At 44.6% G+C, this 57,671-nt stretch carries 59 protein-coding genes (2 of these 59 cut by a window edge); 16 read left to right on the top strand and 43 right to left on the bottom strand.

Features of this window, described 5'->3' with window-relative positions:
* On the bottom strand, nt 1–371 hold the 5' portion of the coding sequence (locus NSQ50_RS05525) for a SprT family protein (protein ID WP_080742673.1). Its footprint begins 91 nt before the window's first position; the window shows 371 of its 462 coding nt (coding positions 1–371); it begins with the start codon at nt 369–371; the stop codon falls past the left edge of the window.
* Nucleotides 372–491: 120 nt separating this feature from the next.
* Between NSQ50_RS05525 and NSQ50_RS05520 the strand changes: the two genes are divergently transcribed.
* The gene (locus tag NSQ50_RS05520; protein ID WP_036686808.1) at nt 492–854 is read left to right on the top strand and encodes a hypothetical protein; all 363 of its coding nucleotides are present in this window, start codon (nt 492–494) and stop codon (nt 852–854) included.
* 64 nt (nt 855–918) lie between these two features.
* Nucleotides 919–1,050, top strand: coding sequence for a cortex morphogenetic protein CmpA (cmpA, locus tag NSQ50_RS05515; RefSeq protein ID WP_094903512.1), 132 nt, complete (start codon nt 919–921; stop codon nt 1,048–1,050).
* A gap of 91 nt (nt 1,051–1,141) precedes the next feature.
* Here cmpA and NSQ50_RS05510 read toward each other — a convergent pair whose 3' ends face one another.
* From NSQ50_RS05510 to NSQ50_RS05475, 8 genes are all read right to left on the bottom strand, one after another.
* Entirely contained in the window at nt 1,142–1,642 is a 501-nt protein-coding gene (locus NSQ50_RS05510) for a hypothetical protein (RefSeq protein WP_036686807.1), read from the bottom strand.
* A 175-nt stretch (nt 1,643–1,817) separates the two neighbouring features.
* Entirely contained in the window at nt 1,818–2,012 is a 195-nt protein-coding gene (locus NSQ50_RS05505) for a hypothetical protein (RefSeq protein WP_036686806.1), read from the bottom strand.
* Between the two features lie 122 nt (nt 2,013–2,134).
* Complete coding sequence (locus tag NSQ50_RS05500; protein WP_036686804.1) at nt 2,135–3,025, bottom strand: carbohydrate ABC transporter permease; 891 nt, start codon at nt 3,023–3,025, stop codon at nt 2,135–2,137.
* A gap of 13 nt (nt 3,026–3,038) precedes the next feature.
* The gene (locus tag NSQ50_RS05495; RefSeq protein ID WP_038569074.1) at nt 3,039–3,920 is read right to left on the bottom strand and encodes a carbohydrate ABC transporter permease; all 882 of its coding nucleotides are present in this window, start codon (nt 3,918–3,920) and stop codon (nt 3,039–3,041) included.
* A 101-nt stretch (nt 3,921–4,021) separates the two neighbouring features.
* Nucleotides 4,022–5,344, bottom strand: a complete 1,323-nt coding sequence (locus NSQ50_RS05490) for an extracellular solute-binding protein (RefSeq protein WP_036686802.1) — start codon at nt 5,342–5,344, stop codon at nt 4,022–4,024.
* A gap of 111 nt (nt 5,345–5,455) precedes the next feature.
* Nucleotides 5,456–6,244 (bottom strand): response regulator transcription factor, encoded by a 789-nt coding sequence (locus tag NSQ50_RS05485; protein WP_036686801.1) that lies wholly within the window; start codon nt 6,242–6,244, stop codon nt 5,456–5,458.
* Nucleotides 6,241–8,001 (bottom strand): cache domain-containing sensor histidine kinase, encoded by a 1,761-nt coding sequence (locus NSQ50_RS05480; RefSeq protein ID WP_036686799.1) that lies wholly within the window; start codon nt 7,999–8,001, stop codon nt 6,241–6,243. The genes NSQ50_RS05485 and NSQ50_RS05480 overlap by 4 nt, the downstream gene beginning before the upstream one ends.
* A gap of 301 nt (nt 8,002–8,302) precedes the next feature.
* Nucleotides 8,303–8,797, bottom strand: coding sequence for a DinB family protein (locus tag NSQ50_RS05475; protein WP_036686798.1), 495 nt, complete (start codon nt 8,795–8,797; stop codon nt 8,303–8,305).
* Nucleotides 8,798–9,017: 220 nt separating this feature from the next.
* Here NSQ50_RS05475 and NSQ50_RS05470 point away from each other — a divergent pair, with 220 nt between their 5' ends.
* Complete coding sequence (locus NSQ50_RS05470; RefSeq protein WP_076225050.1) at nt 9,018–9,581, top strand: CGNR zinc finger domain-containing protein; 564 nt, start codon at nt 9,018–9,020, stop codon at nt 9,579–9,581.
* Nucleotides 9,582–9,901: 320 nt separating this feature from the next.
* On the opposite strand, the gene NSQ50_RS05465 is transcribed toward NSQ50_RS05470, so the two are convergent.
* Both NSQ50_RS05465 and NSQ50_RS05460 read right to left on the bottom strand, forming a co-directional pair.
* Complete coding sequence (locus NSQ50_RS05465) at nt 9,902–10,429, bottom strand: GNAT family N-acetyltransferase (RefSeq protein ID WP_036686795.1); 528 nt, start codon at nt 10,427–10,429, stop codon at nt 9,902–9,904.
* 383 nt (nt 10,430–10,812) lie between these two features.
* Entirely contained in the window at nt 10,813–12,792 is a 1,980-nt protein-coding gene (locus NSQ50_RS05460; RefSeq protein ID WP_076225049.1) for a GTP-binding protein, read from the bottom strand.
* Nucleotides 12,793–12,967: 175 nt separating this feature from the next.
* Here NSQ50_RS05460 and NSQ50_RS05455 point away from each other — a divergent pair, with 175 nt between their 5' ends.
* The 4 genes from NSQ50_RS05455 (at nt 12,968) to NSQ50_RS05440 (ending at nt 17,226) form a co-directional block, all read left to right on the top strand.
* A complete protein-coding gene (locus tag NSQ50_RS05455; RefSeq protein WP_036686790.1) occupies nt 12,968–13,759 on the top strand; it encodes an SDR family oxidoreductase in 792 nt (263 codons plus the stop codon).
* An 85-nt stretch (nt 13,760–13,844) separates the two neighbouring features.
* Complete coding sequence (locus NSQ50_RS05450; RefSeq protein WP_076104671.1) at nt 13,845–14,819, top strand: S-layer homology domain-containing protein; 975 nt, start codon at nt 13,845–13,847, stop codon at nt 14,817–14,819.
* Nucleotides 14,820–15,494: 675 nt separating this feature from the next.
* Nucleotides 15,495–15,809 carry a thioredoxin gene (gene trxA, locus NSQ50_RS05445; RefSeq protein WP_038569055.1) on the top strand — a complete coding sequence of 105 codons (315 nt, stop codon included), beginning with the start codon at nt 15,495–15,497 and terminating at the stop codon, nt 15,807–15,809.
* The gene (locus NSQ50_RS05440) at nt 15,778–17,226 is read left to right on the top strand and encodes a DHA2 family efflux MFS transporter permease subunit (protein WP_081386716.1); all 1,449 of its coding nucleotides are present in this window, start codon (nt 15,778–15,780) and stop codon (nt 17,224–17,226) included. The genes trxA and NSQ50_RS05440 overlap by 32 nt, the downstream gene beginning before the upstream one ends.
* An 870-nt stretch (nt 17,227–18,096) precedes the next feature.
* Here the strand turns inward: NSQ50_RS05440 and NSQ50_RS31555 are convergent.
* Both NSQ50_RS31555 and NSQ50_RS05430 read right to left on the bottom strand, forming a co-directional pair.
* Nucleotides 18,097–18,477 carry a pentapeptide repeat-containing protein gene (locus tag NSQ50_RS31555; RefSeq protein ID WP_370511395.1) on the bottom strand — a complete coding sequence of 127 codons (381 nt, stop codon included), beginning with the start codon at nt 18,475–18,477 and terminating at the stop codon, nt 18,097–18,099.
* Nucleotides 18,478–18,776: 299 nt separating this feature from the next.
* A complete protein-coding gene (locus NSQ50_RS05430) occupies nt 18,777–19,553 on the bottom strand; it encodes a hypothetical protein (RefSeq protein WP_036686786.1) in 777 nt (258 codons plus the stop codon).
* A 169-nt stretch (nt 19,554–19,722) separates the two neighbouring features.
* Here NSQ50_RS05430 and NSQ50_RS05425 point away from each other — a divergent pair, with 169 nt between their 5' ends.
* A complete protein-coding gene (locus tag NSQ50_RS05425) occupies nt 19,723–20,778 on the top strand; it encodes a GIY-YIG nuclease family protein (protein WP_076141957.1) in 1,056 nt (351 codons plus the stop codon).
* Nucleotides 20,779–20,826: 48 nt separating this feature from the next.
* On the opposite strand, the gene NSQ50_RS05420 is transcribed toward NSQ50_RS05425, so the two are convergent.
* The 14 genes from NSQ50_RS05420 to NSQ50_RS05355 all read right to left on the bottom strand — a co-directional run bounded on the left by NSQ50_RS05420 (nt 20,827) and on the right by NSQ50_RS05355 (nt 34,766).
* Nucleotides 20,827–21,159: a DUF6468 domain-containing protein gene (locus NSQ50_RS05420; protein WP_076141956.1), complete on the bottom strand. Its 333-nt coding sequence runs from the start codon at nt 21,157–21,159 to the stop codon at nt 20,827–20,829.
* Between the two features lie 185 nt (nt 21,160–21,344).
* The gene (locus NSQ50_RS05415; protein WP_076100050.1) at nt 21,345–23,573 is read right to left on the bottom strand and encodes a Tex family protein; all 2,229 of its coding nucleotides are present in this window, start codon (nt 23,571–23,573) and stop codon (nt 21,345–21,347) included.
* A gap of 173 nt (nt 23,574–23,746) precedes the next feature.
* Entirely contained in the window at nt 23,747–24,946 is a 1,200-nt protein-coding gene (locus tag NSQ50_RS05410) for an MFS transporter (protein ID WP_076100052.1), read from the bottom strand.
* Between the two features lie 172 nt (nt 24,947–25,118).
* Nucleotides 25,119–25,727 carry a TetR/AcrR family transcriptional regulator gene (locus NSQ50_RS05405; RefSeq protein ID WP_052096817.1) on the bottom strand — a complete coding sequence of 203 codons (609 nt, stop codon included), beginning with the start codon at nt 25,725–25,727 and terminating at the stop codon, nt 25,119–25,121.
* Nucleotides 25,728–25,883: 156 nt separating this feature from the next.
* Nucleotides 25,884–26,234 (bottom strand): type II toxin-antitoxin system PemK/MazF family toxin, encoded by a 351-nt coding sequence (locus NSQ50_RS05400; RefSeq protein ID WP_036686777.1) that lies wholly within the window; start codon nt 26,232–26,234, stop codon nt 25,884–25,886.
* Nucleotides 26,235–26,237: 3 nt separating this feature from the next.
* Complete coding sequence (locus tag NSQ50_RS05395) at nt 26,238–26,519, bottom strand: CopG family ribbon-helix-helix protein (RefSeq protein WP_025698676.1); 282 nt, start codon at nt 26,517–26,519, stop codon at nt 26,238–26,240.
* A 215-nt stretch (nt 26,520–26,734) separates the two neighbouring features.
* Nucleotides 26,735–27,916, bottom strand: coding sequence for an alanine racemase (gene alr, locus NSQ50_RS05390; protein WP_036686775.1), 1,182 nt, complete (start codon nt 27,914–27,916; stop codon nt 26,735–26,737).
* A 188-nt stretch (nt 27,917–28,104) separates the two neighbouring features.
* A complete protein-coding gene (locus NSQ50_RS05385; protein ID WP_036686774.1) occupies nt 28,105–29,190 on the bottom strand; it encodes a LolA family protein in 1,086 nt (361 codons plus the stop codon).
* A gap of 205 nt (nt 29,191–29,395) precedes the next feature.
* Complete coding sequence (locus tag NSQ50_RS05380; RefSeq protein WP_094903681.1) at nt 29,396–29,569, bottom strand: aspartyl-phosphate phosphatase Spo0E family protein; 174 nt, start codon at nt 29,567–29,569, stop codon at nt 29,396–29,398.
* A 145-nt stretch (nt 29,570–29,714) separates the two neighbouring features.
* Nucleotides 29,715–31,100, bottom strand: coding sequence for a helix-turn-helix domain-containing protein (locus NSQ50_RS05375; RefSeq protein ID WP_036686769.1), 1,386 nt, complete (start codon nt 31,098–31,100; stop codon nt 29,715–29,717).
* A 256-nt stretch (nt 31,101–31,356) separates the two neighbouring features.
* A complete protein-coding gene (locus NSQ50_RS05370; RefSeq protein WP_340949302.1) occupies nt 31,357–32,115 on the bottom strand; it encodes a DUF3600 domain-containing protein in 759 nt (252 codons plus the stop codon).
* Nucleotides 32,102–32,689, bottom strand: a complete 588-nt coding sequence (locus NSQ50_RS05365) for a sigma-70 family RNA polymerase sigma factor (RefSeq protein ID WP_036686766.1) — start codon at nt 32,687–32,689, stop codon at nt 32,102–32,104. The genes NSQ50_RS05370 and NSQ50_RS05365 overlap by 14 nt, the downstream gene beginning before the upstream one ends.
* Before the next feature lie 551 nt (nt 32,690–33,240).
* On the bottom strand, nt 33,241–34,203 hold the full coding sequence (locus NSQ50_RS05360; protein WP_036686764.1) for a DUF4367 domain-containing protein: 963 nt from the start codon (nt 34,201–34,203) through the stop codon (nt 33,241–33,243).
* Nucleotides 34,200–34,766 carry a sigma-70 family RNA polymerase sigma factor gene (locus tag NSQ50_RS05355; protein WP_036686762.1) on the bottom strand — a complete coding sequence of 189 codons (567 nt, stop codon included), beginning with the start codon at nt 34,764–34,766 and terminating at the stop codon, nt 34,200–34,202. Before NSQ50_RS05355 ends, NSQ50_RS05360 begins: the two co-directional genes overlap by 4 nt.
* Nucleotides 34,767–34,985: 219 nt before the next feature.
* Between NSQ50_RS05355 and NSQ50_RS05350 the strand changes: the two genes are divergently transcribed.
* From NSQ50_RS05350 to NSQ50_RS05330, 5 genes are all read left to right on the top strand, one after another.
* On the top strand, nt 34,986–35,405 hold the full coding sequence (locus NSQ50_RS05350) for a MarR family winged helix-turn-helix transcriptional regulator (protein WP_076225047.1): 420 nt from the start codon (nt 34,986–34,988) through the stop codon (nt 35,403–35,405).
* A 170-nt stretch (nt 35,406–35,575) separates the two neighbouring features.
* Nucleotides 35,576–36,223: a hypothetical protein gene (locus tag NSQ50_RS05345; RefSeq protein ID WP_036686760.1), complete on the top strand. Its 648-nt coding sequence runs from the start codon at nt 35,576–35,578 to the stop codon at nt 36,221–36,223.
* A gap of 12 nt (nt 36,224–36,235) precedes the next feature.
* Nucleotides 36,236–36,547 (top strand): hypothetical protein, encoded by a 312-nt coding sequence (locus NSQ50_RS05340; protein ID WP_036686758.1) that lies wholly within the window; start codon nt 36,236–36,238, stop codon nt 36,545–36,547.
* A gap of 103 nt (nt 36,548–36,650) precedes the next feature.
* Nucleotides 36,651–37,784, top strand: a complete 1,134-nt coding sequence (locus NSQ50_RS05335) for a copper amine oxidase N-terminal domain-containing protein (protein WP_051491477.1) — start codon at nt 36,651–36,653, stop codon at nt 37,782–37,784.
* Complete coding sequence (locus NSQ50_RS05330) at nt 37,781–38,563, top strand: TatD family hydrolase (RefSeq protein WP_036686755.1); 783 nt, start codon at nt 37,781–37,783, stop codon at nt 38,561–38,563. Before NSQ50_RS05335 ends, NSQ50_RS05330 begins: the two co-directional genes overlap by 4 nt.
* Before the next feature lie 813 nt (nt 38,564–39,376).
* Here the strand turns inward: NSQ50_RS05330 and NSQ50_RS05325 are convergent.
* The 4 genes from NSQ50_RS05325 to NSQ50_RS05310 form a co-directional block, all read right to left on the bottom strand.
* Nucleotides 39,377–39,943: a histidine phosphatase family protein gene (locus tag NSQ50_RS05325; protein ID WP_076145553.1), complete on the bottom strand. Its 567-nt coding sequence runs from the start codon at nt 39,941–39,943 to the stop codon at nt 39,377–39,379.
* A 1,148-nt stretch (nt 39,944–41,091) separates the two neighbouring features.
* Nucleotides 41,092–42,393: an MFS transporter gene (locus tag NSQ50_RS05320; protein WP_036680431.1), complete on the bottom strand. Its 1,302-nt coding sequence runs from the start codon at nt 42,391–42,393 to the stop codon at nt 41,092–41,094.
* A gap of 74 nt (nt 42,394–42,467) precedes the next feature.
* On the bottom strand, nt 42,468–43,619 hold the full coding sequence (locus NSQ50_RS05315) for a winged helix-turn-helix domain-containing protein (protein ID WP_052096812.1): 1,152 nt from the start codon (nt 43,617–43,619) through the stop codon (nt 42,468–42,470).
* Nucleotides 43,620–43,767: 148 nt separating this feature from the next.
* Nucleotides 43,768–44,448, bottom strand: a complete 681-nt coding sequence (locus NSQ50_RS05310; protein WP_081386987.1) for a YjgB family protein — start codon at nt 44,446–44,448, stop codon at nt 43,768–43,770.
* A 359-nt stretch (nt 44,449–44,807) separates the two neighbouring features.
* On the opposite strand from NSQ50_RS05310, the gene NSQ50_RS05305 reads away from it, so the two are divergent.
* The 3 genes from NSQ50_RS05305 to NSQ50_RS05295 are packed head-to-tail and all read left to right on the top strand — an operon-like array spanning nt 44,808 to nt 48,131.
* Complete coding sequence (locus NSQ50_RS05305) at nt 44,808–45,512, top strand: RNA polymerase sigma factor (protein WP_305953530.1); 705 nt, start codon at nt 44,808–44,810, stop codon at nt 45,510–45,512.
* Nucleotides 45,509–45,847, top strand: coding sequence for a hypothetical protein (locus tag NSQ50_RS05300; RefSeq protein ID WP_038569021.1), 339 nt, complete (start codon nt 45,509–45,511; stop codon nt 45,845–45,847). Before NSQ50_RS05305 ends, NSQ50_RS05300 begins: the two co-directional genes overlap by 4 nt.
* On the top strand, nt 45,837–48,131 hold the full coding sequence (locus NSQ50_RS05295) for a carboxypeptidase-like regulatory domain-containing protein (RefSeq protein WP_076225045.1): 2,295 nt from the start codon (nt 45,837–45,839) through the stop codon (nt 48,129–48,131). Before NSQ50_RS05300 ends, NSQ50_RS05295 begins: the two co-directional genes overlap by 11 nt.
* A gap of 77 nt (nt 48,132–48,208) precedes the next feature.
* On the opposite strand, the gene NSQ50_RS05290 is transcribed toward NSQ50_RS05295, so the two are convergent.
* The 12 genes from NSQ50_RS05290 to NSQ50_RS05235 form a co-directional block, all read right to left on the bottom strand.
* Nucleotides 48,209–49,018 (bottom strand): SDR family NAD(P)-dependent oxidoreductase, encoded by an 810-nt coding sequence (locus tag NSQ50_RS05290; RefSeq protein WP_076225044.1) that lies wholly within the window; start codon nt 49,016–49,018, stop codon nt 48,209–48,211.
* 46 nt (nt 49,019–49,064) lie between these two features.
* Nucleotides 49,065–49,499, bottom strand: coding sequence for a MarR family winged helix-turn-helix transcriptional regulator (locus tag NSQ50_RS05285; protein ID WP_036680418.1), 435 nt, complete (start codon nt 49,497–49,499; stop codon nt 49,065–49,067).
* Between the two features lie 118 nt (nt 49,500–49,617).
* Nucleotides 49,618–50,157, bottom strand: coding sequence for an RDD family protein (locus NSQ50_RS05280; protein ID WP_076225043.1), 540 nt, complete (start codon nt 50,155–50,157; stop codon nt 49,618–49,620).
* A 35-nt stretch (nt 50,158–50,192) separates the two neighbouring features.
* Nucleotides 50,193–50,720 (bottom strand): hypothetical protein, encoded by a 528-nt coding sequence (locus tag NSQ50_RS05275; protein ID WP_036680415.1) that lies wholly within the window; start codon nt 50,718–50,720, stop codon nt 50,193–50,195.
* A 4-nt stretch (nt 50,721–50,724) separates the two neighbouring features.
* Nucleotides 50,725–51,024, bottom strand: a complete 300-nt coding sequence (locus NSQ50_RS05270) for a hypothetical protein (RefSeq protein ID WP_141118574.1) — start codon at nt 51,022–51,024, stop codon at nt 50,725–50,727.
* A gap of 146 nt (nt 51,025–51,170) precedes the next feature.
* Nucleotides 51,171–51,617: a hypothetical protein gene (locus NSQ50_RS05265; RefSeq protein ID WP_256717114.1), complete on the bottom strand. Its 447-nt coding sequence runs from the start codon at nt 51,615–51,617 to the stop codon at nt 51,171–51,173.
* Nucleotides 51,563–53,020: an ABC-F family ATP-binding cassette domain-containing protein gene (locus tag NSQ50_RS05260; protein WP_256717111.1), complete on the bottom strand. Its 1,458-nt coding sequence runs from the start codon at nt 53,018–53,020 to the stop codon at nt 51,563–51,565. The genes NSQ50_RS05265 and NSQ50_RS05260 overlap by 55 nt, the downstream gene beginning before the upstream one ends.
* Before the next feature lie 378 nt (nt 53,021–53,398).
* Complete coding sequence (locus NSQ50_RS05255; protein WP_052096810.1) at nt 53,399–54,310, bottom strand: L,D-transpeptidase family protein; 912 nt, start codon at nt 54,308–54,310, stop codon at nt 53,399–53,401.
* A 580-nt stretch (nt 54,311–54,890) separates the two neighbouring features.
* The gene (locus NSQ50_RS05250; RefSeq protein ID WP_179087782.1) at nt 54,891–55,037 is read right to left on the bottom strand and encodes a hypothetical protein; all 147 of its coding nucleotides are present in this window, start codon (nt 55,035–55,037) and stop codon (nt 54,891–54,893) included.
* Between the two features lie 696 nt (nt 55,038–55,733).
* The gene (locus NSQ50_RS05245) at nt 55,734–56,702 is read right to left on the bottom strand and encodes a sugar phosphate isomerase/epimerase family protein (protein WP_036680409.1); all 969 of its coding nucleotides are present in this window, start codon (nt 56,700–56,702) and stop codon (nt 55,734–55,736) included.
* On the bottom strand, nt 56,703–57,434 hold the full coding sequence (locus tag NSQ50_RS05240) for a ThuA domain-containing protein (protein WP_036680406.1): 732 nt from the start codon (nt 57,432–57,434) through the stop codon (nt 56,703–56,705).
* A 47-nt stretch (nt 57,435–57,481) separates the two neighbouring features.
* Nucleotides 57,482–57,671: the 3' portion of a Gfo/Idh/MocA family protein gene (locus tag NSQ50_RS05235; RefSeq protein WP_036680405.1), read on the bottom strand. It continues 890 nt past the right edge of the window; the window shows 190 of its 1,080 coding nt (coding positions 891–1,080); its start codon lies beyond the right edge, outside the window — the gene reads right to left on this strand; it ends in the stop codon at nt 57,482–57,484.

Genomic DNA, 57,671 nt, shown 5'->3' with positions numbered 1-57,671 from the left:
CAGGCACTGCATACAAGCTTATATCGATAGGGCAACGACTTCCGAGCTTTTGCACCCGGCAGTGTCTGACAGTAGCGGCTTCCGCCGACTTGCGCCAGCAGGCTTTTGAAATCAGCATCACGATGCATATACCCTCGCTTAGCCAAATGCAAATGATAATGGCAGAGCTCATGCTTGATAATCCGCTCCGTCTCTTCTCTGCCAAACATGGCAAGCTGATGGGGATTAATCTCTATATTATGGCTTTTGGTAAAATATCGGCCGCCCGTTGAGGACAACCGGCTGTTAAAGCTCGCCTTGTGTCTAAACGGCACGCCAAAGCTGTCCCGTGATACCTGCTCAATCCACAGCTGCAGCTCTTCGTTGCTCATAGTTTCCATAGCGTTCTATCACAAGTCCTTTCCACGGGAAATAAGATCTCTACTTGAATTGTAACTTGTGCATAGGCTAAACTGTCAAGAAGGAAGACAAGTACGGAGGGAGAATGAACAATGCCGAAAATGCGGTATGTAATTTTGCAGCAAAATCAAGAATTACAATTCGTGGAAATGCCTGAGGAATATGCGTACCAACTAAGTGCGCTCAATTTACGCCTGAACAAAGAAATCGATAAGCTGACAGCCGATAATGTTCCGGATCTGCCCTTAGCCATCGCCGAATGTGACTCGCTGGATCTGTTACGTGAGGATTACTCCCTGGAGTCCGGTCTGGATTATATCAATAGATTGGAACAGGCCTTCGCCTCTGTTCAAGAGCAGAAGAACTACCCACTGATCTCCCTGCTTACTGAGATCCGAGCGCTACAGGCTCAATTGGAGCAGTGGTACGAAGAGGAAGCAGAAAGCCTACTGTAATCCGCACCTTTAGGCTTATTTCTCCATATTCTAACTTACGTAAGTTGTTAGAGGAGGGATTCGCTTGCCACAGTGGCTCTGCCATCAGCTAATGAAAGCCTATTACAAAAAAGACCGCCGTCAGATCAAGCTGCTGAATGAGTGCTGGTTCTTTTATCGTAATTCTGCGGAATCGAGTAATGAGATGAAGTTATAGCCTCGTATGATTAAGATCTAGGACATCTTTAAAGCAGCGGATATCGTCTTTTAAGAAGACGGTATCCGTTTTTGTTAGAGGCAATACTCGGTTACACTAGAGGGCTCAATAATTCCTTATTTAGATTAACTTCAAAGTTGGCAGGATCAGGAGCATGGTTTTTTATATAGATACGGTAAACACCATCTTCGGGGATGGTAATTTCCACTATGCCTGTACCCGTCCGAAGTGTTTCACTGATAATCTCTTCAGTCTCTACCGACATGAGCCCAATCTCAAGTTCTTGTTCCTCTGAATTCGTCACAGAAAATGAGATTATCTCACCTTTTCCCCATGTTTCTCTGCCAAAATTATTAGAATTACCTCCAGACATCCGTATTTTTAAATCTTTTCCGTCCGCTGAGGCAGAGATTTCAGCTGTTGCCACTACAGATTCCTTAGAAGACGTCGTTGGAGGCACTTCATGTACTACTGTAGCCTCAGCTACTAGAGAATCTTCCCCAGCAGTATCTCCATGGTTAAATTTAATTACTATCGCGAATGCAAGTACCACTATAATGCCTAGCAAAATAACTTTTTTCATATTTTTCATTATCTCACAGCCCCCACGTTAACTCGTTGACATCATTTAACCCATATTTTTGATAAGTTGCCACAATCGGAAATATCCTAAATTATTGAAATACATACTAACATATTACAGCAAAAAAAGATGTCCCTAAATAGCAGGCACATCCTTTTTCAATAACATGGAACATATTCTGTTTTTAAAACTTAGGAAATACATATTTAACCAAAAAGAACAGAAAACCAAAAAATATTATAATGTAAGCAGCATATTTAATAAAGGTAGATGCGACAACGCTGGAATCCGATTTCCGTTGTACCTCCCTATGCTCCACTTCAACACTTCTATCCTTATAGCCCGGTTCCATCAGCAATCTCTCCTTTCGAATGTTCATCTTTGATAGCCTCCATTAACCCGAGGCTTTCAGGATTGAATCAAAATTCTAGATTGGATTAAAAAAAAAGACCGGAATTCTCTTCAGCTTTTCGAGCTGAGAAATTCAGGTCTTCTTTCTACTTACCCTTTAACCGAACCCGCCGCAATTCCCTCAACGATACGGTTACTGAGGAACAGGAATGTAATCAGGATAGGCAAAATACTGATCATAAGCGTTGCCCCGATCGCACCCCAATCCGTTGTATATTGACCAATGAAGTTTTGCACCCCCACGGTCAGCGTCTTGTAAGAATCAGAACTAATAAATGTGTTTACAAAAATAAATTCGTTCCAGTTATAGATCATATTAATAATGGCTGTAGTCGCGATCACCGAGCTTGTCATAGGAAGTATAATTCTAAAAAACATTCTGTTCACGGAACAACCATCAATAACCGCGGCCTCTTCCACTTCGCGTGGCAGTGCGTAATAGAAACCCAGCAAAATCATAATCGTTATCGGCATGTTAAAAGCGACATAAGACAAAATAAGTGACAAAGGGTGATCCGTTAAGCCAATCTTATTGAATATACTAAATAACGGAATAAGCGTGGAGTGAACAGGAATCATCATCGCTACCATAAACAAACCCAGTACGAACGAGCTTCCCTTCCATTTCATCCTGGTAACTGCATACGTAACCAAGCTCCCGAAGATAACCGTTAACACCGTAGCCACGATGGTAATCCATACGCTGTTGAAGAAATACACGTTGATGTTCCCTACATTCCAGACCTTCGCGTAATTCTCCCAGTGAGGATTCATCGGCAACGATAGAGCAGGAAGGTTGAACACTTCCTGATTATTTTTTAATGAGAAAAACAGCAGCCATACAAGCGGAAACAATTGCAGAGCAGCAACGGCAATCAACACGATATATAGCAATGAGTAGCCGAATTTACGTGTGATCTCCGCACCTGCGCCGCCTGTCTTTGGCCCGATTTCTAGCCTTCCTGCAGTTCCAGACATCATGAAGCGCCCCTCCTTATGAGTATTGGATCGATTCTTTCGTAGCAGTTAATTTGCGAATGACCCAAGTAATGACGAGACAGATGACGAGCAGGAAGAATCCAATTGCACTCCCGTAGCCAAAATCATAAGCCCGAAAAGCCTGATGATACATATAAGACGCCATCACTTCACTAGAGCCATTAGGACCTCCATCCGTCATAACAAAGATTAAGTCAAAATACTTCAGAGAACCTACAACGGCTAGAACAATCGTAACTTTGATGACTTCCATTGCGAGTGGAAGCTTAATTTTCCAAGCGATTTGTAAGGCAGAGGCTCCGTCAATCTTTGCTGCCTCTTCCAGAGAGGTCGGGATATTCTTGAGTGCTGCGTAATAGATCAGAATATAGAAACCAGCATATTGCCACAGAATGGGAATAAATAAAGCAAACAAAACTAATGTAGGCTCTGCAAGCCATGCAGGAGGATTAGCAAAACCAATGGAAACTAATAAGCTGTTCACAATTCCGTTCGTCGGATGATAAATTCTTAGCCAAAGCTGCGCAATCGCAACGGACGATAACAGCATCGGAATCAGATATATTTTGCGAAACAAGTTAGCTCCCTTGATCCGGGCGGCTAATACCATAGCAATTGCCAAATAAATAATGAGACTTAGGGTAGAAAACAACGCTAACTGCAGAGAGTGCCAAGCACTATTCCAGAAGGTTTGGTCTGTTAGCAAAGCTTTATAGTTATCAAATCCGATAAAAGTCAGAGCGCCTATACCATTCCATTTATTCAGTCCGTAATAACCCGTTAGAACAATCGGAATATATACAATAGCCAGAATGAGAAGCAAGGCGGGAAATACGTATAACGCGATTATTTTTTTGTTAGACATCACTTTATCCAAAGTGTCCGACTCCTTTCCTTCATAAACCGTTTGAGGAAAGGCTTATCCGGCATCACGCTGCCGGATAAGCTAATTGTCCCCTTCACCTAGTTGTCGAAGCTTTAGTTGCCTTTGGAGATGGCTGCGTCATGCTCCTCAGAATACTTCTCCGGCGTCACCGCTTTGCCAAAAAGAGCCTGGATCATATTCAGATGCGTTTCTGCTGCATTGGCACGCATTTGAACATCTGCGAATAAAGTGATGCTGCTAGCCTTGTTCATTTCGTTAAACAAATCGATGTATAGCTGTGGTAGATCCAGTGTGGCGGTGTCCACCTTCGTAGCTGGAATAACGCCTGCTCCAGTTACGGATTGCTCTCCCCATTTGGATACGAAATACTCGACGAATAATTTTGCTTCTTCTTTTACCTCAGAGTTCTCAGCAACAAATAATCCTACGCCTGGTCCACCTACCCAGCTGTTAATGTCTCCCTTCCCGCCTTCCACTGTCGGGAATTTGAAGAAACCAACACTATTACGGAATTCCAGTGGAATTTCTTCATTAGTTGTGAAATTTGGCAGATCCCATGATCCCATCATGTACATTGCTGCCTTGCCATTTACGAACTCTGATTTTGCCTCTTCATTTGATAAACCGTTGAAACCCTTAACAAATGCATTGCTGTCAACAAGTGATTGAACCTCAGAAGCCGCCTTTACTAATCCTTCATCCATAAATGATCCTGAACCACTGATCGCACCTGCAAGTGCCTGTTGGCCTGCGATCCGATCAGCCAGATACATATACCAAAGCGATCCTGTCCAGCGATCCTTATTACCGAGAGCAATCGGTGCAATGCCCCCTTCAGATAGTGTTTTTACAACTTGCTTAAACTGATCGTAGGTTTGTGGGACCTCAAGATTATATTTTTTAAAAATAGCTTTATTGTAGTAGATAGGTGCGATGTTAAACTCAAGTGGAAGCGCATACGTTTTATCGTTAATAGCATAAGCTTCTGTAGTTCCTGCGACGAACTTGTCTTTTAATTCACCATTCAACAAGTCATCTACAGGAGCGAAGAGATTTCCTTCAACGTAAGGCTGCAAAAAGCCAGCGGCCCAAGTTACCCCAACGTCTGGCAATTCGTTAGAAGCAGACAATACCTTCAGCTTATTTTTGTATTGCTCGTTGTCCAGAACCTCTTGCTTGATCACAACATTGGGATGCTCTGTTTGATATTCTTTAATGATTTGATTAACAATTTTATTTTGCCCGGCAGAAACACCTTCTGGCCATAAATGCATGAAGTTAACGGTGACTTTGTCGCTTCCCCCATTTGCACTACCTTTAGATTCACCTGCATTGTTATCTTTTTGACCACAACCAGCTGTGACAAGAACGAGGCACATCGTTAAGAACAATATTGTCCATTTTTTATTGCGCACGCTTACAACCCCTTTTCTATTGTTGTCTAGCGGCCTTGTAACCGCTTAACTAAATTGTAGCTTGGATCCCATGCTGTCGTAAGGTCATAAGGATTGGGACTAATACCACTATTATTGGATTCTTTCCTCCGTGGTCATGACGTTCTGGCGGTATTGCCCTGGACTAACATTTTCGAGTGCACGAAATACCTTCACAAAATATTTGGCCGTCTGATAGCCTACTTGTTCCGCGATTTCAGCAATGGACAGCCGTGTGCTCACCAGTAGTTCTTTGGCTCGTTGTATTCTCCTTCTCGTTACATATTCACTGTAAGTCAGTCCCGTCTGCTCTTTGAAAAGGACGCTGAAATAGCTGGCATTCATGTGTAATTGATCCGCTATATCACGCATGGATATCGATTCGTGAAGATGTTCGTCTAAGTATTGGAGTGCCTCACGCACTTGAGTGCTATACACTTTCTCCTGCTGTACCGTTTCCATAAGCTTGGGATCGATCAGCTTCTCCATTCGTTCGATTCGATATATATCCTCCTTGCGTTTCAATGCCAGTTCCACTGCTCGGACCAGCTTCGTTTTGTCGAGTGGCTTCAGTAAATATTCAACCACACCAAACTGCAAGGCTTTCTGTGCATAGTCAAATTCAGGATGGCCGGAGATCACAATAACCACTGGAGGATGAGGCATTTCGTTCAGCTTTTCAACTAATTCTAGCCCTCCAATCTCAGGCATGCGCACATCGGTAATAAGCAGATTAACTTCGTTATTTTGCAGCCATGCCAGTGCTTCAACACCGCTTGCTGCGGTTTCGATGCGATATTGACCGGATGACCAGGCTTCTAATGTTTTACGAACCCCTTCTCTTGTTCTCGGTTCATCATCTACGATGAGTATAGTCTTCACGTGTTTTTCCCCTCTCCAGGTTCATTCGGTATTGTAAAAGAAATGCTAGTTCCGTAACCTTCTTCACTTCGTATTCCAAGTCCGTCCGTATTGTCTACGTAACTGAGTTTCAGTCTCCGCTCTATATTAGCAATACCAATCCCGGTCCCTTTGGAAGACCTCATGCTCCCCTTCTCCATGGTGTGATAGATAGACGATATCTTTGCTGCATCCATCCCTGGACCATCGTCAGTTACCGTAACCAATGTATATCCCGGACGACTTGAGGGCCTTACAATTAGCATAACTGTCCCCGGTCCAACCCTTTGCTCTACGCCATGAAGAATCGCATTTTCGACAAGAGGCTGGATTAACAGCTTCGGTAGCGGGACACTTCGGCAAGCTTCATCTGACTCAATCCGCCAGGATAACCTATCGAGCATACGCATCTCCATAATCTTCAAATATCTTTCGGCATGGTCGAGCTCATCGCCGATAGTCACCCATTCATCATCATCAGTTCGATTGATGACATAACGAAAAAGCCCCGACATATCAACCACAATTTGAGCTAATTCCTCCTCACCCTTTTCATCGAGGGCCCAATAGAATGCTTCTAATGTGTTAAATAAGAAATGCGGATTGATTTGAGCCTGAAGTGCCTTTAATTCTGTGCGACTCTGGACGATCTCCTTCTGATAGACGACTTCAATTAGTTCATTCAGAGAGTGAACCATCTGGTTGTAAGTATTATTGAGCTCATTGATCTCCATAGTTGTAGAAGTGACTGAAATCGGTTTCAAGGTTCCAAATCGTGAACCGCGCATCACTTTTATCAAATTCAGTATAGGACGTGTAATCATCGTGGATAAAATAAAAGTAAAAATGAGAAACAATAAACTGCCAACAACACCGGATACGATGATCGCTGTACGAAGGACAGATATCCCCTCTGTCGTATAGTCAACTGGAGTGAGGATTACTAGCCTCCAACCTGTTGCCTTGGACTGCTTCTGAATCACAATGTAGTCTTCACCGCCAACCTCAACCTTTTCTCCTCCATGATCCAGTATCTTATTTGCATTAACATTTACGGAAAAATCGGAAGAAATTTGCCGTCCCGCTTCATCAAATAATCTCATTAATTCACGCGTTTCCGCCTGTGAGCTGTCCACCTCATCCGTAAGCTGGAAGTAACTTTTCTCAATTTGAACCATAATATAGCCAGCTTTCGTGAATGAATGATCAATCAGTCTAATATTACGAATCGCGATGACGATATCCGAATTCCGCGGGTCAAGTCCAAACCATACGAGACGTCCTTTGCCCTCGTCCACCCGGCTGATCCATTCTTCTGATACTCGATTGTTCAGGCTGGCGTCATCAACAGAAAGTAATTTCTGATAATCACCTGCATACAGCTCAATGGAACGAATCCCTGTCGCATACGCCTCATATTTACGTACTTCCTGCTGGATGGTTTGACGTTCGGCGAAGCTGATCGGCTTTCCTTCGGCCTCTTGAGCGAGTAATCGCTGAATGGAGGCGTTGGTTGCCACTTGCGCCGTCAACGTGTTAATCTGCCGGATCAGTACATCCAATTTGCCCGTTGCCTGAACTGCAGTCTGTTCAATATGCTTCTCCGCACTATTGCGTAATAGAACCGAAACTTGCCCGTACATAAAAAAACCAACCGTGGCGAGTACGATCACCATGACAAACATAAAACCCAGGAAAATTTGATTACGCAATGTGTTTAACTGTCCAAACCTCGTCAATCTTTACACTCCCCTCCGCCAGATAGACTTGATTCCTCATCAAAAAAGATGACCCTTGAATCTTCAGGAATCATCCACAGCTCTAGTTATTTGTTAATTCAGCCTTTGGATTATATGATATCAGTGATTAGTTTCTGAGCCCATATCCATATCGCGTTTTAATTTATCCAAATCAACCAAAAAAAACAATATAGAATATATACTCGTGCCTCCCAGAGTTGCACAAAAAAAAGCCGTACCTCCGCTGACCCGGGTATACCGGAATTGCAGTGTACGGCTTGTATTTTTAAATATGGAGGTTCTAATTAAAACTACGGTTGGACACCCACGAACCCTGCAATTTACGCAGCATAATAATTTGTCCAGTATGGTACGAATCGTGTAGGATAAGGCTCATTACCTCTTCCCCTGGCGCATGACCCGAACCGCCCCAATCATACGCGCCTTCTTCCAGCGCTTCAATGATTTCTCTAAGAGCAGCATGCACGTCCTTCAGGTCTGCAACGGCTTTCGCCCATGCTTCTTCTCCTTCAGCTGTTACAGTAAAGGTATCATCGTTGCTTTCAGCATCGGGTTGTTTGGGCAACCCTTTTAGCTTTCGCAGCAAACGCACCTTATAATAAGTTAGATGGTTAACCGTTTCCCAGATAGAATTGGCCGCCCCACCCTCTGGCTTCCAGAGAGCCTGTTTGCTATCCACACCTTCCAGCGCATCGCTAAGCGGCGGAGCCCAATCCTCGATATCCATGCAATAATCCCAATTTTGGAGCAAGACCTCACTGATTTTATTTTGCATGTTCAACCTCCTAAAAATTTGTGTAAACATAAACTTCATGGTGTAGCTTCAAAAAGAACTACTTCAAAGCGAACTAATATGTAACGACTTAAACCATAATATAGTGGTTACAAAAGAAATGTAGCATATTTCCAGATTGTATTCAAGTAACTAGCTAAACTTATTTTTAACTGTTACAATGATTTGTAATGAGCGTTGAATCGGAAAGGATGAACAGACCGTGTTGTGGGAGGATTTCATTAACAGTTACTGGCGGGATTGGCGAACAGGAGATAAGAATAAAGACCGGGACAGACTCGATGAAGAAGAGTGGGTTTTTAAATGGCTGAAGGAGTATGCTCTATTAGAAACACAGATGCCGAACACGATAGAAATCGCGCAGCTTAAAAAGCTTCGCTCACTACTATGGAACTGGGTACAGGCCATTGTGCAAGGAAACTCGGTGTATGGAGAAATACTGGAACAGCTCAATGTCTATATGGACAAGGGTCCTGTTATACGGCGAATTGTGTGGAAAAGCGACGAGCAAGCGGAAATAAAGCTATTGCCACTCCATAGTGGCTGGGAGCAGGTAATGGCGGAGATTGCAGCGTCTTTTGCCGAGGCATTACTTGAAAAAGAACCCACAAGATTCCGTATCTGCGAGAATCCCGATTGCCTCTGGGTCTATTACGATGATACACGCAACCGCTCCAAGCGGTACTGCGATGACAAAGCCTGTGGCAACCTTATGAAGGTGCGGCGTTTCCGGGCGCGGAAGAAGGCTGAGTCTGAGGGGGAATAGTCGGTTGAAGCAACGATACTCCGGTTTGCGGTGGCTTGCTACGGCAGATTATGGGCAAGTGGAAAAGGCCTGGAAAAGGCCCGCTGAGCTTTATGAACTCATGAAATAGCTGCATTTCATACACTTATTCCGCATCCAAATGGGATCATCAAGACTTTAATTGTATTCTGTACACTTAAAAACTAGAAAATGTGCCCAATGAGTAATAAATCACAAAAATAGATGTACGAAATACAGTTATATCCTTTGGCGGGTTATTTGTGGGATTATAGTTGTACAAAATACAGTTAAAAGCTTCTGCACATCGCTCTCCTTGGCTCTTAATCCCCAACAACCCCAATATCCCTCCACCCGATCATGATCTCTTCAACAATCTCATTCCCAATCTTCACTTCTTTTGTCGCAACAGATTGCCCACCCACTTTGTGGTAGAAATGAATCGCGGGATTTCCTGTTACCACCCAAGTCATGAACGAGCTATAATTTTTCTCCAATAAATTCTGTGCTACGCTTCTTATGAGTTGCCTTCCAAGACCCTTTCCTTGCTGTTCCTTAAGCAAATAGAGTGCATATAGCTCCGCATCATAGAGATCAGAGAGATCTGACCCTCTTCGCGCTCCTCCATTTGCAAAACCAATAATCATCCCAGCCCCATCTTCGGCCACATACATAACCTCGTCTTTATTGGGGTTTTCAAAATTCCGAATCCAGAGCTTTCTTCTTGCTTCCACGGTGATTTTATCGAGAAACTCGTCCGAAATTAGCCCTCTGTACGTGGTTTTCCAACTCGCAGCGTGGACAAAAGCGATCCCGTCTATTTCACTAGCTGTTGCTTCTCTAATCTTCAATTTATTTCCCCCTCAGATTTCCAATAAAAGCTTCAGCTAGTCCAAGATTGACTAGTGTTCAACCACTTATTCCTCTCAAACAAACTATTGAAATCACTTTGGGCTACTGAATTGATATGTTTTTCTGAGCTGTATAATATTCACATGCCAACTAAAAAACGAGGAGATGTCTTCTACTTATACTTCTACTTCTACTTCTACTTCTACTTCTACTTCTACTTCTACTTCTACTTCTACTTCTACTTCTACTTCTACTTCTACTTCTTCTACTGGAGCTACTTTCATATCTTCTAATAGTTTTCTGAGTATATCTTAGTACCAACATCCTCGCACACTCTCTAGTTTTTTATTCCCCGTCAGCCTATTTAACACTCAAGCTCAATTTAACCTTGCAGTGCCTTTCGCACACTTAATATATATTTCGCCTGATCAAGTGGGTTCACGCCCCGGCGGGTGCGCTCAGCAGATACGTCTGGTGGACATTCTTCATAGCCGGCAAAAAAAGAAGTAAACGTGCTGCGCCCCTTCGTGTAGGAGCTTAAGCTGACGGGATAATCGAGCGATGTTGCCAGCGGCAGACGTCCTTCGATGATCATCCGCTCGCCTTGCAGCACGGGAGGCTCGAACGTGCCGCGCATCTGAACGAGGTCGTTCATCACCCGTCCGCCATTCTCCTCAGGAACCACGATGCGAACCTGCAGAATCGGCTCTAGGAGTTTAGTGCCTACCCGAGCGAGTCCGTCCATAATTCCCATCGGAGTCGCCACCGCAAAATCCAGCGGATGGGTATGCCACACATGATGTTGTCCCTCGATCAAGGTCACTTTAAGATCGGTAACCTCCCAGCCATACAAACCCTGTTGTAAGGCTTCTGGTACTCGGCGTGCGGTTTCGCTCTGGTATTGCGGCAGCAGGTCGGAACTCCGCACTACCGAATCGTAGACTAAACCACTGCCCGGAGATCCCGGCTCAATCTGAAAGCGTAGAATCGCCCAGCACGGTTTCGGCATCGTGTAAGCGATAAAACCTTCCCCGGCACGGGCTGGCGTTTCTTTATATATGACAGAAGGCTGACCGAAAGTAACCTTCAGCGCATATCGCTCCTCCAGAACACTGTTCAGAATCTCCAGCTGAATCGGTCCCATTACTTTGATATGCAGCTCCCGCTCATCCTGCAGCCACTGCGCATCCAAAAGCGGATCTTCATCCGCCAGTTCCTGCAGCGCTCCGATAACCTTATGGTCATCCACATCTGGTTCCCAGAATACACGCACCGTTAGCAGCGGCACAGCCAGCTTCGCCTCCTCCGGAATGGCCCCCGGATGGCCGAGCACATCTCCGATGCGCACCCCTGAAAGGCCATAGATAACAGCAATATCTCCGGCTTCAAGCGCTCCGACATCCTCGGTCCGACCACCTTCGACCTTGCGGATCTGGGTCACTTTCCCCTGAATATCCTGCGTATAATTCATCAGCGTATCGCGGTTACGGATCGTCCCTTCATAAAGGCGGACAAACGCCATCCGTCCCATACTTTTATCACGCTGAATATTGTATACGATGCCTGACACCGCCCCCTCCACATTCCCACCAGCGCGCGGAAAATACTCAACCATCGCATCCAGTAAGGCAGTAACCCCAAGCCCCTTGGCGGCGACGCCATAAACCATCGGAAAAAAGCGGCCTGATGAGGAGGCTGTTTTCATATATTTTTTCCATTCAGCCAAATCAATAGTGCTACCTGACATATACTTCTCCAACAGCTCTTCGTCCCGTTCCGCTAACGCCTCTAATAATTCTGTTCGCGCGCTAGCATCAGCTTCGTTCTCCCATAAATCTCTTGCTCCTATGTACCCCTTCTCTTTGCCGATGGGTTGCTGAACTGGAAGGATATCACTAGACAAATAATTTCGCACTTCTGCCAGCACAGCTTCAGGGTTAGCGCCTACGCGATCCATTTTGTTCACAAAAATAAGCGTGGGGATTCCCAGCTTCCGCAGCGCGTTCCAGATCATCTCACTTTGGGCCTGCACACCCTCCACGGCTGAAAGAATAAGCACCGCACAATCCATCACCCGCAAAGACCGCTCAACTTCGGACAGAAAATCAACGTGCCCCGGGGTATCGACCAGATTAATATGCACACCTTTCCAAGCAAAAGAAGCCAATGCCGCCCGTACGGATATCCCCCGCTGCCGCTCCACATCCATTGAATCCGTCAATGCCGTCCCAGTGTCTACGCTGCCAAGCGCGCGAATGCGACCGCTTTCATACAAAATATGCTCCGTTGTTGTCGTCTTCCCGGCGTCCACATGGGCAAATATCCCCACATTAATCCGTTCTGCTCCCTGCTGCTGAATCATCTATAGTTCCCCTATCATGAGCTAGATTTATCTGAATTTATATTATTTACATCCTTATATTCCATAGTAATATATCCACCCACGTTGTTCCACCCTCCAGTTCAATTGGTTAGATTCAGCTATGCCGGGTATGTAATTACTAATAAGAAATCTAACGCCGAGGAGGAAATTCATCATGACAGATAAACGTTTGCAGGATAAAGTTGCAGTGGTTACAGGTGCTGGTTCCGGTATTGGAAAAGCTACAGCCATAAGGTTTGCCCAACACGGAGCTAAGGTATATATGCTTGACCGCACTCCCGAGGATTCCTATGAAACTAAACGTGAGATTGAATCTATTGGCGGTACAGCAACAGTAATTGAATGCGATGTCTCCAATCCAGGTCTGGTCGAAGAAAGTATTCGTAAGGTTGGGGAGGCGGCCGAGAAGATTGATATTGTTTTTGCCAATGCTGGCATTAATGGTACATGGTCTCCAATCGAAACACTAGAAATCGAAGATTGGGACCAGACACTGGATACCAACCTACGCAGCACCTTTGCCACAGTAAAATATGCCATCCCCCATATGAAAGAAAATGGCGGCAGCATCATTATCACCAGCTCCATTAACGGCAACCGAGTATTCTCGAACATTGGCGCTTCCGCTTACTCATCTTCCAAGGCAGGACAAGTTGCTTTTATGAAAATGGCTGCACTAGAGCTGGCGCAATACGGCATCCGTGTAAATGCAATCTGTCCTGGATCAATCGATACACAAATTGGAGATAATACGTATAAAAGCGATGATCTTCAAAAAGTGAAGATTCCTGTGGAATTTCCGGAAGGTAATCATCCGCTGGAAAATGCACCGGGTAAGCCTGAGCAGGTTGCCAATCTGGTATTATTTCTCGCATCGGATGAATCTTTTCATGTTACGGGAACTGAGATTTATGTAGATGGTGCCGAGTCACTCCTGCGCGGATAAGTTTTTACTCGAATCGTTATAATATTTTAAAATCTATGCAACATTTTGGTCTAATCTACCATCTAAGAGTATGGAGGTGACGCAAATGAAAAAAACATTATTCATAAATAACGCTAAAAAAATGACTATAGCCTGCGGCATTTTGGCAGCGAGTGTGTCTTTTGGGGCATCCGCTTTTGCTTTTTCAGATTTGAAAGGTGATCCTGCGGAAGCAAAAATCAACTCTTTGCATAAAGAGGGGATTATAAACGGAGTAGACAAAGATAAGTTTGCCCCTAAATCTAAGGTAAGCTTTGCGCAAGGGATACAATTCATCGTTGGGGGTCTGAATCTGACTCCGCAACCAGCGGTAGGTAGTAATTCTTCCAAAGCCAGTGATTATTTCGATAAAGTAAACGACAAAGCCTGGTATGCTTCGGCTTTCCTGACTGCCAAGCAAAATGGTCTTTCACTCGACCGGACAGTGGATCCTAACGGAACCATCACCCGTGCTCAGTTCGCTCACTTATTGACGCAAGCGCTGCAAAGTAAAGGTAACTTCCCTGTTACGCTGATGTATGTAGACATTAAGGATGGCGATAAACTCTCTACGGAGGTTATAAATAGTCTCCAGATCCTGCTGAATACACATATTGCCACACTCGATAAGAACGGTAATTTCCGGCCAAATGATGCTATTACCCGCTCTGAAGCAGCCGCTCTCATCTATGATGCAGCAACTTTTGCTAAACGTGTAATTGTATCTAATGGCAGTCCCACTACTCCCACCTACGAAACAGAGGTTACGTTGACCAAAGCGGGTGAAGGCGTAAATAAAGCCACACTTACCGTTAATAATCTGCCTAACCCCGGGTATGGGCTGGTGATTGAGCGAATCGAATTTGGTAAAGACAATACGGCTGTGATTTACTTTAACGTGACTGCTCCTGAACCAGGGAAAATGTACGCGCAGGTGATCACAAAGGCATCTGTTGCCACTTATCTGCCAGATGGATACAAAGCTGTCGCTCAACCTGTAACTGGCTCTGCTTCTTATTCGTCTTCTAGCGCGGCACAATAATATAAATTCAACTTGAAGGTTTTAGAGTTAAGAGTCCGACGCAGCTGCGGTGTATATTTGGACTTCCAGCTGCCGTTTATGACGGCTGAGATACGGAGAAGGGATGCCTCAAAAGCCATCATATGGCTGCTGAAGCATCCCTTGTTTGCTGTTTGTTGTTCCTTCCCCCTTTATCCCAACTCCGAACTCTGATTGATTAAGTAACGCCGCTATCGGACTCAGATGACCTTAACACAGCTGTTTCTTGTCTAGTTCTCTCTGAGTTCTCTCTGAGTTCTTTCAAACTTACAAAATTGACTGCGTTTTGGGTGAACCCGGCATCCCCTTGTTGTGCTTGAGAAAAACAGAAAAACCGCAAAAACCCTTGATTATACAAGGATTTTACAACCCGCTAGTGACCGAATTGCATGCCCGATTCAGGTTCGTGTGGCAGCAATATCGTGGAGGTTCGAGTCCTCTCGACCGCATCATTTACAATCATAGATCTATCAACTGCTTCAAGCGCACTTAACGGATCTTTTTGTTTTATATGTACAAGCACAGGAGTAAGTGAAAATCGGTTTGACAAAATACTGATTTAGATATATTGTGGATACACTAAGTCTATTATTTATCCTAATTATAGATATAATGGATCTATAATATATTTTATCAATCTTGAAAGGATGATTCATAATGGCAGTTCTCCATGCGGAAGATGCTACTTTTGCACAACTCATTCAACCGAAAGGAATAACTGTAGTCAACTTCTGGGCGCCCTGGTGCGGACCGTGCCGGATGTTTGCACCTGTGCTGGAAGAGTTTGAGCGGGAGTCGGATGCTACAATAACTGTAGTGAAGGTCAATGTGGATGACAACCCAGAGACGACTGGAAAATACCACGTGATGAGTATACCGGCCACACTCATATTCAAGGATGGACAACCACGGCAACAAGAGGTGGGGATATTATCCATACATGCCTTGCAGCAGCTCACTGCATCCGAATAATACCTCTGAAAGCGGTGAAGACAGCTTGACTAATAAACCCAGCATTATTGTAGCCTCTCTGGTGGTTGCCAATTTTCTAGCCCAATTAATGCAAACGATGTTAAATACGGCGTTGCCGCGTGTCATGCAGGATCTTGCCATTCATGAGAATCAAGCGCAGTGGCTGATTACGGTGTACTACCTGATGATAGGTATAACTGTTCCTGTTGCTGGATTTTTGATCGGAAAGTTTACTACGAGGGCCTTGTTCATGGCCTCTGTCGGAGCGTTCACAGCAGGAACACTGATTGCCGGGATCGCCTGGAGTTTCCCCCTAGTCCTGACGGGGCGTTTGGTTCAAGGCATCGGTGCGGGTCTGCTGTTCCCTCTGTTTCAGACGACGATACTCAGAGTCTTCCCGAAGGAGAAAATCGGTGCAGCGATGGGAGTAGTCGGTTTGGTTCTGGGGTTGGCTCCTGCACTTGGGCCTACTCTGTCTGGGTTCGTGGTTCAGAATCATTCATGGAGACTGTTGTTTTATGCTGTGGCTCCGCTCGCAGCCGCCAATTTATTCTTAGCGCATTTCACGCTGCGGAACGTGGGAGAGACTCATCAGACCAAGCTCGACACCAGGTCCATTATCTACTCTTCACTCGGATTCGCTGGTATATTATATGGTTTTAGCATTGTCGGGGAAGAAAAGGGAAATCCTGTTGTCGCAGGGATCATCCTTCTGGCCGGATTCCTGATCGTGGCGCTGTTTATTAAAAGACAGCTCAAGCTCACGGCACCTTTGCTCGATTTCAAGCTGTTTCGGCACCGCTCCTTTACCCGTTCTTCTATTGTGGGGGTGATCTTATTTGCGGTGATGGTGGGAGTTGAACTCCTTCTTCCTCTGTATGCACAGACGATAAGAGGCTTAACACCAAGGGAGTCCGGGCTTATGTTGTTGCCAGGTGCACTGCTGATTGGTGTCTCCGGTCTGATCTCAGGCAGACTATATGACCGGTTTGGGGTTAGCCGCGTAACCCAGGGAGGATTTCTGCTCATTCTGATCATGGCAGTGGCTCTTGCCCTCACGTTATCAACAGAGACGTCCTTTAATCTACTGGTTATAATGTATGCCCTGCTTATGTTTGGAGTAGGGGCAGTTATGGCTCCAATTACGGCCTATGCCATGGCAAGTATCCCCAACACCATGGTTGCACATGCTTCTCCAATGACAATCACGCTGCGCTCGCTCAGCGGTTCAATAGGAGGCGCCTTGCTTGTAACGATAATGACTTCTACTGCGAGTGCCAGTTCCTTATCCTTTCCATTGGATATGCTCAAAGGGGTCCACATTGCATTCTGGACGTTGACGGCTCTTGCCGGATTAGGATTATACTTGTCTTTTCATCTGCAAGAAGCGAGAAAGCTTAAACCTGCTAATATTTAATTTCTTAATCTATCCTGTATTACCCGGCAGAATCCTCTGCCGGTTTTTTTGGTGTGGCTTCCGGTGCAGGGGGAAATTCCTGAAGCGCACTTGAGACTCCATGCTTAAAGCATATTTCCCGAAAAAAAGCTGTACTGATTATAATTTTTGCCCCCACTTTTACAGAGGAGGCCCCACCAGGGTCTGACACATATTTAAGCAGAGGTGGGACGTCTTTGGTAATTCCCCATAGATCGTCTCATAATCCAACTTGTTGTTAGCTATCGGACTCCATCGTCGCTATTGTCTCAAAAAGCATTCAATATGAACCTATTTCTAACGAATAGCTGCACTGGGGTCCGAACTGTGCTCCAATCGCTAAAAACATACGAATAGCGTCATCTGGGTCCTCAAGCTAACTCAGGCTCAGAAATGCTGATTACTTGGCAGTGAGGATTATCAAACTTCGAGCGATTAGATCATATTTGTGTGCATGAAGCTACTTGACAATGATGAACATCAAACTTCGAGCGATTAGATCATATTTGTGCATGAAGCTACTTGACGATGATGAACATCAAACTTCGAGCGATTAGATCATATTTACACAGACGCAGCAGCTATCGGACTCAGATGACCTTATACGCAAAAATATGCCACTTTTACGATGCTATCGGACTCCATAGTCGCTATTGGCACCAAAAGCACCATAAATATTCCTTTTTCTATTGAATAGCTGCACTGGAGTCCGAAACTGTGCTCCAATCGCTAGAAACACGCGAATAGCGTCATCTGGGTCCGTAAGGATCAGCGTGTATCAACGGATATGAAAATCCGCTGAAGCAGGTAGCCAAAAACAAAATACAGGTCAGCGATGCTCCAATGTTTGCGTTATGCGAACGCAGCAGATGGGTGTGCAGAAGATAGGTGTGTAGTAGATAGGTGTGCAGCAGTTAGGTGCACAGCAGTTAGGTGCACAGCAGTTAGGTGTGCACCAGTTAGGTATGCAGCAGTTAGGTGTGCACCAGTTAGGTGTGCACCAGTTAGGTATGCAGCAGTTAGGTGTGCAACAGTTAGGTGTGCACCAGTTAGGTGTGCACCAGTTAGGTGTGCACCAGTTAGGTGTGCAACAGTTAGGTGTGCACCAGTTAGGTGTGCACCAGTTAGGTGTGCAACAGTTAGGTGTGCACCAGTTAGGTATGCAGCAGTTAGGTGTGCACCAGTTAGGTGTGCAACAGATGGGGCTACAGCGGATAGGAATGCAGCTACTATCGGACCCAGTTGACCTTATTCGTTGCATAATCGCACATTTGGACTACTAAAGGACTCCATCGTCGCTATTGGCTCAAAAAGCACCATAGATATGCCTTTTTCTGATGAATAGCTGCACTGGAGTCCGAAACTGTGCTCTAATCGCTAAAAAAACGCGAATAGCGTCATCTAGGTCCGTAAGGATCAGCGTATGCCAACGGATGTGAATAATCAGTTGAAGCAGGCAAACAGCGTCCATAATAGCGCCATCTGAGTCCGTAAGCTAAGGCGTCCATATTAGCGTCATCTGAGTCCGTAAGCTAAGGCGTCCATTGATCATGAATAATGCCGACTAATGCATGGTCTTCTCCGATCTTCTCAAAAACTAGACGCAGGCTGCGCCAATCCATTCCCTCGACAGAAGGATCGATACCAGCAATATGATATTCAACGAAATCATATTGCTCCTTTGGATACACTTCGTTTAAGTTGTTGATCGTCGTCCCTTGTCCAAGCCCCTTGTTCACAGCAATTTCGGCCTTCTGAATGAAGTCCGCATCGTAGACAAACCGCTTGTAGTAATCTGCGAATGTAAGCTCGATTAAATCACCGGAGCCAGCAAATGTTCGCCAGACTCTTTTGGTAGAGTCATTCATTAATCCTTCTACTTCCTCCTGGGTGAATACAAGATCATTTTTTGTATCCACGTATGCATATGGAGAGAAGCGTAGCCCTTTATCCCGATGTACCCACGCCGCTAATTGCTTCATATCCTTATTCTTAATGGAGTTCATTACCGTAGACGCCGCTTCCTCAACTAATGGCGGCAATCCCTCTAGATCCTGCGGCTGCCCCGTACTTGATGTCTTCGTCTCCTGTGGTAGTTCCGTCTCCTGTGGTGGTTGTGTAGTAGCCGCTGGCTGTGCAGTTTGTGTGTGCTCTGGTGTCTGCTTTGGCGTCTGCACTGGTGCCTGCTCTTGTGACTGCTCAGGCGTCTGCTTCGGCTCCGTTCCCGCTTCTGGCGTTCCACTGCAGGCTGTAAGCCATAACATAGCTGCTATAAGCGCCAGCCCACCGATTTTTTTTGCGAAGTACATAAGATCCCTCCTTAGCTTTGATTCTTCACTCTTTAGACTGATTTGAACAAATGAAGGTTGCAAGCTTATACTAAAACTATCAATCATACAACTCTTATGAGAGGGCGGGGTTACTATTCATTTAACAGAAAAACTTAAAAGCCTTCCCCTAACTCCCGGCGTTTATCTCATGAAGGATAATCTCGGTCATATTATATATGTTGGCAAGGCAAAACAGTTAAAACGGAGAGTCCAATCCTATTTTCAAAACTCAAAATCTCATTCCCCAAAGGTTAAACAGCTTGTAAGAAATATTAAAGATCTGGAAATCATCCTTACGGATACCGAATTTGAAGCCTTTATGCTGGAATGCAAATTAATTAAAGAGATCAAACCCATGTACAATAAAAAAATGAAAAATCCGCAGGCTTATACCTATATCGTAATAGGAGCGGATGAAAAAATACGTTCGTTAGAGATTACCTATGATCCTGCGGTCAAAGAAGGCACTCAGGTTTTTGGTCCCTATACAAGCAGAAGCACCGTGGAACGGGCCGTGCAAGGCATTAAAGATAGTTCAAGAATCCTTTGCAGTAACCCTAGCTTTAAAAATTCCCTATGCCTTAACCATTCGCTTGGCCTATGCATAGGGATGTGTGCAGGCGGAGATGCCGCTGTTCAATATAATAAAATTATTGATCGAGTCATTGGCTTACTAAACGGCTCAGATTCCAGTATCCTTGAGGAAATGGAGCAACGGATGGCAGTGGCCGCGGAGTACTATGACTTCGAAACCGCCGCCAAATACAGGGACTATATTGGAGCTGTCAGCTTCCTGATTCACAAAGAGAAGGTCATCGAATTCGCACAGGAGAATCAGAATATCGCAGTTCTTGAGGCCATGAATGAACAGACGCTTAAACTTATTCTGCTCAAGGGCAACCGTATCCTGTCCCATACCAAGCTACAATATGATCAACCGGATATCACCCACCTGCAAGCGGCAATAAAGTCAGCGATTATGAACACCTTTCAGAGTGAAACCAATCAGACCTCGGCAGCGATCGGGCGCCATGAGATTGACGAAGCACAAATAATATACAGCTATTTAAAAAGCAGCTCCTGCAGCTACATCATCATTCAAGAGGATTGGCTTGCAGCTGAGCAACGTTCCAATATGGAGGCTTCGGTAAATGAGCTGTTGCAGATTTTTTTAAATGCGGTTCCTTCTCATTCTTATAATTAAAAAGATTTCGTAACTGCGGTAAATGTTTGGACTTCCGGCTGATTATAGTTAACGGCGGCCTGCCTTTGCAGGCTGCATTTTTCGGTTTCGCTTCAACAATTTTTTATAGCGTTTCTGAGTGTATAACACCTCGCCCGCCTCCATTACCGTTTCCTTCGCCTCATTAACAACCAGCTTAGTTTCCTCCACACATTCCTTCATACGACTGATCTCGGATTTAAATTCCTCAGATCTGTCCTTCGCTTGCTCCAACGTGACCTGAATATTTCCCTTCATCTCATCTATAGGTTCTTTCAATCCCTCTACCGATTGCTTAACTCCATCAAGGGATTGCTTTAGGCCATTCACACTATTCTTTAATTCTTTCAATGGATTTCCCACATCTATCTCCTCCTAGTAATAAACGCTTAGTTCAACTGTTACTCTAAACTTACCCAAAGAGTGCACGTCCTTCACTCCTATAATGACAAAAAGGGTTGCAGCTGAAAATAATCAACAAGAAGCCAGTCCCCAATAATAGGAGACTGGCTTCTTGTTGTCGTTCTTTGAGGATCAATGCGATCTGTCTACTTCACGCTTCCCGCCTCAACACGCGGCGGACGCATGGTCAGGCTGACCCGGCCCTTCTTCAGGTCAACACCCATCACCCAGACGGTGACATTGTCTCCTACGGAGACGACGTCCATCGGGTGCTTCACAAAGCTGCCGCTGAGCTGGGAAATATGCACCAGCCCATCATTTTTGATGCCGATATCGACGAATGCGCCGAAATCGATAACGTTGCGGACGGTTCCCTGCATTTCCATGCCAGGAACCAGATCCTCGATCTTAAGCACATCGGTGCGGAAGATCGGCAGCGGCAGCTCCTCGCGCGGATCGCGGCCCGGACGCTGCAAGCTCTCCAGGATGTCGCGCAGCGTAGGCACGCCGACATCCAGCTTCACAGCCAGCTCCTCGGCATTTTGCACCTCAAGCTGTGAGGCTACTTCTTTGCTGCCAAGCTTATTCACATCGAGGCTTAGCTCACGGAACAAACGATCCACCACCGGATAGGACTCGGGGTGAATAGGCGTGCGGTCCAAGGTGTTGTCTCCACCCGGAATCCGCAAGAAGCCGATACATTGCTCATAGGACTTGGCACCTAGACGAGGAACCTTTTGCAGCTGCTTCCGGGTCGTGAACTTGCCGTTCTCTTCGCGGAATTTAACGATATTCTTAGCAATCGTTCCATTAACCCCTGCTACATAAGAGAGCAAGGCAGGAGATGCCGTATTGACATCTACGCCAACATGGTTAACCGCCGATTCCACGACGGCTTTAAGACTCTCCTCCAGATGCTTTTGGGAGACGTCATGCTGGTACTGTCCCACACCTATAGCTTTCGGATCGATCTTCACCAGCTCCGCCAGCGGGTCTTGCACACGGCGGGCGATAGAAGCCGCGCTGCGCTCCGCTACATCCAGATCCGGGAATTCCTCCTGCGCCAGCTTGGAAGCAGAATAGACACTCGCTCCCGCTTCATTAACGATCAGGTACGCCAGCTCTGGATTGCCAATCTCGGCAATCACTTCTGCCGTAAACTGCTCCGTTTCACGCGAGCCTGTGCCATTGCCGATTACGATGAGCTGAATGCCGTACTTAGCAATCAACTCTTTGAACTTAGCAGCAGCTTCGCGCTTCTTGTTATTCGGCGGCGTCGGATAGGTCACGGCTACCTCTAGCAGCTTACCAGTATCGTCTACAACGGCTAGCTTACATCCAGTACGGTATGCAGGGTCAACCCCCAGAACACAACGCCCCTTGACTGGCGGTTGCAGCAGCAGGCTACGTAGATTGCCAGAGAAGATCGAAATCGCCTGGTTCTCCCCACGTTCGGTCATCTCTCCACGAACTTCGCGCTCTACTGAAGGAGCAATCAAACGTTTGTAGGCATCCTCAGTCACTGCTTCCAGCAGTTCCTTCACCGGGGATGGCCCTTTAATAATTTTCCGTGCAATATAGGCATGAATTTTATCAGTGACGACCTCAATGCCTACCTTTAATATATTTTCACGCTCACCACGGTTAATTGCTAGGATGCGGTGAGGTGGCATTTTGTGTACAGGTTCACGGTAACTATAATAATTTTCGTATACGGATTCTTGTTCTGCATCCTTTGCTTCAGACACAAGAATACCTTGACTTGCTGTATACTGGCGAACCCAAGAGCGGATCGCAGGATCATCTGCTATGTTCTCGGCAATGATGTCCAGTGCGCCTTGCAGCGCTTGGTCTGCGCTCTCTACTCCCTTTTCCACATCAATATATTTCGATGCTTCAGTCTGCGGGTCCCCTTGTCTTTGCTGCTCCAAGATCCAGTTAGCCAGCGGCTCAAGTCCTTTTTCCTTCGCAACACTAGCCCGCGTCTTACGCTTTTGCTTGAAGGGACGATACAAGTCCTCTACTTCCTGAAGTTTGACCGCATTGATAATTTGCTCATGAAGCTCCTTGGTCAGCTTGCCCTGCTCTTCAATATTGCGTATAACGTCTTTTTTACGTTCGCCTAGATTGCGAAGATAACCCAGCCGTTCTTCAATATCACGAAGCGCATTCTCGTCCAGCTCACCCGTCATTTCCTTCCGATATCTGGCGATGAACGGAATGGTATTTCCCTCATCCAGCAGTCCTACCGTAGTGCGTACCTGTTTCAGACTAATGTTCAATTCCTTGGCAATCGCTACGGTTATCAATTCCTGCTCCCGCTGTGCGTTTGCCTCATCCGTAATGACTTCCGTATTGCTGTTATCTACCGCCATTAGTATCCCTCTTCCCGTACACAATCTGCTTATACATATCTTGATCTCATAATTAAAATAGTATCACAGATTCGGCTCTGCACCAAAGACCAGCCCGAATAGCGCGCGTTGTACTGAACCGCTGTGCGCATATAGCGAGGCATCGTGGACGGGTCAGAGCCCGGATTTAGCGATTACGCCCGCTGCCCCATTCCCCGTTTGCCGGAACTCAGTGACAATACAAAACACAAAGCCAGAACGAGCGCGGCTGCCCCATATGGGAAGTTAATACTAAGATCAAACAAATACCCTGCGACGATAGGCCCAGCAATATTTCCGAGACTTGTATAAGCTGAGTTCATTCCCGCTACGAAACCTTGCTGCGATTCTCCGGCCATTTTGGAAAGCTGTGTACCTACTGCTGGACGCAGAATATCCATTGCAAAGAACACAATAAAGGTAACCGTAATAATCGCCCAAAAGCCGCTTACAAACAAGGTCAGCAGAATAAACAATGATGAGACTATAAGACAAGTGGAGATCACCTTGTTCTCCCCGAATTTATTCAAGATCCAGCCAAACGCGGACACCTGCACCACCGCACCTGCAATAGAACCAAAGGTAATTACAAAAGCGATATCCTTAGGCGTAAAGCCAAATTTATGGTCCACAAACAATCCGAACACCGTTTCATAATTAGCCAGCCCAAAAGCCATGACAAATACAATAATTAAGCCGAAAAAATACGGTTCGCGATAAGAACGCATCAGCTGCGTCAAGAAGCTTTCCTGATTATTTTTTGATAACGTCGCTTCCTTACGTTTCTCTTCAGACAGAGACTCAGGCAAAATTAAAACTGTAATTAGAGCTGCAACTCCAGCTGCACCCGCTGCACAGAAAAAGGGTACCCGCATTCCAAGCTCAGCAAGATAACCGCCAATCCCAGGACCAATAATAAAGCCGGTGGTAATGGCTGCATTAATTAGCCCCATTCCTTTAGCTCTCTCTTCAAAAGAAGTCGTGTCCGCTACATAAGCCATAACTGCCGGCATAATTAAAGCAGCTCCTGCACCACCAAGCAATCTCGAAACGAACAAGAGCCAGGGTACATTGGCCAGACCAAAAATCAGCTCCGATATCGCAAACACGATCAAACCTGCTACAATCACCTTTTTTCTACCGATTCTGTCGGATAATCTGCCGGCAAATGGCGATATTAATAATTGGGCAAGCGAGAAGGAGGCGACCAAGAGACCGACAGTACTTCCGCTGATCCCAAGCTCATTCATGTAGGTTGGCATTATTGGGACTACTAGCCCAATTCCAGTGAAAGCTAGAAAAATATTAAGCATAACAAGCAGCATAGCGCCTCTGTTTCTAAGTAACAATGACATTGTATTAACCCTCCGTGTGTTTAAAGCCAAATCTTCGAATATTATGCATGTTAAGACCGACCATCCGGTCTAAATAATAGTAAAAAAATAACCCTTCCTATCCCGGTGCCTTTGAGAAGCTTCAGCCTTCATGATCCTGAATGTAAAGCTTCTTTTCATGCCCCTCGTTATCTTACCCCGTACGAATCCCTTGTAATAATAAATTTACTGCTTCCCGGTAATATTTTTTTATATCCTCCCGGGTCTTCTCATGAATCGAGAATTCAGAAACTCTTCCAATCCCTTCAAGCATGCCACTCACGATAATTACATAGTTCTCCAAGTCGCCTTTTACCAAATATCCTGTTTCAATCCCTTCCTTCAAAAGATCACGACAAGCATGTGAGGCTGCTTCATAAAGAAGTGAAAGCCGCTTGCTAATCTCTTCCGGGTGGCATCTGCTTCTGGAGAATTCCTCGAGCGCATGAATCAGTGGATTTTGAAAATCATTTGCGTAATGCTCGGCTAACGCATAAAATCGTTCTTCGATCCCTGCAATTTCCTGTTTCTTATCATTCCACGCTTGCAGCCACTCTAACGTATCCACTTCCACTACAAATAGAAAAAGCTCATCCTTGCTCGGAAAATGGTGATACAGACTGCCCTTACTGACATTCGAGGCTACACAAACTTCATTCATAGTTACGGCAGCATAACCCTTCTGTACAAACAGCTGCGTGGCCTTACGCACAATTCTTTTTTTAGTTTCTTCTCCGTCTGAGCGTCCTTTGATTCTAAGCACCTCCTAAACCGACCGTACGGTCTAATAATATCAGATCATTTTCAAAAAGTGAAGACCTAACGATTCTTTATTTACTATACGCAAAAACGCACATTAAAAGACGCCCGGATTCGTACCCGAGCGCCAATCTCATGAGTTATCTATAACCTAGGGTGATTAAAAATCAATCAGACCAAGGCTGATTTGCAGCGATTCATCCACCTTTTTCATCGTTTCATCATCAAGGTGGGTGATCTTGTCAGTTAAGCGTTGTTTGTCAATCGTCCTAACCTGTTCCAGCAAAATAACAGAATCTCTGTCAAAGCCATGAGCAGCTGCGTCAATTTCCACATGTGTAGGTAACTTAGCCTTCTGGATTTGGGCTGTGATTGCAGCCACAATTACCGTCGGGCTAAAGCGATTGCCAATATCGTTCTGGATGACCAGAACTGGCCTTACTCCGCCTTGTTCAGAACCTACAACCGGCGAAAGATCAGCAAAAAAAACATCGCCACGTTTAACGATCAATGTCTACACCCCGCTTACTAAGCGGCCAAGAGTGCTGTCTGCATCTTCCTCCGCGAGGAAAGCCTCGCATGCCATGGTCAAGTTGATCTTAGCCATTTCCATGTAGCCGCGCTGCATGGACTCCCGGATGGAACGTTTCCTCCGTTCGCTCAAGTACAGCTTCATGGCCTGCCTAATCAATTCACTCCGGTTGGAATTCTCCAATTGAACAATTCCGTCCACTTCCTGCAAGAGATGATCGGGCAAGCTGATCATGATTCTTTTGGTGTTCTGCAAATTAGCCACCTTCTCTTCCACCCCCACAAACCTTCTGCCCTTGTGTTCCAGTGTTACAATATACAAGGAATTTTATACAAGGAATATATGCCGCCAGTATATCAAGTATGCTGCATCCCATTATAAACTAGAAATGGTGGTTCGTATAGGCTTTTAGTCACATCTCCTAATACGATACAATTCCTTCTATTTTCTCCCTTGTATAACATCACTGTCAAGAACTTTCAGTTTGTGAGTAGAGCATTTACTAATTTAGGAAGTGTGCCTTCACTTATATAAACGCGTGGCACCCGATGAGCCAACATGCAGATAACCTCGTAGTGAATTGTTCCAAGCTGGAGAGCCAACTCGTCTGCCGTGATCATCACGTCAGCTTGACGGCCGATGAGAACAACTTCTTCGCCTGCTTTAATTTGTTCCGCTTCTGCAGCGAAAGATTTGAGTGATACCATACACTGATCCATGCAGATTGTTCCGACGACAGGAACGCGGCGTCCACGTATTAGCACCTCCGCTTTGCCAGTTAGCATGCGGGAATATCCATCTGCGTACCCCACAGGTAGCGTTGCAATAATCTCCTCGCTCTCTGTGATGTACCTAGTGCCGTAACTGACGCCCCAATCGGCAGGCAGGCTTTTGACATATACAACCTGCGTCTTCAGCGTCAATACCGGACGTAGTTCTACCAGTTGACGGTTCACCTCTGTGGAGGGATAAAATCCGTACAAGCTGATGCCTACACGCACCATGTTGCTGGATAAATAAGGTGAATCAATGGCCGTAGCGCTATTGCCCGTATGTATGATCGGGATCTGAATGTTCTGCTCCCGCAGCGTTTCCGCCACGCTCATGAACCGTCGATGCTGTTCCAGTGTATAGCTTTTGTCTTGTTCGTCTGCCTTGGCAAAATGGGTAAACATACCCTCCAGCTCCGCCTGCGCAACAGACTGCACTTCAGAGATAAATGCAGGTGCGTCAGCTGGTAAAAGACCCAGTCGTCCCATCCCGCTATCAATCTTGATATGCACCTTTAGCCGATGTTCCGGATCTATAGGAAGCTGTCTTATAGCCTCCAGTACCTCCGGTGTGAACAGTGTTACAGTTACATGGTTCTCCCAGGCAACGGCTATTCCTTCTGGGGAAGTGTAGCCAAGCACCAGTATAGGAATCAGTATTCCCGCCTGACGCAGCTCCAATGCTTCATCCAAAAAAGCCACACTAACATAATCTGCTCCGAGTCTTTCCAGCTCCCGTGTCACTTCCACTGCTCCATGGCCGTACGCATTTCCTTTGACGCATCCCATAAACTTTGTCTCTGCCGGCAAGTAGCGGCGAAAGGCTTCGTAATTGGCACGCAAATCATCCAGATTAATTTCGGCTACTGTCGGTCGATAGCTTGCTTGCACTTCAAGTCACCTTCTTACGTTGTAGTAAAACGTCATTGCTGCATTGCATTAATCATTGTCTTAGTACCAATGGTAATGCTACAGAAGGTGGCTGTCAATGTGTGCTGGAGCCCCGGCAAATAAAGAAAAGCGGATACTACGTTGTAGAGGAAAGAATCCCACAAAACGCAGTATCCGCCTACTTTTTATTATTTACCCGATTGTGCCTCCATAGAAGCGGCAATTTGCATCATTTCATTAGCAGGAAGATTGGCACTTGTAATTCGGTACTCTACACCCTCAGACATCCAAGTCAATGTCTGCTGCTCATCCCCACTCAAAACTCCCCACGTAAAACCAAGGTCTTTCAGGGTTCCAGGCGCCAGTGCTACCGCACGGTCCAGTGGACGGGATTCCATAATAGTGTACTGATAAATCCCATCATATCGGATGAGAACAGCATGGTCTTTGTTGCCCTCCAATTTATGCGAGTCCTTGAACTCTACACCAGCTGGAATATAATCAGGTTCAATGATCCCAAAGTCTCCAAGCTCTGCTGCCACTGGTTGTTCAGCCTGTTCCTGGCCCTCAGGAGCTGTAACCGGATTACCATTCTCATCAACCTCAGCTACTGTGCTCTCTGCGGACTTACCCGAGGCCATGTTCTTTTCCATATCAAAGGAATCCTTGGTGAAATCCGTATCGAATTTGAAGGTGTCAAACTTCACGTTTACAACTACCTTCGCCTCAGAATCAGAGACTTGAACCTGTTTAGGCTCATAAGTCTTTTTATCAAGCCAAATCTTTTGCCGCACAAGGGCATTGCTTTGATAATTCGCGGCTACCTCGAACACATAGTTATCTCCATCTTCCACAAATTGGCGGTTATTATCCGAAACTATGCCACGAACCAACGTCTGATACAGATAGACCTGACCTTGATCATCCGGCCAATCGCTTTGGAAACGGAAGCTCTTATTCATACTTGGTGTGAGTACGAACACTCCCTCATCATTACGAAGTACGATCTGCGTAATATCCTTCTGAACATTTGCCAAGCTGATCCGGTAGTAGGAAGGATTCTTGTACCATACTTCTACCTTATACTCCTGCGGCTGTTCCCCGGTATACAGGGTCATTGTGCCAGAACCTTGGTACGTTCCCTGCTTACTTTCCAACTTGTCAGCCACATTGTTCAAATCCTTGACTACGGAAGCGGCATCCTTCTTCCCGCACCCCGTCATCACCAGGGCCACGCTCATAATGATCGCGAGTACCCATGTTATCCGGCGCATGACATCATCCCCTTAACCTGTTTTGAATGCATTGATTAGTACATGTCTATGAGGGACTTGGCCGCAATATGCAGACGGGCATGACAAGCGTGCAGCATTGATTTATTTTATGAGATCTAACAAGCCAAAAAGCCCGCGCACAGCGCTGGCTCTATACTTCATCAGAAGTTGCAATATCATTATGTAGGGTGTTTAACCATTCTCTTCAATCCTCATTATCGCTATGTACTGCTTTATTGTACTGATTAATTAATTCATCTAATCTCATGGACTGTCTGATCACATTCGGATGCAAAAGCCCTCCGTGTTGCCTCTCCATTAAATAAAGTTTTTTTCTAGCACCCTCTATTCTCTTTTGGATAATTTCCTGATCATTCATTAACACTACCTCCCTAATTTAATATATTAGAGGTATATGTCAAATTCTATATTTTACATTAAAGTGCATTACTACAATTCAATAGATAGCGATCTCAGATTTAATCTGAAAACTCTTTTTTGTTTCTTCTATAAAACTATCAATACTAGGCACTTCCAATAACAAAACCATTTTTCTTTTCATTGATTCTAATCAGATTTTGGTATTGCTTCTGCGTTTCTAAAGATGCAGTATGCCGAAGCTGCTCAAACATTCTGACACACTTTATTATACAGGATTCGTTATTAATCCTTATAGAAGTCTCCAAACTATCCATTATATACTTTATACTAAGCTCATATTTTCCTCTTCTTATATAATACAATGCTATTTCAGCCATAAAAAAAGTGTATCTGTCTTCGATAATTTGTCGATTATAACATTTAAGATTTCTCTGCTGATCTCTATAATCTGATATTTCTTGCTCAAACCGCTGAAGAATATCATCCACATTAAAATCATAGTGATTGGCTGCCTGAAGGATTTTGAACAGACCTGGAAGAATGTCTTCCTCTCTTTTTTCAATATAGGTCACATATTCCGGAAGCGCTGTCACATCACCTTTTAAAATTCTCAGTAAATATATATTGCCCTGTGCCCAACCCATACATCGATTCATAAGTTGCAAAGCTTCCTCCGTATCCTCACGGATCCAGCTCATATCCATGTAAAGGTTAACATACTGCAATGCTCTATCATAATCTCCCAGCTCTCTGTAAACTACTGAACGTAACACATAAGAAAATAGAATATATGAAAATAAGGGCATTGCAGGTTCCTTCTGTAACCCGTTTTTTCTGGCTCGCTCATTATTATACTTATATTGAATGGATGCTTTTTTTTCAATTTCAATAGCTATGAGCATTACCTTATCCCAATACCTCAATGCGCTATATGTATTCGCCAGAGCCTTCAGCGCGTCAAGTTGATCGACTTCATCAAGCCGATTTACAAAACCCTCAAACTGCACAGCTGCTCGCAAATTCAGATCCTGATCACCCCCTAGAGCAATCGTGAACAGTCTGTATTGGCAAAAAGCCAGCCGCTCTGAATGCTGATACTTCTCACTCTCCGCGACACTCCGGTATAACAACGCTGCAGCATCATATTTTCCTTGTACAAAAAAATCTTCTGCTGTATCAAACAACGAGGGTGTATAAGATAGGCTGTCCATCATGATTCCAATCACCCGACTTATACATTCCAGCTTATCTAGTTCAGCACAGCGATATAGAAAAGGTCGAAGTCGTCTCCAATTGGGATTGGAATGTATGAAACACTCCTCCACATACATATCATAAAAGCCGCCTTCTTCTAATCCCATACCTTTTGTAATACGGTCTAATTGCTGCATGGCTATAGGCCGATTCCCATTGATAATGTTGCTAATTGTGCCCGAATTCACTTTAGATACCTCTGCGAATTGATTAATTGTTATTCCATTCTTCTTGAGGTAGTCCGCCAGTTCTGCACGAATGGTCATCTGCTTCATGATCAAAGCCACCTTTCGCCATCATGATTCATATATAGATCAATAGTATTTAAATAATAATATGTCTAATTATTCCAGTGGTCAAATACTTTTTTTTGGCTTAATTGATTATACATTTATTCAATTAGTGATGTATAAAATACAAATTAGCCGAATGTAAAAAACCACCAGAACACAAGGTGTATTAGACCTTTTCTGGTGGCTTTTCTAATGCTACTTCTATCCATAGTTATTCAATACATGCATTTAAATTCAACTAAGAACTAGGTTTAATCATCATGTCCAGCTTATTTATATAAGGACCGAGCGCTTCAATTAACTTCTCTTGGTTTTGTATCTCCTCTTTCGAAAGCCGATCCATATGAACACTTCCATCTGCATCAAATACCTTGGCATCATAGCTTTGCAACTCATTTATTAATTGTTCGATCTCCTCAAACTCTTCTTTAGTAAACCTCTGTTCAGCTTTTTCCAGCACGCCATTCCAGAAAGTATCACGATCAACGACAGCCGCCTTTGCCTGAGGGATTTCATTTTCATTCATTTTCTCGAAATAAGGTTTAAGCTCAACCTGTAAATCATTATATGCCTTTTGATCTTTCACACTTAACTGTTCTAGGTGAAAGACTCCGTCAGCATCGGCCATTTGCAGATTGTAAGCTCCCAATTCCTCTAGTAAAGATATCAATCTTGTAAATTCCTCTTCGTTAAAGCTTTGTTTCGCGTTCTGCAGCTTGGCTTCAAGCCTGTCATATTGTTGCTGGGTTACTCCAATCGTAGCAGCAGTTGCTTGTGAGCCATACAGGGTATCCGCCAAATAATTATATCCGGCATATGCTCCAGTAGGAATTAATAATGCAGCCGCCAAAATGCTTGCTACAAGCCATTTTTTCATTCGTCTTCCCCCTGATCTCGTCTCGGTCTGATTTAGTATTTGCTTCTTCAGTTCCGGTGGGGCACTTAGATTTCTCGCCTCTTCCTGCAGAACTGTCCGTAACTCTTCATTGAAATTCATGCAGGTCCTCCACCTTTCCCTTAAAAAGAGTATGATTCTCCGGCTTCTGACGAAGCTTGTGCAGTGCAGCATGAATACGGGATTTCACCGTACCCAGAGGGATACCCAGTATCGCGGCACTTTCTTCCTGTGAATATTCATTTAAATAGTGCAGAATAATCACCTGCTTCAGCTTAAATGGAAGACGATCTACACTTGCTAGTAGACGGCGGTTAGCTAACCTGTCCACAACATCACTAGTGAAATCAGGTTCCATCCTTAAATCAGTCTGCTCTACTTTTTTAACCATTCGGAGATGCGTCCATCTCTTTCTTCGATAGGCATGAATTTGCCGCATAACCAGCCCCATAAGCCAAGGCCTAAAAGGACGATTGACGTCAAATTGCTCAAGCGACCGGTGCACCTGAATATAAATCTCCTGAACAACATCATCCACATCGGAGGTTTCGCGAACGAGAAAATGAACGGTCTGATACACATCCCGAATCGTTGCTTCATATAGTTCACTGTACGCTTCACGGCTGCCGGCTAGCGTAAGCGCAATGAGCTGAGAATATTCATTTGGATGTTTCATCCCTCTCAATCCCTCCTTCGGTCTTACACTATGTATTGGTACATAGAGAATAAATCGTTCGATTTATTTTTTACTCTGCAGCGGCTTAATGGAGTAGATGAAGTAAGCCGAGGCGACTGCCAGCTGAACAGATTATGGACAGGTGGAAGCTGATGTTCAGCTTTGCTTGAACAGATTATGGGCGGTGGAAGCTGATGTTCGGCTTTACACGCCAGCTTTGGCCGGATCCCGCAGAAATCTATGAGATAACTGCATTCTGTACACTTATTCCATATGCAAAAAGGTTTACTCTGATTTTAAGTGTATTCTATACAATTAAAAAGCGGAGAAACTTCCTATAGTGGGATAAATCGTGAAAATAAGTGTACGAAATACAATTATATCCATCCAAGCGTTATTTCGCAGAAATATAGTTGTACGAAGTACAGCTATATTCTCCCACTCATTGTTTGCATGTGCCCTCAATAAAGCGAAAAAGGGGAGATCCATATGGATCATCCCCTTGCCTATATATACTCGAACAGTAACCGCCTATCTCTCTAAAAAATCAGTCAGCGGATAGACTCAGCAACTTTGATCAAATCATTCTTGTCCAAGCTAGCTGATGTTACACCGTATAAGACTCCATTGGCTTCCCAGTCCAACCCTTTTCCATTAACCAATACAGCATCAACTCCGTTAATCTTCACTTTTTCGATGGTGCCATCCGTCGACATCTCATAAGCCGTTTCGGAATCAGCGTGCCGCTGCTGCATCGAGATGATCTCATCGGTAGCTTCATTAACAAAATATAAATTAATATATTTGCTGTCGATTACTTCACCATTGCTATCCTTATAAAACTCTGCACGATCAAAGGTATAACCGTCTGGCAAATACTCCGGCAATCCCACATTAAAAATCGTATATTCATTTAGCTTGCTAGAATCCCTCTCGATCAGCAATTCCGCTTTCTCTTGATCCCTCTCAGATTGCGTAACCAGTCTGCCGTCTTCAACTCCGACGATTTTTTCCCCATCAGCATTGTAGATATCACCTGCCTTTTGAGCAGCGTCGAGGGTCACAAACGCATTTCCTTTGCTATCAAAAATCTTCCCCTTAAAGTCATCCGGAATCACGTTGGAATCCGCAGAAAATTCTACTTCATGGGCTACAATATGGCCTAAGTTTATCGTTTGCAATACTTTCATTAACAGCTCCTGTGCAAATGACGGCTGCACAAAAGTTACACTTAATACGCTAACCACTAGCAAAGTTGCCAGCATAACAGCAGGACGTCTTAATCTATGTTTTGTATGCAATCCTTTCTCCTCCTTTTGGCCGGCATACTTTCTCCGAGCCTTATTCAGAATGGCTGTTTTGTCAGAGCCCTCGCTGAAATCTTTATGGGCCAGAACCCTGCCTAGCTCCAGCAGCTCCTTGTACTCCCCAGCACCCTTTAAATCATTTGCCGCTCCATATATACTTTCATCTAAATCTGCTGAGAACTTCTGCTGTATGTCTTTACTGTTCATAGCTGCTCCACGCTCCCTATTTCAGTCTTCAGCTTTTTCATAGTCCGGTAGAGTATCACACCGATATTGCTCTCCGAAATTCCCGTAACCTGGGCAATCTCTCTATTTCTCAGATTAGCTCCAAATTTTAGAGCCACAATATTCCGCTCCTTTGAGCTCAATGTATTCAAGGCTTCGTTAAGCCTTCCACTACGTTCTCCCTGGAGGATCAAACATTCTGGATCTTTTCTGCTAGAAACCAGTTCCTTGACGGCATCCAGCGAAAAGAAACTTTTCCTTTTAAAACTCCGGTAATGATCATTGACCACATTTCTGGCAATGGCGAATAACCATACCTCTAAAGGAGCTTTTTCCTGAGAATAGGTCGATAGTTTCGCCAACATTTTCTCAAAAACAAGGCTTGTCAGATCCTCAGCCGTATGGAGAGAACTAACCCGGTAAGCGATGTAGTTGAATATTCTTTTATAGTAGGTTTCAAAAATCGTTGTGAACAAAACATTTATGTCAGTATTTTCCTGTATATTCTCTTTAACAAAAGGATGAAGCAATGCGCGCTCATGCATCAATCTAACTCTCCTTTCCCACCAAATTTTCACTTAGCTAAGTAAATTCATCAGTTAATACGATATATTTCCAATTTCATTACAAGATATAAAAAAAAGAAGGGTTCCAGCGCTAAATTCAGTCTTTCTAACCAAGCTACAGTAACCCGTCAACTTGACAAGCTTATTATAGCTTCTATATATTTTAGTAACTAAAGTAAATTGGAGCGAGGCAATGTTATGAGCACAAAGGAAGAGAAACAAAATGCTATCCATAAGGTCATGGAATCTATGGCAAATGTGCAGCAGAAATCCCAGTTTTTCATTGATATGATCACTAAAAAGGAAGCCCTGACTCACAATCAGATCATGCTGCTGTTTCAACTCCGGCTTACCGGAAGCTTGAACATTACTGACATCTCTGAACGCTTCGTGGTCACACCCGGAGCCGCTTCTTCCATGTGCGATAAACTTGAGGAAGCCGGACTTATTGAACGGGTGCGGACTAAAGAAGACCGCAGAGTTGTCAATATTGTCCTTACAGAACAAGGCGATCAGCGTATCCATACAATATTTGAAGCATTTCCTACCTCAGATCTGAATAAAATCTCCGGAACTTTAGAACAAATAAATAAATTGATGGAACAAATGATGCACTAACAGCCTTCATTTTGCTCCTTATCAGCTATACTCTTTTCTATAAACACTGTCTGTCAGGAAACTGACGGCAGTGTTTTTTATGTTAAACTCCCAAATTATTATATTGACTATATATTATAATGAATATATATTTTAATCATTAAAATATATTTTGAAGGACGGTACTGTAAATGTCCAATAATAACAATACTTATGAACGTACTGACATGATCGATCCACCGTTGAAGGTAAGAGGTTCGCTGTTTGTCCGAGAGAATATTCGTGCGGTCACTGTTGATGTGTTTGGCCACTTAAGTACTAAAAGTAGTGTCTCGACATCAAAACTCAAAGTATCTGGCGACTGTACAATTGGGGGGAATTGTAAGGCCAATCAGGTAAACAATCTAGGGAGTCTGCGCGTTCAAAATATCCAAGCAGATAATCTCCGATCTTCTGGATACATGTCCGTAGCAGAAAATGCTGCGGCCGGGACTTTTTATGCTGAAGGTGCTGTGAACATAAAGAGACTAAATGCAGATTCATCGATTGAGATCCGTTTAGGCAATAGAAGCACAGTCGAGGTTATGAGAGCTGGCGGTGACATTATCGTTAAACCCTCCTCCAAGTTGATTAATGCGCTGATGCACCCTTTTCGAAAACTTACCTGCACAACGATTGAAGGAACTAGCATAACGTTATACCGGACGACAGCTGACCTTGTGTGCGGTGAAGAAATCATCGTCGGACCGGGTTGTACCATTGGGGAAATCCGCTATAGCAAAAGTCTAACGGTGGATCTTAAGTCGCAAGTTGACCGAACTGTATTTTTAAACCAATAAAGGAGAGTCTACATGGAAAAAATCACTCATTTGTCAGGAGCCACTGTACTCAAAAATATCGCCAAAGGTGCCACCATCTTGTTCTGTGTACCGATCCTTAGTGTCTGGGCCGTGGGGAGTGTTGTCTGTGCAATCATTGCACCTATCGGTGGTGTGCTAGGTATTGTTGGCATCAAAGGGATAGGACTAAATGCCTTCCCAGATTATGATTTCCCGAACATTCTCAGCCTTCCAATTGGTCTGTGCCTCTCCTTACTTTTGTTCATTTCTTTCTATTACACTCGTCGTTTATTGCGTGGATGCCTGCATTTTATAAAAAACTAGCGAACTGTAACAAGCTTGTATTCTCTTTGTTAATAGAAAGTGACCTACAACGCGCTGTTTTATTCTATACTTAAGGGGACTGGACTTTATCCTGGAGGTAATTATGAATAAAATCATCGCTATAGGAGCTATCACGCTCTTTTTGGCCGGATGCGGAGCATCGGCAACCATAGATATGGATACAACAATGGCTATTAATCAAACACAAGCTACTTCAGCACCACTGAAACTAATCGTGGACGGCGAAGCCGTTCTTCCTACTCTCTCCCCTTTTTTCCTAGATGATAAGGTCTATGTACCTGCAAAAGTACTAATGGAATACTACACCTCAGAACAAAAATGGGATAATAACTTAAAGACCTTGACCATCTCTGATGGAAGCAGTAGTTATGTTCTGACGCCGGACAATGAGTATATGCAAGCTGATGGATATCAAACCTCGCTTGAAGGACCAGCTATTCTACGAAATGGTATTTTATATATTCCTGCCGATTCCTTAAACTCTCTGTCTGGTGCCACTGCGCAGCTGAATGCAGCTGGAACTGAAGTATTAATAACATCAGGGGATGTTAGTACTACCGTCAGAACACCCAGCGAACCTCTCGCTATTGCTACAGAAAATGACCAAGTGAAGCTGTATACTGCCCTTAAAGATGGCGGTACCTACGAAGGATTTGTTGTAGAGGTGAACGGTAACAAGCATACATTTGATTGGGAAACACCCAGACTCCTAAGTTACCCTCCTGAGATTCATTATGCCGACATCGATCAGGATGGACAGGAAGAAGTCGTTGTCATTCTGTGGCTCGGAACAGGTACGGGCATGTCCATGCAGGAACTTCACGTGATTAAGCCTAACCCGTGGGAAGAAGTCACTGTCCCTTCTGCAGATAAAGCCGCCTCCGCATTGGTTACGTCAAAAATTTCTAATGAAAAAGGGGACGCCCTGATTCAAATTCAAGTTAAAGGCTCAACTCCATCCATGGTGACTTTGCGATATCCAGATCGTGCTGAGGATGGCAATCTAGGCGAACAAGCCGGCATTGGTGCTGTTACTCACTACATAGTGGAAGAGGGCAAGCTAAAGGCGGAAACAAATGTTTATATTGGATTTCTGGAGAGTATTGGCACACTAACCTTTGCCTACAAACCGGGAAAAGATGGAATGGAACCCGACTCTATTCGCTTTGAGGTTCATGAGGAATTAGCTTCTTACGTGGAGGGTAAACAGTTATGATTGATGCCCATATACATTTAGAGCAATATGAACCTGAAGTTGCCGAACAGATACTGAGTGAACTACCTGACATGGGAATTAAAGCCCTTATCGCTGTCTCTATGAATTTGGACTCTTGTATACGCACCCAAAGACTTGCAGCCATAAATCCCGGCGTGGTCTGTCCAGCTTATGGCTTTCATCCAGAGCAACCCCTGCCGCAGGATGCTGAGCTGGCTGCTCTGCTGAAATGGATCGAGAGTCAATCTAGTGAGGATTATATTGCTGTGGGGGAAATCGGGCTGCCTTACTATACGCGTGCTGAAGCTTTAGAACGTGGCGAAACCTTTGATATGGAGCCCTATATTGAGCTGCTGGATCAGTTGCTTGGGTTAGCTGCCCGTCTCGATAAACCTGTGGTGCTGCATGCTGTCTATGAAGATGCGCTTATTGCTTGTGATCTCCTGGAAAAACATAACATACAGCATGCCCACTTTCACTGGTTCAAAGGTCCAGAAGAAGCCATTGCCCGCATGATTAAGAACGGCTACTATATCTCCTTCACCCCGGATATCCTGTATGAGCCGGAGATACAGGCGCTTGCCCGCCGTTATCCCCCAGAGCTAGTCATGGCTGAAACCGATGGGCCTTGGCCGTTCGAAGGACCTTTTGCGGGGAAAATCACCCATCCGTCTATGATTCGGGAAGTCGCCGCTGCTTGGGGAGCGCTCCATGGTTACACCCCCGGCGAAGCGGAAAAGTTAGTGACTGCGAATACTAAGCGATTTTATAGCTTGTAGATAGTTTTATAGCTTGTAGATAGCTCTATAGACTATAGATAGATCTATTGCTTGTAGATAGTTCTATTGTTAGAGTAGAAGAAAGTCAGTGCCTTAGCTAGAATAGCCTAAAGTCAGACTAACGTTATGATTAAACACAGCTTGGCTTGTGAAGCCGTATTTTTCATAGTGGAAGTACTGTTCACAAGCCAACCTTACTTAATCCAAATCCCCTTACCCATTTTCATTTGATTCGGTAATATTTTCGCGTACATATTTTTGCGTATGTATTTACTCGTACGTATTTATGCGTACGTATTTATGCGTACGTATTTACTCGTGCGTATTTATGCGTACGTATTTACTCGTACGTATTTATGCGTACGTAATTTACGCGTATGTATTTACGTGGACGTAGTTTACGCGTACTTATACCTGTACGCATTTATGCGTACGTGTTTATGTGTACTTATTTATGCGTATGTATTTTACGCGTGCCCATTTACGTGTATCTAATTACGTGTACGTATTACCTGTACGTAATTACGCGTACGTATTTACTCGTGCGTATTCACTCGTACGTATTTACGTGTGTGAAGCCGCTATCGGACACAGCTGACCTTATATGCAGCAATTCCCCACTTTTGGGATGAGAAAGGACCCCAGAGTCGCTATTGGCATAAAAAACACCCAATAAGGTGCTCTTTTTAAGGAATAACGACGCTGGAGTCCGAAACCATGCTCCAAAGGCTAATAATCTGCGAATAATGTCATCTGGGTCCGTAAGCCTCAGGTTGATGATGAGTCGGGACGCTTGTAAGCAGTCCCCAATAATCATAACCTCTCCACACCCACTAACGTTCCGCCTGCGAACTTCATTTTATAAATATCCGGCTTTGTGGTTTGAAGAAGAAAGTTCAGATCATATTTGGCATCAAAATAGTTCATCATAAGCGTCATGACTGCCCCGTGAGTTCCAATAGCAACCTTTTGACCGCTGTGATTGCTCAGTATTTCTGCCAGTACACTAACTGAACGCTTCTGACACGCATGAATGGATTCCCCACCAACTGGGACAAAATCCGGATCTTCAAACATTTTTGTCAGTAATGGATACAGCTCCTGATCAGTCATAATCTTATTTCCGTCCGAGAAATGGATTTCCCGGAGGTCTTCAACACTCTGAATCTCTGCTCCTAACTCCTGCGCCAATCCAGAAATCGTATGTATAGCCCGAAGGTATGGACTTGAATAGAAGACTTGAATTCCTTCCAGACGTAGTTTTTCCGTTATCTTGCGGGCATCCGCCTCCCCCTTCGCGGTTAGTCCGCGAGTCCTTTCAGTTTCTCCGGGCAGTTTGGGCGACTCACCGTGCCTCACCATATAAATAAAAGTAGCCATCCTTTCCATCCTTTCCATCCTTTCCCTCCTTTCCCTCCTTACCTCTACAAATTCTAATGTTCTAGCCAATCTCCTCTACACACTAAAAAAGCCCTTACGGACGGGAAACTGTCCTATCGGGCTAGGTAATATTGTAACTTATAACGTTTCGTGCAGCAGTTGCTTTAGATCACAAAGTAATAACTTATTGAGAGGTCACTTATTAAGGAGATACTTATTGAGAAGTCACATATTAAGGCGACTATGACTAAGGAGACTCTTAATTGCACTATATACAACTATTAAGCGTAAAAAGAGACATCCTGAGCAAATAAGTGTACTTTGTGCAACTAAAAATCATCATTCCTAGACTAAAAGGGAGAATATCAAATAATAACTGCACAAAATACAACTAAATCCCAGTTTGATCGATGGAGGGGAATTTAACTGCACATTCTGCAACTAAATGCTAGGAAGTCACGCTAGATTATCTTTGCTACTCAACCTGTCTAGTCTAGCTAAGTATCTGCTAGGTTGTCAGGCTAGGTTCTCTTTGGCACTCAAGTTTTCTAGTCACGCTAGAAAACGGCTAGTTTGTCACGCTAGATTATCTTTGCCACTCAACCTGTCTAGTCTAGCTAAGTATCTGCTAGGTTGTCAGGCTAGGTTCTCTTTGTAACTCAAGTTTTCTAGTCACGCTAGAAAACGGCTAGTTTGTCACGCTAGATTATCTTTGCCACTCAACCTGTCTAGTCTAGCTAAGTATCTGCTAGGTTGTCAGGCTAGGTTCTCTTTGGCACTCAAGTTATCTAGTCACGCTAGAAAACGGCTAGTTTGTCACGCTAGATTATCTTTGCCACTCAACCTGTCTAGTCTAGCTAAGTATCTGCTAGGGAGTCACGCTAGGTTGTCTTTGCCACTCAACCTGTCTAGTCTAGCTAAGTATCTGCTAGGGAGTCACGCTAGGTTCTCTCTGCCACTCAAGCTTTCTAGTCCCGCTAAGTATTAGCTAGTTTGCCACGCTAGATTGTCTTTGCCACTCAACTTGTCTAGTCTAGCTAAGTATCTGCTAGGGAGTCACGCTAGGTTCTCTCTGCCACTCAACCTTCCCAGTCTAGCTAATCTAGTCCAGCTAGGAAGTCCCGCTAGCTAGACTAGCGTGCTACCTGCTAGCTACCCTCCATAACCTCAACTGTCCTAGATTGCTCCGCAGAGCTATCGTTCATCTCTTTCTGCGCGGGCCACAGCACACGCCCAAATGCGATGCCCAGCACACCAATCAGAGCGATTACGATGCCGAAATTCAAAAAGATACGGCTAGGCCCAGCAATCTGAACCATCATTCCGCCGAGAAGTGGTGCGCCAATCATAACTCCGCTAAGAATGGTACTCTGAATACCGAACACACGCCCTGTCATATGCGGGGGTGTTTCTTTTTGCAGACAATAATTGAACGTGATAATAAAAATTCCATTCCCAATACCTAGTAAGAACCCTAATAGCAATACAGAAATACTGGAAGCTCCTGGCTGAAGCAGTCCAAGTCCCCCAACCGATAAACCCATCAGCACATAACCCGTTCCAAGCTTCCAGCCATAACCTGTTCCGCGATTCATTTTGTTCATGACCATAATGATGAATACAGCACCGCCTCCGGATGCCGCCACGAGCCAGCCCAGTAAAGATTCATTAGAGGGTGCAAGTACCCTAAATAGACTGGTGAATTGAAAATCAATCATCTGAATAGCCATTGAACAGACTATGCCAAACAGCATGGTATTTAGCAGCAACCTACTATGCAGCATAAAATTCCAGCCTTCTTTCCACATCGTGCGGAGAGCAACACGTTCCTCTTGATCGCCCTTGCCTTCTGTGCCAACTTGTTCTACTTCACTTTTCTTAACTGTAAGTAGGAGCAAATAGGAACAGCCTCTAAGGCAAGCATTGATCAATATACACCACTGTGGCGTAAGAACAGACAACGCGAAGCCGCCCAGTAAAGGTCCCGCGATTTTCGAGCCTTGATTTACAAGCCCATTAAGCGAGGTAGCTTGAAGCAGTTGGTCTTCTCTAACCATACTACGGGTCATCGACTGCTGAGCAGGCACGTTTAACGTAGAAATGGCAGCACGCAACATCAATAACGGGAGCAACCACACCATACTGGGAGCAAATAATACGAATACGGTTAACAATGCCGTAAGCAGATCACACATCCGCATTAGCTTCAGCTTGTTCAGTCGGTCAGCCACTACCCCTGCGAACGAGCCCAGCAAAATCCCCGGCAAAGCTATGGAGACCGGAATCAAAGCCAGCATTAGCGGGCTGGCCTGCCAGCGGTACCCTACGAGTACCTGAATTGCTAAGGCATCGAACCAATCCCCAAAGGTAGCCGTCGCATATGCGCTGTACACACGCATATACACCTTGTTCTTAAGCAGGCTCGTGCCTGCTTGTGTTGAAGCATTCATTAAACATTCCTCCAAATTACAATTAAGAACTTATTAGCATGACCTTAATGTAATGGAGAATTGTCAGAGAATTATCAGGGGGCAGTCACAAGGTTCGTAAGCACGGTATCCAAGGATTGTTCTAACCGATGGAATCCCCGCTCTTCCTTCTCCTGTTCAAATATATCCACATATTTGCGATACAAAGCTGGCTTAGGTGGAAACTGTTTACAAAAATGAACTATTCGGTACAATGCATATATCCGTATCGGCACGAACCCTGACATCTCAAGCACCTGAAGTGCCTCATCCAACAGTTGCTCGGCTTCACGCCAAGACTTGCGCCGTAGAAACCACAAGCCCCTTGTAACTTTATAACTACCAATCTCACGCAAATAAGGTTTCTCCAGCAAAAGTGCTTCAATGTCTGTTGCCATCCGTTCTATTACGTGATCTTCTGTTCCCATCCACAAGTGTGTAAGCATTTCTGAGGTCGCCGTTATAGGAATGAAACTCTCATACCCCGGCTCTTTAATCACTTCATATGTTAGCTTTAGTCGTTCCAGTGCTTTTTCCGGTTGCCCTGCCAGCGTGTACAAATCCAGAATATTTAGAATCTCCACTTCGCGATGCTGAGGCGGCAAAAGAATTTTTTTCTCAAGGACCAACTCACAGAACTCTAATTTTTTCTTAGGATCACCCAATAGAACATAACAGATTAATAAGGAATAAAACCGTTCCTCTATCCCCACCTCGGTTGTGTTCAGCAGCCAATCCAAATCTCCCTGTACAAAATGAATATAGATCGAATAAAACGGATCCATCGCATACCCCAAAACATCCTGTTGGCGTGCGAGGATTAACATCGAGCGACCTTGGCCATATAGGTGATATTTCTTGAATACCTCCCGCATCGTCTTTTGCATCTCTAAGTCATATGTAGTCGGATTGGCCATAGCAGCTGAGGGCTCCTGCATAGTCAGACTATAACCAAATCCCCGAACAGTCTTAATATCTAAGTCTTGAAACTTGCCTAGCTTTTTACGAAGCCGATAAATATGATCATCTACTGTTCGCTCTACCGGATATTCAAGCGGCCATACTTTATCCAACAGCTGTTCTCGACTGAATGTACGCCCTCTATTTTTATACAAGAACTGAAAAAGCGTAAATTCTTTTGGGAATAATTCTATCGTTATCCCTTCTGCGGTCACTTTATATTCACTTTCGTTTAATTCCAGCTGCATGATAGAACCTCACTTTCCCCGAACCCGCTCATTGGTTACATTATAACAGTCCGTCCAAGGCCTACTCCACCTCAAAAAAGAACATACAAAAAGAGCAACCCACAGATTCCTCTGCAAAATTGCTCTCTCCTCTTCTAACCCATGCCACTTACCCAGCCATATTGTTAAAAGAGTCCTGTTCACTAAACACGGAAATATGATCTACTGTACCGGTCGAGCTTGGAATAATAAATTTCAGCTGGTATTGGTCATTGGCTTGATAGGTGTAAATCTTATCGTCTCCGTTCACTTTGGTAGCGTCAGGCTTGCCGAGTGTTGCCTCAATTTGCTTCAGCGTCAGCTTTTGCAGTGTGGAATCACTTGAACGAACATCGAAGATTAAACTTCCTTTATTAAATCCAAACACGACATGTTTGTCAGTGTAGGTAGCATAAATACCTTTTCCCGCTGACTCTTGTTGATCAGGTTTGCCCCAATCCGCTTCGACCTCATCAATGAGTCCGGTATGAGCGGCATATTTTACACCGGGTACCTTCCCCTTTTTGGCAAGCTCGAGTAACTCTTTAAGCTGTTTGTCGCTATTTTGTGAATTTGAGTTGGTTGAATCTTTATCAGTCTCCGTAGGGGAGGAAGTCGCTGCTGGTGCAGTTTCTGCTGGGGTGCTTGATGGACTAACTTCCGGCTCAGAGGTTGCTGTTACAGCCGTTTCTGTTGGCGCCGTTGCCTGGGATTCTGAATTCCCCGCCTCATTGTTCGAACTGCATCCAGCAAGCCCAATCATTCCTGCGAGTAGGATAGAGCCTGCTATTAATTTTATCTGTACTGACATGATGTCATCTCCTTAGTAGATTACCTAAAAGTCATCTTGCAAAAGTCATCTTGCAAAAATGAAACTGAACATACAGACGAGGTGAAAATCAAATAGTTGCAGGATAGCGGCAATTTTTCTGGCTAACCCTCTTTTACCCATATCTACAAATATAAATTCATACACACTCTATTTTTCTACATAAAACCCTTTTTTCCGACACCTAACTCAAGTAAGTTTCTCTTTTAAAATCTCCACATAACTCCATCTAACTATAAACTCGTAAACTCGTAAACCTATGAACTATATGACCTTACCCGTCATTCCCAGCCTCGAAGGGTTTCATTGCAGAACGTACAATAGAAAGGAGCTAATCCTGCTTGAAAAAGCGACCCATTGCAATCTGTACAATAGATTCCAACAGTAACCTCTTATCCGGCGAACTGCAATCGCGACATTTGTTGAATAATTTTCCATCCAAACGCAACCTTAATCCTCCAATCCGCATCTTATTAGTAAAGGGAGGGGAGCTACATCTGAATATTATAGAGAGAATTGTGGCAAAAGATGAGTCAGCTCTCCGCCTGTTAATGGACGAATATGGAGATATGCTGCTGCGAACCGCTTCTTTACTGCTCAAAGATAGACAAAGTGCCGAAGAAGCGGTACAAGATACTTTTATTCAAGCTTATGCCAAAATGAGTCAGTTACAGGAACCGGATCGGCTGAAGGCATGGCTGATACGGATAGTGGTCAATCGCTGCCGCATGAGGCAACGGACTTGGAGCTGGCGTAATATCTTCCCGGCGGGAGGGTCAGAGCTGCAAACCAACGAGGATGCTGACTTCACAGCCGGAGCGGAAGAGCTTTTTATGGTGGAATGGCATAACGTGAGGCTCGCCGAGTCCATGAGAAATCTCGATTATCTATACCGTGAATGTCTGACGTTATATTACTTTCATGAGATGAGTATCCGGGAAATTTCCGAGCAATTAAATACATCTGAAAATACGATCAAATCCAGACTCGCCAGAGGCCGGACGCTCTTAAAAAAGATTTTGGTGAAGGAGGGACATTTCTTATGAATACAGAACGCGATGCGGTCAAAAAGCAGCTGGATGAAGAATTAAAGAACCTCCAGTTCACTGGACACGACCGGGTCATTAAGCAGACTCATCCTCCAACCTTTGGAGCCCGTTTATTGGCGCTGTGGAATAAAGAAATTGAGATCCCTGTCAAACCTATAGGTGCGATCGGTGCTATTATTTTAGTAGTTTCGCTTACCCTACATCAACCAGAGGTTAAACAACAGCCACAACAAAATACCCCGCAGCGTGCGAACCGAGAACTAATCGAAGCTGGAGGCAATACGTATTGGAAGGATATCTACGAGCAGGCGGTGAAAAAACATGAGAATTAAGATAAAAATCAAACATCTGGTGTTATTCGTGTTACTCCCTGCCTCCCTGCTTATTCTTCTGTTTAACTTCTTACCTTCACAAAGGCAGATAGATCAGAGCACAGCTATTCAATCTAACATAGCTAGAACTGATCTTCTGCAAAAGCTGGCTTCCACAACCGGGAGTAAACGTATCGAGCTAATCCGTACAAACATCCTTGATAAGGATCACAGCTATGATCCCTACAGATATGACGTTAATGTCAGCCCTTCGATGAGCCAGTGGAGTAATGATAAAACCCAGCGTTCCGGTCTGTTACCGGAGGACATAGTACCTTTGCTTGAGGAATATATCCTTGAGGGGCCTTCGGATAATACACGTATATTTGCGGCTAAGCAGTTAGCTTATGAATATGATGCTCTTGGCCAAAAGGAAGATGGAGATCAAGCGCTAATCACCGCAACGAAACAGTCAAACAGCAACTCCGATATAGCTAAACAACTGGAGCTCCTTCGAGCGGAGCGAGCTCTAAATAGTGGCGATATAACAACCGCTGAAACAATTCTTGAACAACCCCCCTTTCCATCCGAGTATCAGGAAGAGCTAAACGCACAAAAAGCATGGCTTACCGGGCGTTTACTCTTTACAAAAGGCGAAGCGCAGGAAGCACTTGCCGTAGTAAAGGATGGCTTGGAGAGCTACAAAAAATTCTGGCAGGATATTCATAAACAAATGAACGCTGCCACCAGCAGTTCGAACGAAGGCTCCACAGACAATACAGGATCAGCAGCAGCAGCACCAGAAGCTGGGACTTCAGATACTGAAAGACAGCTGGAATCGCTTCGAACCGCAATTCAGTCTGCTATAGATATGGGAAATACTTCAACTGCTGTCGTCTCCGGTACCCTTACACGAAGCGATGGCACCCCAGTTCCGCGGGCAGGTATTTTTCTCCGTGCTAAAAGCGAAGTTAACCATAGCATCACTTCTGCTGAACCCTACCGAATCGTCACAGATACTGAAGGACGTTTCGAATTTCACGGTGTGATTCCGGGCTTTTATCAGTTACAGCTTGGACTTGGCTATGATCAGATCGACGGCTGGACCTGGCCTGTACAATATGACGATTGGATTGAAGTTAAACCGGATGGCAGGTTGAATGAGAGCATAGTTCTACAACCTCTGCTTGAGCTGCAGTCTCCCATTAATCAGGAAACCCTAACGGGCAAGACCATAGATTTCCGCTGGAAAGCTGTTGAAGGTGCAGCTTACTATCGTTTAAGCGGTGGCGGGGAGGGGGCCGTGTTGGGTGTACAAATTCGGGATCGTATTGTAGATAATCATATCTCCATTCCAGTAGAAGAACTTTACGATGGCGGCGGTTTTTCCTATGGCAGCAGTGGAGATGGCTGGGAATCTATTGACCCCCTCTCCCTTCTCGGATTTATGAATCCCGAAGTGCGCTTTTCTTGGAATATTGAAGCCTTAGATGCAGATGGACGCCTGATTACCCGCAGTAATGGCTACAGGCTGAACGAAGACACTGTCGGCAATCTGCCGTTCTTTTATCTCAAGGAAAGAGAGCTTACTGCGGCTGACCAACTACTACTGGATAAGAAAACGGATCAGGCACTAGAAATGTACCAACAAAATATTGCCGATGACCCACAGGATGTTCATGCCCTGCACATGCTAGTAAAGATGATGCTGGCAAAATCGTCCCTCACAAAGGATACAACATTAGAAGATAAGGCGATTCCTTTACTCGAAAAGCTAATACAACTACAGCCTTCTACTAATTACGCCTTCACATTATCGCAGTACTATTTTGACCATGCCGACTGGAAGTCGTATAACGAATATTATTCCTACTACAACGAACTAAACCGACCCAATACTAACGGTTATGTACTTTCTATTAACGCCACAGCCCTCATGCAACAAGGGAAGCTTGAAGAAGCTCGTAAACAATTCGCGATCGCCCTAAAGTATGATGATAGCCATCGTTTTATTGGCAGCTTTTTGGCGGCAGAATTATACGCTGGTGAATCACTCTCTTCGGTAATGACACTTGCTGAGCGTTATCCTGAACTCAGCTTTGGTCATAGTGGGTATCGCTGGCCACAAATGATTAAACAACTGTTAGCGGAACGAAAAAATCAACCTAAAGTCTTTGACCAAGAGTTAAAAGAGAAGCTTGGATGGTATATGAATGGTCAAACTGATGAGTTAAAGCAATGGATCGCAAGTGCCAAACCCTCCGCTCTGAAGACCTTTATGCAGGAGGTTTTAGAGGTACGCTAATTCATTAAAATAAACCAAAATCCGGTCCCGCTCGATAAATTCGAGCATGGACCGGATTTTTAATTACACATAATCTTTTATTTAGATTTAGCTTCCATCATGTAATTCTGGAAATCAGTGATACTTGGGTTAGACATATAATGACCACCCTCTACTTCAATCGTTTGGCCTGTGATGAATTTGGATTCATCCGATGCCAGGAACAAAACCGTATTGCCGATATCATCGGCTTCTCCGTGATAAGGTAGGGCGTTGAATTTTTGAAATATATCCAATACAGCTGGCGGCATATTTCTTACTGCCGCAGGTGTCAGGATCAGCCCTGGTGCCACGCCGTTACAACGGATTTTGTCTTTACCATATTGTGTAGCGATGTAACGAGTAAGGTTCACAACCGCTGCCTTAGAGGAGCCATAAGCAGTACGCAATGAATCCCCAGCGAATGCTGACATCGAAGCCGTGTTAATGATCGAGCCTCCGCCCGCTTTAATCATATGAGGAATAGCAAAACGGCTGCCTAACAGAACACTTTTAGTATTCACGTTCATCAGGCGATCCCATTCTTCCAAATCTATATTGACCACATCAAGGTCTTTTTGCAGATTAGTTAGACCTACATTATTGAATAATACTGTGATGGTGCCATACTGAGCAACAGTGAAATCAACAGCTTCCTTGATCGAATCCGCTTGGGAGGCATCTAAGAAAAAACCTTCAGCTTCTCCGCCTTCATTTTTAATCTTAGATGCTGCTTCTTTGGCTGCTTCCACATTAAAATCGGCAATGACAACCTTTGCTCCTTCTCTAGCTAATAGAGTGGCAGCTGATAAGCCAATACCTGAAGCGCCTCCAGTTACTAATGCAACTTTACCTTGAACTCTTCCCATGTTCATACCCCTTTATAATGTTATTGTGCTTCTAAGATGACTTGGTTTATGTTTCAGAGCTATCAAAGCTCGTTAACAACTTCTCATAGATTTTCAAGAATTGCTGCAGTTCCTCCTCATTGAGCTTTTGGAACATTTCAGCTCTTAGCTCCTGTCCCTTAAGCTGTGCTTCCTTCAGAACGTCTTTTCCTTTGTCCGTGATAGATAGAAGTACATTCCGTCGATCATCTTCGTTATATTTTCGCTCGGCCATCCCCTGCTTAATTAGTCGATTAGCAATGTTTGTCATTGCTCCTGGCGTATATCCTAGTCTCTTAGCCAAAATAGTCTGCTTCAAGGGGCCTTTTTTATTCAATTCACCCAAGACTAGAACTGGAGATATCCCAATATTGTGATCAAATGCGTTCATCCATCGAACAATAACTTCATTCGTAAATAATTCAACTGCATGTATTAGCTTAAAAATATCTGGATTTTCCAAGAGGTTCTCCTTTGACATTCATGATGATCGGCTGCTTATAAAAGTATTTTAACACTAAAATATTTAATAGTAAAATACCTAATATTTAAAAAAAAGAATGCTTGGTGAAAAGCATTCTTCAAATTGCGGATTTATCAACAACATAAGTGCCAGCCAGCAAATCGTGAATCGCACGTTTACGGGGATGGAATCCAACCAACAGGTAATCCACCAGCATGATTGGACCCAGGATTTGAGTGAGGTCAAAAGCCAAATCCGACCATAAGGATAATTTGGCGGAAATAACGGTAAAGTCATAGCTGCTGACCGCAATTACCATTGAAAGAATCATACTAATCATTCGGAAAACATTTCGAATCAGAGCTTCCTTCACTGTAGGGTAATTCCCTCGCTCATTGACAATTTTTAATTTTAAAATCAGCTTCCCTGGAGTTCCGCCAAATCTAACGATCATAAAGATATCAAATGCGATAAACAAAATGTACTCCAGGATAATAGGTATCTCCGAGTGTAATGAAACAGCTAATGAATTGAGTATCCAGTATACGATAACTCCAGGTATTCCAATGACCAAGAAATCAAGAATGGAAGCCAGCACTCTTTTCCAAAACCCTATGAAATTCTCCTGATCCAAATGCTCGGGTAGAATGTTATCCATGCAAGCACTCCTCTCTCTATCGTTTACTTTGTCGCTCAATCCCTATTTAACAATCCCTTCCTCAGATGCTCTTGGATAATGGGCTCCAGCTCTTTGTTATTTTTAACAATTACCCGTTTATCAGACAGAGTATCCGTTAACTCTATAATCCTATGTGCGGCCTCCTGATCATATCCACGGTTCCATTCAAAAATCATCACATACAGATTCTTAAATGACTGCTTGTAATTCGCTTGCTCTAAACCCAGTCTTGTTTTTATAAACCTTGTAAACACTCTCAAATCCCTGATCACTTTATTAGGGTTCAAAATAACGATTAAGTCAGCAGCTTTAAAACTCTCTTGTCCCCATTTGTAATGTGCACCTTCCAGAATCCATGAGGGTTTATCAAGGATTTCTTCCAACTGAGCATCCCTTGCTTCAACTGAAAAACGCAAATTCTCGGCACTTCTGTCCCATACCAAGTTGTCTGTCTCGTAATACTCTACACCATATTTTCTAGATAACTCCCGGGCGATATAGGATTTGCCGCTGCCGCAAGCTCCAATGATTCTAATCTTCATAAGATCAGCCCAGCCCTAGCGGCAGGATTATTAGTCCTATGGAAATTACGGTGATTACTCTTGTGGTGAGGAGCGTTAGCTTTTGGTTCTTCTCTGATTTATACCAGCCTTTAAACTGAAAATGATTCCGGTACAGCATAAAAAATAACAATAAATTCCCGAATCCCATACTCCAGCTATACACGGGCTGACCAAATATCAATTGATAGATCAATCTTTCTGCCCAACCCAAAACTAATAAAGTCAGCACAAGCAATATACATAATCGAAGTAATTCCAATATAAAAGAGCCCAATTTCAGCAATTCTGCAACCATCCTCTCAAGGTTTCTTTATCGCCAAAAAATCCACATTCCTCCAAATTATACACCTTACACCTTACGTCTCCTATCTAAAAACACAACCTGTTCAAGATAAATACATCCTGAGCAAGGTTGTGTTTTTTATCAGCTTAGGAGGATGCGGGTTTCCCATCGCCCCTTAGTTCCTGTATTTGTCGCTGCAAATTAACGATTTCCGCCACTAGCGCTGCATTTTCCGCCTCAGAATCCACACTGCTACTCTGAATCAGCTGATTCAGACGCAGCTGCAGGAGGGCAAGGTCATCCTCCCGAGCCTGTTCTATACCAGTAAGCAGACGGGTTCTGTCTTTTGCAAAATATTCAGCATACGTTCCTTGAAAAAACTTTGGTGCCTGAGACGGCTCTAATATCACCAAGCGATTAGCCACTTTAGAGTGAAGATAACGGTCATGCGAGACCATCACTAGTCCACCGGGATACACCATCAGTGCCTCTTCTACACGTTCCCTAGTGTCAATGTCCAGATAATTAGTGGGTTCATCTAAACCAATAGATTTGCTTTTCCAAAATACAACTTGAGGAAAGCCACACGGCATTTCTCCCCCAGACTCAAATCCCCAATCCGTTTAAATACATCGTCCCGCATAAATAAAAAGCAACCCAAAATTGTCCGCGCCTCCGTCTGGGTCATTCCCGGCAGTTCAAGCAAGCTATCCAGAATCGTAGAGTTCATCTCTAAGTTATCTAGCTCTTGTGCAAAATAACCGATTGTCGTCCGTGGATGCAGCCGCACTTCACCTTTTGTAGGCTTATTGATCCCTGCAATTAATTTCAACAGCGTAGACTTTCCAACACCATTAGGACCCAGAATAGACAATCGGTCTCCCCGATTTAGCGACAAGCTGAAATTCCTAAGAAAAGGCGCACTCCCATCATACGCAAACTCTATCTCACGGAGTGTCAGTAAAGAATCTGCCAGAAACTCTTCGCTTTCCAGCTTCATCTTCAGCTTGCCAGTCTCGCGGGGCAATTCTACACGGTTCTTATTTAACCGTTCCAGCGCAGCTTCCTTGGCATGGAAACGAGACACATTTTTCTTGGATTTCGAACGCAGAAAATCATTTTGTCCGGCAGCACGATGCGCTTGCTGGAACCATTCTGCATACCGCCTAATGCTCTCCAACAGCTTCTCCTTTTCTTGCTCCTGCTTTTTATATTGTCCCTCCAATGTTCTCAGCTCTATAGTCTTCTGCTCCCGGTACTGTGTATATCCACCCGAATAACGCCGGCATCCCTCCGGACTAAGCTCCAGCACAGACGTCGCAGTTCGATCAATAAATGTACGATCATGTGATACATAAAACACCGTTCCAGGGTAGTTGCACACCCAATGCTCCAACCACTCCATCGTTTCTCCATCTATGTGATTGGTCGGTTCATCCAGAATCAATAGCTTGGGCTGCCGGGCTAATAATGCTGCTAATTGCACCCGTGTCTTTTGCCCTCCACTAAGTGAGGCGTATGGCAAATCCCAGACTGCATGTTCAAGCTTGAGCTGCTTTAGACTTTTTTCCGCTTTGACCTCCCAGCCATATCCATCAAGCTGCAAGTAACCATCGTACACCTCTGCATATTCAGCCAACTCAGCTTCGTTATCAGCTTTCTGCTCCTGCAATCTCTGACTGAGGGCTTCCAGCTGGCGTTTTAATTCAGGCAGCTGCGCTGACCCTGAAAGAACGTATTCCAATGCGGTTACTTCCCCTGGTACCTCAAGCTGTTGATCGAGCACACCCCATTCTTCAGATGACAGGCCATGATAGATACTTCCCTCTTCAAAAGTAAGCCGACCGATCAGCCCCTTAAGCAGTGTGGTTTTGCCAATCCCGTTTCGTCCGAATAAAAGCACGCGCTCTCCCTCTGCTATCTCAAAGGATACCTCCTTAAATAAAGGGACCCCATTCCATTCCTTACGTAAATTCTTCACTTTAATTACAGTCATCTTTCATTCCTCCGATTTCATTGCAAATAAAAAACCGCAGCCAACGGTCTGCGGTCGAATAGCGTATGAAGGGGGAATGTACCCAGACATGGATAGACTACGGCCGTGTTCACCTGCTGGATGCAGAGTAAACCAACACAATAGATAGAACTATCCATATAAAAGCATCGTAAGACCCCCGACCGACACACGTATCCCTGACCGTTATCACCCTGCGCGGGTGCTCCGTGACTTGTGCATATGCACTTCACAAACTTTATGGTCTGTTTCAGGAAACGTGTTAGTTATTCATCAGTCGGTGGCCCTCCGTAATTGTCCGTATTTTAGAATAAGTACAGTATATAACAATTTAAATCAGAAATAAAAGGTCAAGAACAATTATAACTTAATCTTTACCACCTGAGTCTGCGCATTCCACTGCACCTGAACAGCAAATAAATCAGGCAAGATACTCAGCGGAATTAGTAATCGGTTATTTTCATTGCGTGACGGTAAAATCGTAATGGATTTTCCATTCACAATAGCCTTATTGGATAATGGCTTGTGTGTCACCGTACGATTGCCGATCGTAATTAGCAGTGCACCTGTCCCCGCTTCACTCTGCAAAGTTCCACCCAGTAAGGCCACGGATTCTCTCAGCGGAACAAACACACGGGAATTTTCCAATATAAAAGGATCCTTCAGCTTTGTTGTCGTCCCATTGATCTCAAAAGTCCCCGCAAACTTATTGCTTCCTACAGAGTACCCGTTTTTAGTTGCAATATTCTCCATAGCCAGTGTGCTCGTTGTAATGATAACTCGAGTATTCTTGGCTACTTTTGGATACAGCCAATGAATATCATCATTATGCATTCGAATACAACCAGCGCTAACATACTTCCCTATCGATGACTCATTATTATTGCCGTGAATCGCATACGTCGTGCCATAGGTCCCGTTCACTTCCAGCCCCAGCCAGCGGTCGCCAAGCGGATTGGCCGGATCCCCACCGGGAATTTTCTCTTTGTAGTAGGGTCTGTTTTTTACTTTAACCACCATTTTGAAGCTACCTTCTGGCGTCAGTTCCTTCGACTTCCCTGTGGCAACCGGAAAAGTCTTCACCAGCTTGCCGTCACTGAAATACGCGAGTTTGTTTGTTTTTTTGTTCACGATGATCAGATCTGAGCCAGCAGCTTCCACCCTTCCAACTCCTGTAAAGCAAGCAGCGAACAAAAGCCCAAATACAAGCATCAGTTTAATGTTCCGCTGTAAAAAAGTTTGAAACCGGCCTCCCGAAAAGCATAAATTCATCTTGCTCCACCTCCGTTATATAAAGACGAAATCATTTCAAATATGTTGCGTACCAGCCTGTACCTATTCTTTTCAACTCGTCCCCTCCCGCTTGACGCAGAGATTGCAATACTGTAACCAGTGAATGCACGACAAAAAGCCGACCTTTGGATACGCAAAGATCAGCTAACGCATAAACACATAAGTTGCGGACCCTAGAGCCCCTATTTGCAACTTTTTCGCTGTTTTGGGATGCTATCGGACTCCAGAGACCCTATTTGCATCTATTTCGCTGTTTTGAGATGCTATCGGACTCCAGCGCAGTTATTTGCTCAAATACCCTCGAATTCCTTGCTCTTCACGACCAATAAGGTCTCTCGGGTCCGAAACTCGCTCAAAAAGACCTAAAACACGCGAATAGCTGCATCTGAGTCCTTTAGCACAGTTCTACCTTGTTCTTTCCTATGTCTCTATCATTTCTGCCCTATGTCTCATACATTACTGCCCTACGTCTCATACATTACTGCCCTACATCTCATACACTTCTGCCCTATGTCTCATACATTTCCGCCCTACGTCTCATACATTTCCGCCCTACGTCTCATACATTACTGCGTCCGCTCATTTGCCCGTTACCGTTAGCACAGTTACCTACCACATCTGCACCAAAACTCCACCATTTTTCCACCACTTCTCCACCACTTCTCCACCACATCTCCACCACATCTCCACCACATCTCCACCACATCTCCACCACATCTCCACCACGCTCCGCTCCAGTCCCAGACTAACTGCGCTGCACATTTACCCGTATCCCATTCTACCGAAGCTCAACGCACCAGCCCCCAAACTAACTACGGTTTTACCATCGAAGATCAGCTAGCGCATAAGCACATTAGTTGCGGACTCCAGAGACCCTATTTGCAACAAATCCGCTGTTTTGAGATGCTATCGGACTCCAGCGCAGTTATTTGCTCTAAACACCTCGAATTCCTTACTTTTCACGACCAATAAGGTCTCTCGGGTCCGAAACTCGCTCAAAAAGACCTAAAACACGCGAATAGCTGCATTTGAGTCCGTTAGCAAACTAGTTCATTTTTGATTGGTAGTTAGTTAGTTAGTTCGTTTTTAGTTCGTTTTTAGTTGGTTTTTCGTTCGTTTCTTGTTTCATTTCTGGTTTAGTTACTAGTTCGTTCCCAGTACATTTCTGGTTAGTTTCTAGTTCGTTTCTTATTAGCTCCTACTCGTCTCTACCTCCTCCCTATCTCTTTGCCAGCTCATTTCTACTCCCTTCCGCTCTTCCGTTCTTTCATTCCGATCTTCCGTTTTCCCCTCCCGCTCTGCCGTTCTCCCCTTCCGCTCTTCCGTTTTCCCCTCCACCCCCACTACACACAAAAAAAGCCTTGATTCTCTTAATAGAGAATCAAGGCTTTCTAAATTGACCTTACACCCACCACATACCCTGAGGTTGGTCATGAATAAGAATGGATTGCAAATTGGTTACTGCACGTTGGAAGCCTTCGTCAACCGTCATAAGAGGGTCTTCATGCTCGATGCTCACCACGTAATCATAACCGTAAGTGCGCAGCGCGCTCATGATATCTGACCACTCAGATATGCTGTGCCCGCAACCAACGGAGCGGAAGGTCCATGCGCGGGTCTGCACATCGCCATAAGGTTGCATATCGGTCAAACCATACATATTGATGTTGTCCTGATCCAAGTAAGTATCCTTGGCATGGAAATGGTGAATCGCGCCAGCTTTACCGAGAATCTTAATAGCACCTACAGGATCAATACCTTGCCACCACAGATGGCTCGGATCCAGATTGGCTCCAATAGCATCGCAGGTTGCTTCTCTAAGCTTCAAAATCGTATAAGGGGTATGGCACAGGAAGCCGCCATGCAGCTCGATGCCGATCTTAACGCCATGCTCCTCGGCCAGCTTGCCGATTTCCTTCCAGTAAGGGATCAGCTTATGTTCCCACTGCCAGGTTTTGATGTCGCTGTACACGGTAGGCCAAGGCGTGACTGGCCAGTTCGGTGCTTTTGCCTCATCGCTGTCCCCAGCCGTTCCCGAAAAGGTGTTCACGACCTTAACACCCATGAGTGAAGCCAGCTTGATCGATTTACGGAGAATTTCATCCCCAGCGCGGGCTTCTTCTTTATCTGGTGAAATCGGGTTATTATGGCAACTGAAGGCACTGATCATAATGCCACGTTTCGTGAACTTTTCCAAATATTCTTGACGTGCTGACTCGCTGGCAAGCAGCTCATCTGTCGGACAGTGAGCATTACCGGGATTACCACCCGAGCCGATTTCTACCGCATTCAAACCTGCGGCGGCGATTTTATCTAACATCTCGTCAAGACTCAAGCTTCCAAATACAGGATCAAATACGCCTAATTTCATTTATACGACCACCTTTTCTTTGATAGGCTCTAAGGCTTCAGAATGTCCGTAAACCGGATAGTCACGTTTCGTTGGGGCACACCAGTTCACGCCATTGATGATAACTTTTTGAATATCCTTGTTGTAATAGGTTGGGTAAGATTCATGACCAGGCTGGAAATAAAAGATCTTACCGCTGCCTCTACGGTAGGTCGATCCGCTTGGGAAGACGTTGCCGCCTTCGAACCAGCCGACAAATACAAGACTCTCTGGTGCTGGCACATCAAAATGCGCACCGTACATTTCCTCTTGCTCCAAGTCGATGTATTCACCAATGCCCTCAGCAATCGGGTGACTTGGGTCCATGACCCACAGGCGCTCCTTCTCCTCAGCTTCACGCCATTTCAGATCGCAGCTGGTGCCCATTAATTTCATAAAGATTTTGGACATATGGCCCGAATGAAGCACTACAAGTCCCATACCTTGCAGCACTCGCGCATGTACACGGTTTACAATCTCATCACTTACTTCATGATGGGCGATATGTCCCCACCAGATCAGTACATCCGTGTTATCCAATACCTCTTGCGTCAGTCCATGCTCTGGTTCATCCAGCGTAGCTGTCTTAGTGTCCAGTCCTGCTTCTTGAAGGAAGCTGGCCAGTTGTCCATGAATACCTTGCGGATAGACCTTAAGAATTCTTTCTTCCTGCCGTTCATGACGGAATTCATTCCATACGGTTACTCTTGTCACTTGGGACACACTCCTAGTTCATATTTATCTATGACCATCGAATTTGCTTAATTATTCAAAAACACAGGCATTCCAGTTTCAGAGGATTTATAAATAGCCTCCAAGATGCGAGTCACAACCAACGCCTGCTCCGGCTTCACCACAGGCTCGGTGTCATTTACAATGCTGTCAATCCACTGAGCTGCCTCTATCATCGCAGGATCATCTCCCGCACCATCATAAAAGTCGACGCCACCG

Source organism: Paenibacillus sp. FSL R10-2788 (assembly GCF_038003885.1).
In the GTDB taxonomy this organism is placed as follows: domain Bacteria; phylum Bacillota; class Bacilli; order Paenibacillales; family Paenibacillaceae; genus Paenibacillus_AQ; species Paenibacillus_AQ odorifer.
The sequence above is the reverse complement of the archived record's forward strand: the minus strand, read 5'-3'. Positions and strand labels throughout refer to the sequence as shown.

Excerpts from the sequence above, each read along its gene's own strand:
- NSQ50_RS05520 (WP_036686808.1), top strand. The coding sequence starts at position 492 with ATGCCGAAAATGCGGTATGTAATTTTGCAGCAAAATCAAGAATTACAA.
- NSQ50_RS05510 (WP_036686807.1), bottom strand. The coding sequence starts at position 1,642 with ATGAAAAATATGAAAAAAGTTATTTTGCTAGGCATTATAGTGGTACTT.
- NSQ50_RS05505 (WP_036686806.1), bottom strand. The coding sequence starts at position 2,012 with ATGAACATTCGAAAGGAGAGATTGCTGATGGAACCGGGCTATAAGGAT.
- NSQ50_RS05500 (WP_036686804.1), bottom strand. The coding sequence starts at position 3,025 with ATGATGTCTGGAACTGCAGGAAGGCTAGAAATCGGGCCAAAGACAGGC.
- NSQ50_RS05475 (WP_036686798.1), bottom strand. The coding sequence starts at position 8,797 with ATGCAAAATAAAATCAGTGAGGTCTTGCTCCAAAATTGGGATTATTGC.
- NSQ50_RS05460 (WP_076225049.1), bottom strand. The coding sequence starts at position 12,792 with ATGATTCAGCAGCAGGGAGCAGAACGGATTAATGTGGGGATATTTGCC.
- NSQ50_RS05455 (WP_036686790.1), top strand. The coding sequence starts at position 12,968 with ATGACAGATAAACGTTTGCAGGATAAAGTTGCAGTGGTTACAGGTGCT.
- NSQ50_RS05450 (WP_076104671.1), top strand. The coding sequence starts at position 13,845 with ATGAAAAAAACATTATTCATAAATAACGCTAAAAAAATGACTATAGCC.
- trxA (WP_038569055.1), top strand. The coding sequence starts at position 15,495 with ATGGCAGTTCTCCATGCGGAAGATGCTACTTTTGCACAACTCATTCAA.
- NSQ50_RS05440 (WP_081386716.1), top strand. The coding sequence starts at position 15,778 with ATGCCTTGCAGCAGCTCACTGCATCCGAATAATACCTCTGAAAGCGGT.
- NSQ50_RS05430 (WP_036686786.1), bottom strand. The coding sequence starts at position 19,553 with ATGTACTTCGCAAAAAAAATCGGTGGGCTGGCGCTTATAGCAGCTATG.
- NSQ50_RS05425 (WP_076141957.1), top strand. The coding sequence starts at position 19,723 with ATGAAGGATAATCTCGGTCATATTATATATGTTGGCAAGGCAAAACAG.
- NSQ50_RS05415 (WP_076100050.1), bottom strand. The coding sequence starts at position 23,573 with ATGGCGGTAGATAACAGCAATACGGAAGTCATTACGGATGAGGCAAAC.
- NSQ50_RS05410 (WP_076100052.1), bottom strand. The coding sequence starts at position 24,946 with ATGTCATTGTTACTTAGAAACAGAGGCGCTATGCTGCTTGTTATGCTT.
- NSQ50_RS05385 (WP_036686774.1), bottom strand. The coding sequence starts at position 29,190 with ATGCGCCGGATAACATGGGTACTCGCGATCATTATGAGCGTGGCCCTG.
- NSQ50_RS05380 (WP_094903681.1), bottom strand. The coding sequence starts at position 29,569 with ATGAATGATCAGGAAATTATCCAAAAGAGAATAGAGGGTGCTAGAAAA.
- NSQ50_RS05375 (WP_036686769.1), bottom strand. The coding sequence starts at position 31,100 with ATGAAGCAGATGACCATTCGTGCAGAACTGGCGGACTACCTCAAGAAG.
- NSQ50_RS05370 (WP_340949302.1), bottom strand. The coding sequence starts at position 32,115 with ATGAATTTCAATGAAGAGTTACGGACAGTTCTGCAGGAAGAGGCGAGA.
- NSQ50_RS05365 (WP_036686766.1), bottom strand. The coding sequence starts at position 32,689 with ATGAAACATCCAAATGAATATTCTCAGCTCATTGCGCTTACGCTAGCC.
- NSQ50_RS05360 (WP_036686764.1), bottom strand. The coding sequence starts at position 34,203 with ATGAACAGTAAAGACATACAGCAGAAGTTCTCAGCAGATTTAGATGAA.
- NSQ50_RS05355 (WP_036686762.1), bottom strand. The coding sequence starts at position 34,766 with ATGCATGAGCGCGCATTGCTTCATCCTTTTGTTAAAGAGAATATACAG.
- NSQ50_RS05350 (WP_076225047.1), top strand. The coding sequence starts at position 34,986 with ATGAGCACAAAGGAAGAGAAACAAAATGCTATCCATAAGGTCATGGAA.
- NSQ50_RS05345 (WP_036686760.1), top strand. The coding sequence starts at position 35,576 with ATGTCCAATAATAACAATACTTATGAACGTACTGACATGATCGATCCA.
- NSQ50_RS05340 (WP_036686758.1), top strand. The coding sequence starts at position 36,236 with ATGGAAAAAATCACTCATTTGTCAGGAGCCACTGTACTCAAAAATATC.
- NSQ50_RS05335 (WP_051491477.1), top strand. The coding sequence starts at position 36,651 with ATGAATAAAATCATCGCTATAGGAGCTATCACGCTCTTTTTGGCCGGA.
- NSQ50_RS05330 (WP_036686755.1), top strand. The coding sequence starts at position 37,781 with ATGATTGATGCCCATATACATTTAGAGCAATATGAACCTGAAGTTGCC.
- NSQ50_RS05325 (WP_076145553.1), bottom strand. The coding sequence starts at position 39,943 with ATGGCTACTTTTATTTATATGGTGAGGCACGGTGAGTCGCCCAAACTG.
- NSQ50_RS05320 (WP_036680431.1), bottom strand. The coding sequence starts at position 42,393 with ATGAATGCTTCAACACAAGCAGGCACGAGCCTGCTTAAGAACAAGGTG.
- NSQ50_RS05315 (WP_052096812.1), bottom strand. The coding sequence starts at position 43,619 with ATGCAGCTGGAATTAAACGAAAGTGAATATAAAGTGACCGCAGAAGGG.
- NSQ50_RS05310 (WP_081386987.1), bottom strand. The coding sequence starts at position 44,448 with ATGTCAGTACAGATAAAATTAATAGCAGGCTCTATCCTACTCGCAGGA.
- NSQ50_RS05300 (WP_038569021.1), top strand. The coding sequence starts at position 45,509 with ATGAATACAGAACGCGATGCGGTCAAAAAGCAGCTGGATGAAGAATTA.
- NSQ50_RS05295 (WP_076225045.1), top strand. The coding sequence starts at position 45,837 with ATGAGAATTAAGATAAAAATCAAACATCTGGTGTTATTCGTGTTACTC.
- NSQ50_RS05290 (WP_076225044.1), bottom strand. The coding sequence starts at position 49,018 with ATGGGAAGAGTTCAAGGTAAAGTTGCATTAGTAACTGGAGGCGCTTCA.
- NSQ50_RS05280 (WP_076225043.1), bottom strand. The coding sequence starts at position 50,157 with ATGGATAACATTCTACCCGAGCATTTGGATCAGGAGAATTTCATAGGG.
- NSQ50_RS05275 (WP_036680415.1), bottom strand. The coding sequence starts at position 50,720 with ATGAAGATTAGAATCATTGGAGCTTGCGGCAGCGGCAAATCCTATATC.
- NSQ50_RS05265 (WP_256717114.1), bottom strand. The coding sequence starts at position 51,617 with ATGCCGTGTGGCTTTCCTCAAGTTGTATTTTGGAAAAGCAAATCTATT.
- NSQ50_RS05260 (WP_256717111.1), bottom strand. The coding sequence starts at position 53,020 with ATGACTGTAATTAAAGTGAAGAATTTACGTAAGGAATGGAATGGGGTC.
- NSQ50_RS05255 (WP_052096810.1), bottom strand. The coding sequence starts at position 54,310 with ATGAATTTATGCTTTTCGGGAGGCCGGTTTCAAACTTTTTTACAGCGG.
- NSQ50_RS05250 (WP_179087782.1), bottom strand. The coding sequence starts at position 55,037 with ATGTGGTGGAGATGTGGTGGAGATGTGGTGGAGATGTGGTGGAGAAGT.
- NSQ50_RS05245 (WP_036680409.1), bottom strand. The coding sequence starts at position 56,702 with ATGAAATTAGGCGTATTTGATCCTGTATTTGGAAGCTTGAGTCTTGAC.